The organism is Solirubrum puertoriconensis, assembly GCF_001483135.1.
Taxonomy (GTDB): domain Bacteria; phylum Bacteroidota; class Bacteroidia; order Cytophagales; family Hymenobacteraceae; genus Solirubrum; species Solirubrum puertoriconensis.
Map to the genome: position 1 here is coordinate 688,641 of NZ_LNAL01000008.1, position 57,671 is coordinate 746,311.

Sequence of the window (57,671 nt, forward strand, 5' to 3'; positions counted from 1 at the left end):
TAATCATGCAAACTTTGAACTGAACCGGAGGGATACCGATAAAAACCCTGGGAAAGCAGCCCGCAGGGCGGCTATGCGCGGCTACAACCGCTTAGCCAAACTGAAGGCACAGCTGACCTCTATTCCTCGCCTAGGAAAATTCAAGGTTAACTACGATTTGACCCTGAGCTGTGCGGCCGTAGCCGATTTGTTTGGGTACGTCAGTGCTGCAACAGGGCACGAGATAGAACAGCGCCTGCAACAAGCCGGCAAGTTGAAAGCTCAACGCCGTTTTGTAAAAATCGCGATGGTACCCGAGAACAAGCCGCATTACCGGCTGCCAAAATCCTTTTACATCACCCGGGGCTGCTTAATTAAGCAGATTCCCAACTTACTAACTGTGTTGTAAAATGGATTTATTGGCTGTTTTCTCTATTGCTGAATCTACTTTACCCTGGGTAGAAAACGGGCCTGTGTGGCGGACGTATGGCAGGCAAGCGAAGCGATGCCTCACATGGCAAGTTCTAAGAACAAGATAAGCCATAGGAAAGTGACCAGATGGTAGCAGTGCATTGCTATTAATAGCATGTCGGCCTCGCGCTCGTAGGCATTGAAGGTGAACACACCAAGAAGCCAAAGCTGGTTAAATAATTTAAGTGGCACCAGCAGTTCCAGATCCACTTTTAGTGCTGCTTGCGCTACCAGCTTGCAGTTAAATTATTTAACCGCCTATCCGTACCTCCGCGCACCATAGCAACGTTTACCGGCTCCTTGGGCACTGCACACAAAGTGCGGAGCTGCCCCTGTACCGGTTCTAAATTTTACATCAATTGGTTCTTCTGGTTTCCGTTACCAGCCTGTGAACGAATGCTTCACGCGCTGACACATGTAGTGCTAGCCAATGGTTACTACCAAAAACGGCTAGTCTTGCTTGCCTAACCCCAGCAGTTCGCAGTAAAAGGTTTCGCCGTAGAGGGCAATGAGCTCCGCTTCGGTGGCAAAATAGCTCTTCGGCTCGGGCAGGTGCAGGTTGATTAGATCCCGATCGAGTTCTTGTTCAGTGATATTGCCGACTTCTTCCATAGCGTTTGGTTAAATAATTTAACACCGTCTGCGCGGCGTCTCTCCCGCGTCGGTAGCCGTACCGCAGCCGAACAGCAAGAGAGGGGAAGATACGCATTGTTCAGGTGGGTTCCTAGCTCCAGCTGGTGCTAAAAACCCGCTTAACCCACCAGAAAGCAAGAATTTCGGCAGGTGCTCGCCCGGTCCCGGCTATCGGCAGGTCACGTTAGAGCGGGGAAAAGTTCACCAGCTCGGGCAAGGGCATTTCCAACCCTTCCGCCAAGCACACCAAAACGTCCAGGGTGGGGGAGACCTGACCGGTCTCGATGCGATAGACCGTTTTCTTGGTGATGTTGGCCACGTCCGCTAGCGCTTGTTGACTCCAGCCCTTGCGCTCGCGCAACGCGCGAAGATGCTTGCCAAACGCTTGTACACTGGCCGGTTGCTTCACCGGCGCAAGCTCCGGCAGCTATAAAATCCGTTTGTGGACATATGTGTCTACAAACCGTAAAAAAGTTTAGGTTTGTGCGGTCCAAGAACTGGGCAACTACGCATACTTAGTGCGCCAAAATGCTTTACCGTCGAATCCTGTGGCTGGTGGTGTTATGTAGCCTCGTTGGCCAAGTACTGGCTCAGTCTGCACAGCCCAAGACAGGAGTAGCTGGCCGTGGCTACCAATACTTAATCAGCACGAACCGGCCAACTCCAGTGCGTTATACTCGTACGCTGCGCCAAACTGGGGGTCGATACATCACCGTATACCGGATTTTGCATCCTCGTAGCGGTGCCCCAGCGCTTCTTATTACTGCCACGCACAACCCTATCGATAAAACCATTCGCGTGGAGATTGAAGCGGCCGGCGGGGGGCTATTCACCCATATTAATACAGAAACTTTGGAATACGACGAGCCGCCACGTGGGGCGTTCGGATTTCGAGGAGCTGTGGGCGCACTTGGCGGACGAGCTATGCCCGACCAATTGGCGGTGCAGTTCCTCTCGGCCCAACACGAGCACATCAAGGTGCTGAGCGTGCTGGGCTTGCACGAAGACGACCACGAGTTTTGGGTGTTGGAGCCCGCTAGCCGGGTCATCGGCCAAGCGCGAGGACGAACGAACCCAGTTATGGAACGCCCGTCGACTGCGGGCTATCAGTCGCCCCCCAGCACCAAACTATCGCCTGCGCCTCATCGCGCCGAAGTGGATGAACCGACACCTGCAGCTGAGTACCTGGAATCAGATCCAAGCTATCCCGGCGGCAGTGATGGGCTCAGGGCTTTTCTGCGGGCAAACATTCGTTACCCCGACCCCGCCCGCCGGGCGGAGGTATCTGGTAAGGTCTTCGTGCTGTTGACCATCGATACAGTGGGCCGCGTGGCTGAGGCCCGGGTGAGCAAAGGCTTGCACCCTGCCTGCGACGCCGAGGCGCTACGGGTGACGAGCTTGCTTGAACCGTTTTCTCCGGGGCGGCTGCGTGGCAAACCGGTGGTCGCGCCGTATACGCTCGTGGTACCGTTTGTTCCGCTAGGCGATTAGCCGCTGCTCTACCGCAACCTGGCTCCTATATACGCGGCACCAGGCAATTTTTCCACTCCAAGTCATAAGCCTGCATGGGCGCTCGGCTGGGGCTATGGTACTCCTATCCCGTATGGTTGGAAGCTACCCAACGGAGGCGAAAGTAACAGTGCACGGAATCTAAGCTTGCACTGCTGCGGCTACGGTCACCGGTAAATAATGACTAATTGAAATGCCTAGCATCCAGTTGGAACAAGCAAAAGAAGCTTCTCTGGGCAAAAAACGCCTTATCAACCTATGGTTTACCTCTTCAGCACCTACTTGCGTATCCATGCAGTGCCCCCGTTTAAGGAGACATTGCTCATATACAATTTTCAATAAGATCTCATCACCCTGCAAGAGACACATTATCATTCAGGGTTCCCGAAATAGCTGAGGAGCAATGCTTCACTTGGGTGATATGAATTTGTTCGAAAGAAGCTGTCCCAGGAGTTTTGGTAGCCAGCGCCTCGGGTGCATACCAAACTACTGAGATGCTTAGCGAGACAGTTAAATAATTTAACGCGTAACGGTGTTTGGTGCTCTGCGCTACTGTATCCTGACAGCAAACTGGACTAGTTGCTTACCGTAGCACAGCTGGGAGATGATTATTCAGAAACGCATTTGCAATTCGCCACAGTTGCCCATAATGTCCCAATTGGCTTCCCCCATCGGGAATAAAGATTTTAACGAAAAACCTCTTCTATATATAAAAAGAGGCCCTTTTGCAAAATCAGTGGCAAATTTAGTGGCAACAACAGACACTCATTTGCTTCGCCTTTTACGCTTCTCAGGCTTTCGCACCAACTCGATTGCTCGCTTCTGAACGTACACTTTAAAGTCTGGGTGAGCAATAAAATTTGCTAGTTCATCTCGGTTATGAAAGCGTTGAAAGCTTATAGCAATTAGGCTTTCAACGCTATATTTCGTGGTCTTAGCCCGCTTAAGCTCACCATTTGCAGCAGCAATTATACCGTTTACTGATAATCGGAAATCTATTTCCCCAGGTGGTGGGTTGATATCCATAATGATATTCTCCAGTACCTCCCGCCAATTTCTGTTATCATCAGGAGCTACTTCTATGATAGAGGGCAGTATCCACCAATGGAAAGTTGTTCCACCTAAGCGCCAAGAGAATTTTGCCTTACAATAAGGGAAGTAGCAATTAGGTATAAACTCTTCAAGGAACATCTCGCCTTTGGTTAAAGCGTAAGCATGAGTTCCTATTGTACGCCCACTATACTGAACCATTGAATCTTCAGCACAATAGACTATGTGCGGGGGTAAAAATGACTCTAGTCTATAGGCTGCGGCTTGAGGCGAAACACCGCAGTGCAGTGTCACAACTTCATGTAACCTAGCTAAATCGGGCAGCTCGTTTATTTGCTCAAGGACCCAATCCCTAGGCATCAAAAGCTCTGCTGCAAAGCGATTCGCCTCGTTCTCAATACCCCAGTAAGCTTGAGATGCCTCGTAAATGGACTCTGGTATAACAAAGCTATTTGCGTTATCAGCTATAAGGGTTCCTATATGCCAAGGAATAATAATATGGCCCAATTCATGAGCCATTGTAAAATTCTGCCGAGTAGCTGGTTTATTTCTATTTACAACTACTGTTGGAGTTTTTCCTGGCACTTTAATATGCAATGAAACACCATCAACATTGGGTATATCATCGAATAAAACAGTAGCATACTTTTCTAACAATGCTCGCATGTCAAAAGGCGGTTTCAATCCATGCCTCTTCAGAATTTTGCGAGCCAACTTTATTTCAGGAGCATCATCTAATCCATTAGATGCTTTTGCTTCAGCCATTCTTGTAGCTCCAATGCTTTATCGATACTTCCGGATCGAGCTGCCATGGACATAAAAGTACGCGAGAGTATCTCGCCTACTGGTTTATCCTCCTTATGAGCAGTCACGAGGAAAGGCAGAATTTCTGGTTTTTCTACCCATAGAAGGTATTCCCTCTCGGTCAAACCAAGATATTCATGAAGAGGCTCTTCACTATCGCTATCGTGCCATTGATCGATGAAGTCATCGATTTCATCGAGAAAGGCGTCGCCGTTAAGACAGCTTTGCACGAAGTTATACATCGATGGTTCTTCCTTTAACTGGACCTTTGATTGCGTTTCCTTGAGGATCAAGTACGGCTATGTGCTTTCCTCGTTTGTTAAAAACCTCTATTTCTCCGTGCAGTGAATCCCATGTGTAAATTCTATCTCCGGACTCAGAGCGCCAACGCTTTTGTCCAGATATGGCTCCACAAGAAATACATTTATCAAGAAAAGAGGGCTTGGGTATTGGTTTTCCTGCCAAGTGACTAGCCTACATGCAATAGTAACACAAAAACTTTCTAATAAATTTAGAAATTGCCCAAAGTTATTGCTTTTCCGCGCTTCCGCTAATAGCAATAACGTACTTTCCTACAGCTGACTTGCTGATGTTCAGCTCAGCGGCAATAGCACGTACTGACCTTCCGCTAGCACGAAGTTCCTTGATCTTATCCTGCGTGGCCACCGGCACGGCCGCACGCCCGAGCACCACACCTTCCTTCTTCTTCCGCGCCAGCGCCGCCTTGGTGTTCTCCGAAATCTTGATCAGGTCCTGCGCCGCGATGGTGGCCAGCATCGAGACGATGACGTCGCCCCATGGCCCGAGGCTGTTCAGGTACGGCTCCGTGTAGGACTTGAAGTCTACGCCGTGCTCCTTCAGCTCCTTCAGGTACTTGAGCGTGGGCAGGGCGCCTTCGCGGCTGAAGCGGTCCAGGCGCCAGAACACCACCAGGTCGAAGCGCTTCTGGTAGGCCTCGAGCAGGAAGGCCTGGAAGTTGGCCCGCGAAGCCTTGCCGCCGCTGGCCTCGTCGGTGAACACCTTATATAGAGTGCCGTGCTGCTCGGCAAAATCGCGCAGCAGTAGAAGCTGGTTCTCCGGATCCTGACCCTTGTCCTTGGTCGACACACGGGCGTAGATAGCTACTCTCATTTTGTGGAATCCTTACCAAGAAATTGATGAGCCTGTGCTATGGCTTTTCTTGCCTCGTCCATTCTCTGTTCCCGTGCCTTTTTCTCAATATGCTCTTCTAAAATGATCTCTATACCGACCTTTATTGCATCAAAATGGTGTAGGCATTCTTGTTCCGACAATTCATGAATGCCTTTGCTCAGAATGCTATACATAACCCTGCTTTCAACAAGAAAGCCTGGTAAGTACGCTTCCAGAAGCAAGATCTTGTCATTCATCTTGGCTTTCATATATACCTCCTCATCCCAGTTCTGGCTTTTCAGTGCTTCCTGATGGGCCTCTTCTATCAAGCGCTCAAATATTCTGCGTAGATAAACGAACGAGCCTATACCGACGCCGTGGGCCTTTAAACCAATGGCTTTACTGAATTCAGTAGCATGCTCTTTACTTAATGCGCGCTGATAGCGCTTTACTGCAGATTGCTCATAAGTTGCCATTGAGGGGTATTGGCCCACCTTCATAAACTCACGTGCTGCTGCGTCATAGATGTAGTAAAAACGAACGACATCGGCGTATCGCTTACATGTCAGATCAACATGGAAGTAGCCTCCTTCATCTACAAGGCTATCCACAAAGCCATGGTCATTATTGCCCCTGCAGGTATAAGTAGTGATTAAGCTTCGGTAAGGATTGTACCCGTCTACAGCAGTTTCAGAAAATGAGCTTCCGCAGGTGAGTAGTAGGAGGAACACTTCGGAGTTAGCGTCAGTCACCTGAACCTTGGTGTAGATTGGAAGTTTGAATAAAAAATCTTCAAATGTTGCGTACTGCATGACTTTCGACAAAGAATTACAACGGTGCACTAAGCTATTAAAACCCGTCCGTTAAACGGTCGTTTTACGGACAAAGCACTAAGGCCCAAATAGAGCCATCGGAGGCATTTCCATTGGGGTGTTCCAAGAGGCCTTTTACGGACACCTATTTGTGGGCCTAAGAAGGTTAGAGTCTTGCGGGTAAGATCCCGATCCGGCACCCACTAATCTGCAGGGCTGTTAATGCTTACCCTAGCTGTATTGCCTGGGCGTTCTAGCAAGATCACTGTACTATTTCATTGTTCTTACCCCCTCTAGCAAGATAAAACAGCTATTTCTATCGCTGCTTCATATACTACCCTTTGCAGTCGTTGCGCTGCTCCCCTAGGTCCGGCCGCGAGTTTGCTCGTCAACAGGGCGCAGACCGGCGCGAGGGCCGTACGCAACCGAGCGGGTAAACCCGAATCCGGATGCGGTGCTGTCGGTGGAGTCATTGGCAGAGTTTCGTTCCTGTTACCGCCAATGGCTGGCTCACCTGGAAGCGCACCACAAGCAAGCCTCGCTCATCCATGTTTTTTCCGCCGTGCCAACGTCGGTTGCGCTGGCGCTCGGCGCAGACCTCATGCTAGACGCCCAGCCGGAATAACAGGTCTACGACCGCATGCCATGCGAGTTTGCGTCCACTCTATCAATCAATAAACGCAAGTAATACCTCGCTATTTTTCAACACAGCTGTTATGGTTTTTTCACCCGCAGCAATCTGAACCAAACTAAGTAACGCTACGCCTTGACCGCCAAGGAGGAAGGCGATAACCCCAACGTGACTAGCTTGTCCGACAACGCCATGCTGGACCGGCAACAAGGATACAAGATGCTGGGATTCATCAACGGCCTTGCTCGCGCCTCCAACTGGATAGGCAAAGCACCGGGCAGAAAACGAAGCGCTTAATCCGCGAAAGCCTGCCCTGCGACATCCGGAGCCGCTATAAGTATGGCAATGGTTAGTCGATAATTGGGCCAAGTATCAATAGAACCGTTTGTCAGAGTTTGATAGGGGCGCGGCAGGACTGCTGCGCCCCTTATCTTTTCTGTTTGCATCCCAAGACATCGGTCCGGGTGCTGCGGCGTCCTAGTTTCCTGCCGATGCCGCTCGGCCGTGGGGGCTGCGCCCGTGCGCGTCTGCCGGTGCGCCAACAGCTCGATAGCTTAGACCAGCTCCTGGCCTATCGGGCCCAACTCTACCAGCGGATAGCGCACCTGGATTGTCTCGTCTTGCGCCTTCAACTCCTGCTGAACCGGACGAGGCCGGTTTTGGCCTGCTTCAGCTGCTTACTCTCGTTGGCCACATATGCCACCACATAGCCCGCCTGCTTGGCTATAATCTCCGCCGTGAGCGGGGTAACCGCCTGCTCCACCAGGTTGGAGTCGGCGCAGAACACGAGCAGGCGCACGTACGCGCGCGGCACCGCCGGGTCCGGGTGCGTTAATGGCTCGGCCAAGGCTAGGCCTAGGCTGAGCAAGGGCAGCACGCGCGGCCGCCTGCTCCCTCCCTCCCCGGTCACCGCCGGGGCCGGCTGCTGCTGCACGAGCGCGTTGACGAAGCCGGCCAGCACGAAGTTCCAGTTATGCTGCACGGGTTGGTCGTAGAGCAACTGGGCCGTGATGCGCACCCGGTCGCCCTTGGCCACGCTTACCTGCTTGAGCGCAGCGACCGGGGCCGGGTCCGCGGTGCCGGCCGTCAGCCGGGCCACCCCGTCGCCGCGGAAACTAAACTGCAGCGGCACTTGGTGGCGCACGGGCGGTGAAACCGAGACGGAGTCAAACAGATGCTTTTCCCGCTCGTAGCCGTCAGGATCTGTGGCAAAGTCAAATCCGGCTTCGTAGCGCCGCGTCTCGCCGCGCTTGACGGCGGCGCGCAAATTGCCCAGGTGGTCCTTCAGCGTGTACTCGTGCACGTAGCGGGCGGGCAGCACCTGCCCCGCCGCGTCGCGCTGCACGAAGCGCAGCACCCGCCCGTCGGCGTGCGAAAGCCAGCGCAGCGAGTCGCCTTCGTACTGCCACGCGCCCAGGTAGTCGGTTTGCACCGGGTCCTTGACCTTAGCGTAGGCCAGCTTGGCGACTTTCTGGCCGGCGGCCGTGTAGCGGAACTGCAGCGAGTCGCCCGAGGTCCAAACGATGCTCTGCGGCAGGCGCAGGTAGTTGTAGCGGATGCGCGCGATGCCCTTGTTGCGGTCGCTGGTCAGCGAGCCCGCCGCGTCATATCTGTAGTCCGGGTTTTTATCTCGTTTTTGATCAGAATTTATTCGAAAGCAGCATCTGTTATTAGGTCAATCAAACGCTCAAGTTCATATCCAATTTGGTTGATAGAAGAATTGTTCTCTATTCCTCGGGACATTAGTTCATCAGTTAACATATCGACAATATTAAGAAAATCATTTTGGGTGCCTTCAAGCAGTAACTGTTTACCTGCAGGAATTACCGTAAGATTGACTCTGTTTTCTAAGTCAATCCAACGATTTAAAGATTTAAAATCTTCTTTAGAAATTAATATCTGTCTCATCTAACTGCTCTAGGGTTGTAAGAAGCTCCAGTTTCTTGTATCGCGCGCCTTTGAGCGCGACCACCCCCAGTCTTTCTACCTTCTTGATAAAGTTGAGGGCCTCTTGATTTGCCCATTGCTGTGACGACTTTTCCATCTGAATTTAGAACCACTTTAGCTCTGTTGCCATTATATTTTGTTGTACCATTCGCTTGTTGAACCACGGACTTTGGTGTTGTTACAGCTTCCTTAATTGAAGCAGCGTTTACTCCTCTGCCACCGTTTCTCCCTACAGACTGATTCAAACCATGTCTAGTGTAACCAGTAATTGGGCCTACTGGTTGCCTTGATCGTGAGCTTCCTCCGGCAGTTGAAGGTGGTAGTGCAGCCCCGCCTCTTGCTGTAGAACTCGCCGCGTTCCTATTCATGCTATACTCTGCTAAGCCTGCACCAACTAAAACAGCTACGTGCAGAACGGCCTCTCCTTTAGTTTTAACCTCATATCCAGCCTGAGCAGAGTAGCCATTACTCATATGTTCATTTAATGGCGAATCCCACCACGTCGCCACAGCGTTAACCGCGCCAGTGACTTTAGTTGACAAGTTTTCGAACACTTGTCCTATCATGGCTCCAGCAGCTGAAGTAGCACTTTCAGATTGACCGGAAGCTTGAGCTTCTTGGTCATCCCCACAACAGCCAGGCAATCTGCCGTCGAGGTCGTTATAGCGCACGGCGTTATTGTACCCGAACTGGTAGGTACCCCAGCTCTCTTGATCGGCCTCCTCGGCATCCGGGTCTACCACCACCCAACGACCGAGCTGCGGGTCGAAGAAACGCCAGCCGTGGTCGTTCCACTTAAGGCCGAACTCGTCCTGGCGCTCCTTGTCGTTCCAGGTGTACTTGTTCTCCAGTGAAGGGACGTGGTTCAGCCCGGCCAGTTCCAGGCCGTAGGGGTCGTACTGGGTCTCCTGCACCTGCAGCCCCTGCCGGTGCTCGATCTGCACGTCGTCGAAGTACACGTCCGTGTCGCTTTCGTTGGCCACGTACACCTGCACGTAGCCGTCCTGCTTGATCAGCACCGAGTCCTGCAGCTCCTCGTAGCGGCGCTCGGGGTGGGTGCCGTTGATGTGGGCCACGCGCGAGAGGCGGCGCAGCTTGGTGGCCACCAGGTTCGAGTCGCGGTCGAAGACGAGCAGGCGCAGGTAGGCCGTCGGCACCCCATCGGGCAGTTGTTGCAAAGCCTGCACCGTGGCCAGGCCCACCGTGAGCAGGGGCAGCACGCGCTGGCGCGGCACCCCGTCCGTGCCGGGCTGTGGAGCCGGCTGCTGCAGCAGGGAAGCCACGAAGCCGGCTAGCGAGTAGGCCCAGTTGGGGTGCTCCACCGGCTGCCAGTACGCCCCGTAGGCCAGCGCGTCCACCACGTCGCCCTTGCGCACGGCCAGCTGCTTGAGCGGGCCGATGGGCTGCCCGGCGGCCGCGTTGGTGCGCGCCGCGCCCGCGCCCGTGCGGGCGAACTGCCCGTGCGTGTTGACGCGGATGGGCTCCGAGACGGAGGCCGGGTCGAACTCCCGGCGCTCGCGGATCCGCTCATCTTCCGCCGGCTCGAGGAAAGCGCGGTATTGGCGGGTCTCGCCGCGCTTGACGGCGGCGCGCAAATTGCCCAAGTGGTCTTTCAGGGTGTACTCGTGCACGTAGCGCGTCTGCAGCTGGTTCGCCGCGTCGCGCTGCACGAAGCGCAGCACCCGGCCCTCGCCGTGCGAAAGCCAGCGCAGCGAGTCGCCTTCGTACTGCCACGCGCCCAGGTAGTCGGTTTGCACCACGGGCTTGTCTTTGGCATAGGCCAGCTTGGCCACTTTCTGGCCGGCGGCCGTGTAGCGAAACTGCAGCGAGTCGCCCGAGGTCCAGGCGATGCTCTGCGGCAGGCGCAGGTGGTTGTAGCGGATGCGCGCGATGCCCTTGTTGCGGTCGCTAACGAGCGAGCCCGCTGCGTCGTAGCCGTAGTCGGGGTTCACCGCGCCCTGGCTGGCGTAGTCCGGCTGCGCGGCGCCGTTGGTGGGGCCGTCGGCAAAGTCCGGCCGCGCGGGCTGCTTGGCGCCGAAGCTGCTGGCGGCCGGGGCCAAGTCGTCCACCCGCAGCAGGCGGTTGCTCGCGACCTCGGCGCTGCCGCCGGCCGGTTGGTAGCGGTAGCGCAGGTTGTCGGTTTCGGCGTACTGCGCCGGGCTGGTGCGCGAGGCCGCTTGCACGAGGCCGCGGCGGCGCAAGGTCAGCAGGTTGCCGTTGGCGTCGTAGCTGGCGCCCCAGAAGCGGTAGTTGGAGCGCTCGGCGCCCCACCCCGCGCCGGCCGCGGCGCCGGTGCGGGCCAGGAAGTCGCCCTGCAGCAGGCGGCTCAGCTGGTCGTAGCGGTAGCCGTAGGCCCTTTGCACGTTGTCGTGGTAGCCGCGCCAGGTCTGGCCGGCGATGTTGCCGTTGAACTGCGGCGCTTGAAAACCGCAGTCGTAGTGCAACGAGAGGGCGAACACGTCCCCGGTGCCGTCGAGCGGCGCGTCGGGGTTGTTAAGCTGGGTCAGCCAGCCGCGGATGTTGTAGCGGTAGTCGAGCGTTTGCAGGCCGTTGCCCAGGTCCTTGCGCTCGAGCTGGCCGAGTTCGTTGTAGCGGTGCGCCGCCAGGGTGACGGCCGGTTGGTCGTCCACCTGCTGCGTGGTCTCGAGCAGGCGGCCGGCGTGATCGTAGCGGTGCGACTCGCGTACGGCCAGCTCGGCGTGGTTGGGCCCTTGGTGGGTGGCGTAGCTGCCGAGCGCTTGGCCGGCGAAGTCGTAGCGGGTGGTCACGACGTCCTGCCCGCCGCGGGTGTTGGTGCTCTGCACCTGGACGGGGCGGGCCTTGTCATCGAAGAAGGTGGTGGTGGTCAGCCACGCGCCCGGTTCGGTCTCGGCCACGCCCAGCACCCGCACCAGTGAGCGGGTAACCATCCCTGTGACCCGCGCGTCGGCCTGGGGCACTTCGCCGCCGAGCTGCGCCGCGGTCGGCGCCGCGTACTGCGCGTCGGCCTGCCCGTCGCGGTTGAAGTCGTAGTGGTCGTAGTACGCCACCGTCAGCAGCTGATCGGTGGCTTTCAGCCGCGGGAACGCGGCGTTGCTGTAGTACGCCCGGGTGAGCGTCGCGGTGCCGCTGGGCTCCTCGTTTAGGCGGGTGGCCGAAGCCGCTTGGTCCTGCAGGGCCGTATGCACCTGCTGCGGGGTGCCGCTCAGCTCCGGAAAGCGCGTCAGCGCCGCGTAGACCACGCGGCCGAGCGCGTCGTACTTCGTGGCCGTCCACTCGCCGCGGGTGCGCTGGGCCACGTCCTGCGTGAGCACCGGCCGGTCCAGCGCGTCGTACACCGTGTACTGGTAGCCGTCCTGGTCGGGCACCTTTTTCTCCACCAGGCGGCCCTGCGCGTCGTAGTGGTAGCGGAAGAGCAGGCGCTCCACGCCCGCCCCGGTCAGCTGCCAGTGGTTTTGGCGGATGAGCTGCACCGCCTTGGGGGGCAGCACCGCCCGCAGGCGTCCGAAATCGTCGTAGACGTAGTAGGTTTTCAGCCACTGCGTCGGACCCTGGGTGAGCGTGCCGTTCAGGCCCACCTGCTTGAGCACTAGCTGGCCTTCTTTATCGGTAAACTCCTGCGTGTACTGCCCCTGCTCGTCGCGGGTTTGCTTGACCCACAGCTCGCCCGGCGCGTACGCACCGGCGTAGGCAAGGTCTTCGCGTTCCGCTGCGTAGCCCGGCTCCCAGCGCTGCACCGAGTCCGTGGCCGTGTTAATCCGCTCCTCCAGCAGCACCGCGCGGCCGGCGGTGAGTTGCCTGCTTTCGCCCGGCGCCGCCTGCGCGGTCACCCGGTTCAGGGGCGAGGCTTCGAAAAGCGATTCGGCGTACGCCACGCCCGTCTTGGGCAGCGTGGCCGTCAACTGTTGCGTCATGGGATCGGCGCTGACCGGCTGCCCGGTCCGGGTATCCACGCCCGCTCCCCGGTAAAAGAGAAATTGCTCCCGCAACGCGTTGGGGTGGTAGCCCGCCGCGTCCGCCGCGGCGGGGCTGGCCGTGTAGGGCAGGTACTGCTTGGGCTGCCGGCCCAAGCCGTCGTACGCGACGGGCTGCACGAGGTCGCGGCCTTCGGGCGATTCGTGCCGCAGCACGGTTTGCACCGGGCGGCCCAAGCCGTCCAGGTACTCGGTCTTCACCCGCACCTGGGCCTGCGTCTGCTGCTGGGAGGCCGCCCGCAAGGCTTCCGGGTCCGTGAACGCAGCCCGGGCGGTGTAGGTGCGCACGTAGTTGAGGGAAGCGCCGGCGTCGCTGCCGGGCGCGGGTGCTTGATCCGTTGCCGGATCGAGGGCCGGGCAGTTGTCCGCCTTCGGCTCGTTGTAGGCCAGCGGCTGGTAGGGCAGCTGCGTCAGGTAGATGGTGCGGCTGTAGAGCGTCACCCCGGGTACCGCGTCGTTGGTGAGTTCTACGCGGTACTCGCCTTCGAGCGACTCCGTCATGGGCCCCCGGCGCAGGGGCAAGTCCCGTTCGCCGGCCAGGTTCACCCAGCCTTGTCCGACCCGGCGTTGCCACTGGTAGCGGGTGTGTTCCCCGCCGGGCTGGCGCGTAGGCTGCAGCGTGGCGTACTGGCCGTGCACGGCTTCAAGCGTGTCAGCCGGCTCGGGCACGCGTTGCCCGGAACCCCAATGTTGGTAGACACCGGGCGTGTTCTGGTTCGGCTCAAACGAGCCGAAATCGATGTAGTTGCCCGACACTTGCAGGTCGAACTGCACCCCGTCAATGAGCCGATGGTAATCCGGAAAACCGGTGATTTCGTTGTGGTTGATGCTCAGCTGGGAGAAGGCCAGCGTCGCCGGGACCTCCCCGCTCAAGCGGTTGTTGTCCAGGATGAGGAACGTCGCGTTCAACCCGTCCGGGATGGCGCCGGTCAGCCGGTTGGTGTGCAGGCTGAGGCGGTAGGGTTTGTTGAGTTGGGCCCAGGCCGCGGGGATGCTGCCGGTCAGTTGGTTGCCGCTTAGTTCCAACACGTGGAGACCGCCCAACGCCGACCACGAAGCCGGCAGCGTACCGGTGAATCGGTTGCGGCTTAGATCCAGCTCCTGCAGCTTCTGCAAGCGCGCGAGCGAATCGGGCAAGGGCCCGAAGAAGGCGTTGCGGCCCGCGGTCAAGCGCAGCAGGTTGGTGAGCCGACCCAACTCCTGGGGCAGGGGGCCCGTAAGTTGGTTGTTGTGCAGGTGCAGCTCGTACAGGCGGCGCAGGTTGCCCCAGGCTTTGGGAACGGCGCCCGTAAAGGCGTTGTCCTGCAGGTGCAGCTGCGCCAGCCCCGCCGCGTGCGCTAGCGAGTCCGGGAGGTAGCCGGAAAGCTGATTGCCGTGTAGGATTAGCGCCCGGAGTTTTGTGCAGCGGCCCAGCTCCACAGGAAGCGAACCCGTTAGCTGGTTGTAATTGGCGGCCAGTTCCTCCAGTTGGTACAATTGGCCGACGCTAGGTGGAACGGAACCCGACAAGCGGTTGAACTCGAAATGAGCCGTGCGCAGCTGGCGGCAATTGCCGAGCTCGGTGGGTATCGGCCCGGTGAGTTGGTTGACGTAGACGCTGAGGTGTTCGAGGGCGGTGAGCTGCCCGAGCTCGCGCGGCAGGCGGCCGATGATTTCGCTTTGCGCCAGGTGCAGCACCCGCAGGCGCCGCATGCTTCCCCAGGCCGCGGGGATGGAGTCTTGAAATTTGTTCTGCCACAGGTGCAGGATCTCCAACGAATCCAATTGGCCCAAGCTAGCGGGTAACGGACCCACGAGCGGGTTGACCCCCAGATCCAAATTGCGGAGGCGACGCAGGCGCGATACCGAGTCCGGAATGTTCCCGCTCAGCACGTTGGCGTTCAAGCTCAGGTATTGTAGGTTGTGCAGCCGGGTAAGCGCCACGGGAATGTGCCCGGAAAGCTGGTTGTTGTAGCAGTTTAGATACTGCAACTGCCGCAACTGGCCCAGCGCGGCCGGCAGGGTCCCGCTCAACGCGTTTTGCTGCAACGACAAGCTCTTCAGCCGGCTGAGCTTGCCCAGTTCGGCCGGGATTGCCCCCGTCAGCCCGTTCCAGTTCTGCCAGAGCGCCAGCTCCTGCAAGCCCTGCAGCTCCCCCAAGCAAGCCGGGATGGAGCCCCGCAGGTTGTTGGCGTACATGTTCAGGGACGTAACATCCCCGTTGGCTACCCGCACCCCGCGCCAGTTGGCGACATCGGCGAGGGTCGTGCCGTTAAGCCAGTTGTCCTTTCGCGTCCACCCAGCACCACCGGTAGCGTAGTAGAACTGCCGCAGAACCCGTAGTTCCGTGGTGTCGGCTACTATGCCTTGCCCGGCGGGTTGCGCCCACAGCGAGGTGTTAAAGGAAACCGTCCACAGGACAAGGAATACGAATAGGGCCGCCGCACGGCGTGGCCTTTGGCGTCCCAGTAGGGTCATAGCAGATAGTATTAAGGGCATGATCTAGTGTTGCGCGTAGCGATATTCGTTTTCAGAAAGAATGCGGCCCTGCTCGTCGCGGGCGCGCACGAGTCGGCCTATCGCGTCAAACTCGTAGGTAGTGGTGCGGTGGCTGGCGTCTGTTTGCGAGGTCACCCCCACGAGCGGATCGTGCGTGTACGTAGTCACCAGCGCCCCTGCGGGGTACAGCCGCACGTCGTCCAATACCAAGGGGGTGTGACCATGGAACGAGACCGTGGCGCCAGCAGGAAGGACTACGGTCCAGCTAACGAGGCGCCATGAACCTATTTGACGCAGCTCCCTACCCGCTGCTACGGGCTGCTCGTTAACCCGTACCTGCGGTTCCCCGCCTTGCACCCACGCGCTAACCGTATAGGAGCCGTTGCGGCCCCCGCGCGCGGTGAGTGCGTCGCCTGGCACTAGTCGGTAAGCCCACTTGCCCGTGCGGCCCCCGGCAATACGCTGGCCGAGCGCAAATGACCAACCACCCGTGGCCACTGGCTCAAAACTGGTACAGGCAATGTCTTCGCGGGCAGCGGCTACCGCTTTAGCAATGACGAGGCGATCGTGGTACCCGTACAAAAAGCTTGTTGGGACGGCTCCTGGTGCGCTTACCTGCGTCGGATTACCCCGGCGGTCCGCGCGGCTAATGCTCTGGCGCTGGCGGTACGCGGGATCGTAGCGAAGGGAATCAGGCCCGGCGGAGCTGAAGCCTCGCCATTGCACCCGGCGTTGCAGATCGTGCTGGCGAGCGTTCAGGACCTGACGTTGCGGCAGCAGGCGGTACTCGGATAGCTGGCGCCCCAACTCCCATTCTTGCCCGCTAGCGTAGATTTTGGACTGGATGGTTTCAACGACCGGCGTGGTAATATGCGCTTGCTGCATGTGGCGCAACGCGGCCAAGCTTGGGTGTGAAGCGGCGCCTACGGCGTAGTTGTGGGCGAAGGTGCGGCGGGTCACCAGCGTATCTCCGCCGCCGGTGGCGCGCCGCTCTTCTTTTACTTGTAAGTTGTGGTCGTCGTAGGCTAAGCGTTGGGCGGTGGTATAGGGCACCCCGTTTTGCCACAGGGTCTCGCTGGTGCGGACCAGGTAAGCGGAAGCTGAATGGTAGTAGTAGGGAATGATCTCGTAGATCGGATTGGTGTTGCAGTTGCAGGCAGCGGACTGATCACCGGGTTTTTTCTCGTATACCCTAAACCCCGGAATGGCTGCTTCGTTGGCTGCCCGCGGCGTGCCGCGCCGTACGAGGTTCAGCTCGGTGTAATTTTCTTGGTAGACGTACGTCTTGGTGCGTACCCGCTGGTAAGCGGCATCCACAAACTTGTAATCCGTTTCGCGCAGCAGCCGTCCCCGCAACCACTCGAAGCTGGTTGGCGGCGGAAAGGGGTAGCTATTACTGTAGCGGGTGATGTCCAGGGAGCTGCTGTAGTCGAACCGCCGCATGGAACGATCGGGGCCGGTTTGATCGCCCTCTGTTACATGCACCTGCCCGTACGACACGGTGCTGCCTGCCGTGGTGCCAACTTCGCTTGCGCTGCTTTGCAGGTAGGCGTAGTAAATGCAGGCATTTTGCGAGCTTGAGGAGCCCAGCGAGGAAGTGGACAGCTGCCGCAGCTCCGTCTGAAAGTTTGGCCGGCTCAGCAGGTACCCGGTGGAATGGCCGAGCGAGTCCACGTATCCGTAGGTAGTACGTTGGGCGGGCCCGTACGGCGTTTGCCCATCGGTAACGATTTGCTTGATGCGGCAGCCGCCCACGTATTCTCCGCTGTGGAGAGGAGGCGGAACTTTATATTCTTCTAGGGTGATCGAACTGGAATAGCTTAGGAATTGACCGGATTGCATCCCGTCGTACGGGGCCATGGCCCGTGCTGTCACGACGTACGTGCCGGGTTGCAGTGAGATGATTTCTGGTGCATGACCGTTTCCGGTTCCTCCACTGGAATTGGCGGAATAGATGAGAAAGCCGTCGTGTGATCGTAAGTCAACGGAACCGTTACCCCCGGTGAACGTGGTACCTCCCGATCCAGGCAGGGGGTCGTGGTTGCCGGTAGGTACGCCCGTTCCCGGCGAGGTTCCGCCACTGCTGTAAGCCTCCGGAAACCGGTAGGTCATTCGAACGCTTTTGGTTTCGGTGAGCGTGAAGGTTTCGGAATGACGGGCTTCTGGGTTGTTGTTGTTCGCGTCGGCCGAAGCCCCGGCCAAAAGCTCCCACTGCCCCGGTCGCAATTGCACGTTGTTGACTTGGTGGGCTTCAAACGTAAAGGTGGACGTGCCCCCGGTAGGGTAACGGATGCGGCGCAGCATGCCTACCGTTTGGGCCACAGGGTCTGCGCTACGGTTGGCCCCGGTGTTGTTTGGCAGCGGCACGAGGGTGGCATTCTCCGTGTGTCCGTTGTAGTAGCCCCACGCGTCTTGTGCATAGGAATGAATGGGTGGAAATGGCACCCGGTCCGGCGCGTTGTACGCGAAGTGGTACGCTGGCGTGCCCTGCTGCCGAACTGAATCCAGACGTAAACGGCTAAGCTTGCTAATGGCCAAGCGCTCTTCCATGGAGGCCGACGGCGGTGGGGCACCCGCGCCGGGGGTTAAAAAGTAACTATGGAACAAGGTAAACCGTTGCTTTTCCACACCGGCGTACCGCACCACCACCTCCCGCAGGGCTGCCCCGTCTACCAAGTCCCAACGCCCGGGCTCGTACGAGAACGTCACGGTTTCCCGGCCGTGGGTAACACTGGCGAGAGCGTAGGTGAAGTGGTTTGTTGTCGAGTAGCAGTTGTTGCTGTTTGTAATCGGCGCACATTGGAAAAGGCCGCTGTTGCTCTCGGAGTAGGCAAGCTCATGCACGGTCAGGTCCACTGGGTTGGTGTAGGTTGCCGTGGACGGCACGTACGTAAAGGTGACGGTGTCCTGGTACGCCGTGATGATGCGCGTCAGAAAGTAGCCCGTTTTGCCAGAGAGGTTCCGGCGCCCGCGCAGCCCGCCCTGGCAGTACTGTCCCTGGGTTGTGGTGGTCGACTCAGTAAACTGGGCTTGGCTGATCGGATCAAACCCGAACGTAAACTGGTTGCCGGCTTCATCGATTATAGAAAAGCCTTCTTCTTCAGGATTTGACCCGGTAAAGCGTTCAATACGCAAATTTTCGTAAGGTATAGGATGTGCCCTACCTAACGTGTCAAAAACAAACTTGCCGCTGCGCCCGGCGAAAGAGTACGTGTATACGTCCGGCTCGGTGTCAATTGTACCTAGGGACACGTTGCGGCAATACTCTATCAAGCTGTTGTCGTTAGGTTCCACTTCAAGCGGGTCGTAAAAGGGTAAAACCCGCAACCGGTTACGGCCCGTCGCGTAACCCTCCTGAAAGTCAGGCAAACCGCGAATAACCCGGCCGATTACCCCCGCTCCCGTGAGACTCCACCCCAAGCCCACGTCTGACGCGCGCATATCGACCTGCAAACCGGTGCTGTGGTAACCGAGGGCCAGAGGCACCGCTAGCCCGCGCAACTGAATGGTGTGTAATGGAACCGAGATGTTAGGCACCCCGGTGTGGTAACTCACCGGTACCGTGCCGAAACGACCGAGCGCAGCCACCTGCGGGGATGGTACGACCGGCTGGTGGTCTTGGAAGGATCGCCCGTTTTGGCCGGCTGCTGGGGTTTTCGGAACGATAATAAAACCCAGCAAGAAGCATCCCGGAACGAATAGACGACACAAGGGATGTAAGACGGAGGCGAGCAACTTTACAAGCCAGCGCGTCGCGAGATCTCTGGTAGAGCCTTTAGCGTGCCTAAGCGAACCATCAACTAAGCCATGTAATCCAGCGAATAGCAGTATTATCATATTATTTTGATTAAAATCAGTGCTTTCAGCGTTCATCACTAATAGTTTGAGCGCAGATGTTCAATTTCTATATGCTGTCACATTAGAACTTCGATGATGCAGTCACCCGCCGCCAAACGCAATTGCTTGGGCTGTAGCGAATCTGTAAGGACCTGCGCAGATCGCGAAATGACTGCATCCGCGCTGGATCAGCAGGATATTGATGCGAGCGGCAGTAGCTTGAGCTGGACCTGGATTAGGCGAATTGTCCTCTAAGTGGCGCTTTCATTTAGCAATGGTGATCCTGCCGACTTTACAATCGGATATTCGAGCATTGCAATAGAGAATGAAGGCAGTAGGGACAGGTATTGGCTGTAGGACTTAGCCAATGGTGTTGCAATATTAGTAGTTAAAACTTCTGCTTCAAATCAATCACAGCTGTCTAACTTGACTGTTTTACCTTGGCAGCGCCTGCGTTGTGAGTTATATCTAGGTTAATAGTTAGTTTTCTAATTGGAAAAAAGGTAGTACATGCCACGAGATGAGGTCAAATAAGGCTGCCGCCCGAGCAATGGATGCCCGCAATCACGGTTGGAAGTACCTGTACTCGTGCTGACTGACTATACGCCCTTGCTCATCACGCGCGAGCAGCAACCGACCCAAAGCATCGTATTCGTAGGTCACCATGCGATTTGCAGGATCGGTGCGGGAGGTAACACCTCCTAGACCATCGTAGGTTAAGCTCGTCATTTGTGCACTAACAGGGTGCAGACGAACCTCGTCAATCTCTATCGCGCGTCCGTAAGCTTCGATATTCACCGAGCCGGTCGGGATGGCTGGCGTACCCTGCGTGATGCGAATGCGTGAACGGACCAGCGCGAAGCCCTTCGCATTCAGCGGGCTTTCGGTCCACTTGAGCTCCTGATCGGTAAAAACTGCAATGTTGTTTCCCCTGCCGCCTTTGGCGTAGAAGGTTAGTTCGTAGTCACCCGGCGGCAGGTTATCCCGGCGAACGCCCCAGCCCCCGTCTAAGCGGTAGCTGCGTTGGCCGGTGATTGCCGAGGTGCTTAGCAGCCGGGGATTAAACTGCCCGTCCGCGCCGCCAAAGCTCCACCCGCCCGCGCTGCCCGGCTCAAAGCTCGTGTACGCGATTTGAGCCTCGGTGGCGAACTTGACTTCGGCAATTGGCCTTAAACCGCCTTCGCCCCAGAGGTAAGCCGTGGGCACGTCGCCCGTAAGCGCCTGGCGCTGCAACTGCCCCAGGGAAGAGTAGAAAAACTCTGCACGCGCTTGGTAAGCCTGCGGATCGGGTAGGAGCGACGTAAACAGACGGCCTGAAGCGTCTTTGTTCTCGCTTGCGGGTGCAGCTGCGGGCCGCGAGAGCGCAGCCACGTACACCCGGGAAGGCAGCGGACCCGCCGTCGCGCTGGGGGCGTACCGGGTCACCTTGCCCCCCAACCATTGCGGAGCTTGGCTAATTGAGTGGACCCATTGCTGCTCCTCCACGGGCAGGCTGACCATGAACTTGTCCTGCAGCTGGGTAAGGCCTGGGTCCACGTTCGCGGCGTAATCCGGCGCGTACTTGAAGCGGGTTACCTGCACGCGCCCGCTGGCGTCGGTGACCTCCCGGCGCGCGGGTTGCAGGTGGGCGGGGTTCTCGTACACCAGCTTCGTGGTGGTGGTTTGGCTGCGGCCCTGCCCGTCGTAGCGCGTCTCGTCCGTGCGCGTCAGCGGCCACCACCCCACCCGGGTTTCGTAGGATTGCGCCAGGATCGTCCGGCAGGGTTCCTGGCTTCCTTCCTGCAGGTCCCCAAACGCGCCGGCAATCGATAGTCCTCGGATGTAGGTTTCCTTGACCAGGGGGCTGCCGTACTGGTGGGCCGTGCGCCGCACCAAGCGGATGTCGAGGGGGTTAAACGGATCGCCGTTCTCCCTGACCGCGTATTCCAGGGTTTGCAGCAGTTGGCCGTTTTGCTCGTCGAAGGCGGCAGAGACGAAGCCTTGATCGGCGACGTGGCTGTCGCTCAGGTCAACGCTTGCTGCGCCCTCGTTGCGGAAAACGGAGGTGGTGCGCAGGCTGGTGCCGCGGTGGCGCTGAATGACCGTCACCGTGTCGTAGCCCACCGCACTGCCTTGCGCGGAACCGTTGCCGCTGGCCACGTCCTCGGCCGAATGCACCACGTATCGGCACAAGGTTTCTTCTCCTAAGCCGGAAAAGCACGTGTTGGGCTGGGCTTCGGAGGTGGTTTTCACCACCATGTACGCCGTAGGGGAGTGAAACACGGGCTGGTGAATCAACCGCCCGGTTGAGCGCGTATGCCGGTCGTTGTCGTAGTAGTACTCCTTTACCTGGTCACGGGCGGCATCGACTCCGTCGCGGGTGATGATGCGCTTGATCCGGGTGCCACCGCCAATCTGCTTAAGGGTGGAAAGCACCGTCCGGGCCGTGAAGGCGATGGTCACGTGGGCACTTAGGGTACGCGCCTCGTCAACCCGCAGCACCGCCCGGTAGCGGCCCGCCGGCAAGGAGCGCAGCGCAGTCAGGTTCGGCAGCTGCTGGGGATAGGCGATTTCGTCAACAATCGCAGTACTACCTTCCGGGTACAGCCGCAGGCTGGCGTGCAGCTCGCTTACCGGCTCTTGGCCCGGCGACATGGAATTGTCAACCGCGAACGCAAAACTGACCGTCTGGGAAAAGGGAATCTCGAACGTTGTTTCCTGGGTCGGTTGGCCATTGCACCCTACCCCGTCGGGAGGCGTACCCGGTCCGTTTGCCTGGGCACACACGTCGCGGGTTTGGGGCGTGTCCTGGTGAAGGGGGCCGGCGACGTTGCTGAAATCGTGCGGCTCGAACTCAAACTCCGTGTGACCCCCAGTGGGGTACCCCACGCGTTGCAGCAGGCCAAACGTAACGTAGGTAGGGTGGGTGTCGCGGTTGGCGGGGGGCAACGGCTGCGGGTTCGGACCGGTCCACTTGGGGAACGGGTACTGGTTGCCCGCGGCGTTGTAGTAGCCCCAGCGGTCCACGTCGTACGTGCCCCGGGGCGGGGCCCACAACAGGTTGTACGCAAAAACGTGGGCCGGCTCGAGCACATCCGGCTGGCCGGCGGTTACGCCTACTTTCTGCACTTCTTTGAGAAACAACCGGCTTGGGTAGGTGCTGTCGTAGCGCAACCGGTATTCCAGAAAGCGCGAGCTGTCGGCCACGCTCTTGAGGCGGAGGACGTTGAGTTGGCGCAGGCCCGGCTCGTCGCTGCGGTTGGCCGAGCTGAGCAGGTCGATGCGGTGGGTGGCGCTGCTGATGCGCCGCAGGTACTTTCCGTTTACCCGCGTGCCGGGCCGGTCACCTAGGTTCAACGTGTTGGGGCACTCGCCGCACCTGGGATCGCCCACGTACGCCGTTTGGGTGCTCACGGCTTGGTAGCCGTCGGCGCGGGGGTAAGCGATCTCGGACGTGTAGTCGCCGTACGCAAAGTCGACTTGCTCCTGCTGGGGGGATACGATTTTGGTCAGGTACCACGCGGTTTGGCCGACGAAGCCGTTGCTGAAGGTCCACTCGTCAGCTGCGAACGTGTACTGCGTGCCGTCGGGAGTGGTCAGTACCCACGCCTGCTGGGTCGCGGGTGACGGGGCTTGGATGCGCAGGGGTTGGGCCGGAATGGTAAAGGGCTGGCCTTGTTGATCGAATACGATCTTGCCGGAGTAGCCCTGCACGTTAAAGGAAAACAAGTCCGGCTGGCTGTCCTTGAGCCCGCTGAGCACGTCCTGGATGTAGCGGTAATAGTTCGTCGGGTCGGCGTTGTCGTTCTGGTTGCGGCACCAGGTGCTGAACCCGTAGGGTATCGGGTATTGGTTCGGCCAATACGTGCCGAAATCCGGAATGCCCCGCACGGTGCGCGTGACCACCCCGCCGGCGTTCAACGTCCACCCCATGCCGGTCCACGGCGCCACCTGATCGGGGCGGACCGCGCTGGCGTGGTACTGCAGGGAAAGCGGCACGTTAACCGTGCGGCCGGGCAGGCTAAACAGGGGAATATCGACGGACGGGATACCGGTATACAAGCTGACCGGCACTTCCCCGTACTTGCCTAATGCCGCCGCATCAGGGGATGGTGGTAGTAGGTTTCGATTTATCAGGTTGGCACCCAGCGGAGGCTTAGAAGGCTGAGCTTGGATCGGAGTGGCAAGCAATAAGCTTACGAAACAAATAAGGAAGTAACTCTGCAGGTTAACAACAGAGGATAAAAGCTGGATCATTCAAAGATAAAAATTAATTATTTGGATTCGGACTAATCATTAAGGTATAAATCACCTTTTTGGCTGTTTATGGTCAAATAGGAGACCTGTTAAGTTATCCATGCGCTGTAGGCAATAATGGATATTCATGGAGCGAGTTCCGGAGTAAAGCTAGCAAGCTCCGTATTTATTTCAAGAGGGATATGAGTGCATACCGCTCTCCTACTTTAGATGTAAGTGCCCAAATACATTGTATTAGGTTTAGAAATTGCAAACGGCGCAGTCGATTTGCGAGGTGATTCCTCCAAATGGGGAGAACGTGCAAGTAGGCAGCCACTTGGTGGCGGGTGCCAGACTTGATGAGTCGTAAAGCAGGGTATAACCAGTACTTGTTAAATAGGTATTCATTTCTAATAAGTTTGATCACCTTTTTTCATGTCTGCATTCTGTTGTGATAGCTTAATGCCTGCTAATAGATTCTTCAAAAAAGCTCTTGGTTGAAATTTTAGCCTAAGTGAAAAAATAGTAGTGCGTATGTTGAATCACCAGATGTAGTTCTCAAGGCAAAATCAACCTCCATTTCATAGGTAATCGTCTGTCATTGGTGAGGGCCGCGTAATTATGAACGGTGAGCTCGTTGTTCTTCGGCTGATCCGGTCAACCTTGGCGATCGCCAGCACCTAGGCCAGAGCTACATGGCCTGCTGCAACTGCGGGCGAAGTGCTTGCCCGAAAAAAGCCCCGAATATAGATCGGGGCTTGTGTTTAACCCTATGCTTCCGGATTCTTCTTTGGGCGGCCTGGCTTGCGACCTGTCCCACCTGCTGTTGTACCGGCTTTGCGGCCTGGTTTTGCCCGCTTCTTGGGTTCGTAATTGTCGTCCAGTACAGCCGCTACTTCGTCAACGGCTACTTGCAATTTCCGAACGGCTGCTTTCAAGTCGCGCAGCTTGTTTTCGTTTTTTCCTGCATCGGCTAAAATGCCTTGCAGTTGGGTCAGGTCTAGATTGGTCATGTGTCGAAGATAAGACTCAGGCAAAGTTTACGCAATCAGGAAAAAATAGCTGGTGTCAGTTGCACCATAATTTCCTAAGTATATACATTGTGGCAGTGGTATTTGCAGTTGTTTAAATCCTACTACAGTTCCACTTTCAATTAGCTTACTCCTTCTATTTCTCTCAATACACAATCCATGGACTTTTCTGACCAAATCCGCGCTTTGGGCGAACGTATCGCCCGAATGAAAGAATCTATTGCGACTGAAGAAGCGACCAAAACGGCCTTTGTTATGCCTTTTTTGGCGGCTCTCGGTTACGACGTATTCAATCCCTTCGAAGTCGTTCCTGAATTCATTGCCGACTTAGGCTTGAAAAAGGGCGAAAAAGTCGACTACTGCATTCAAAAGGACAACCAGCCCATTATCATTATCGAGTGCAAGCATTGGAGCGAGAAGCTGGACCCCCATACCACGCAGTTGTTCCGCTATTTCCACGTTACCAGCACGCGCTTCGCTTTGCTGACCAACGGCATTCGCTACCGCTTTTACTCGGACCTGTTAGAGCCGAATAAAATGGACGAGAAGCCTTTTTGGGAGTTCGACATTACGGACCTCAACGACGCCGTCATTGCCGAGTTGAAGAAGTTTCACAAGTCGGCCTTCAACGTTGAGCAGATCTTAAGTACTGCTTCCGAACTGAAGTACACAAAGGGGGTGAAGGAGCTGTTGGCCGCCGAGCTAAAGGAGCCGTCAGTCGATTTTGTGCGCCTGTTTGCCAAGCAGGTTTATCCGGGTATGCTCAACGCGAAGGCAATGGAGCAGTTCACCGGCATTGTGCGCAAGTCGTCGCACCAATTGATTAACGAAATGATCAGCGACCGCTTGAAGTCAGCACTGGCTAAGGAGAACGAATTGGTAGAAATTCAAACGGTGGTTAGCGCCGCTCCCATTGAGACGCCAAGCGAAGCAACAGGCCCCCGTACTGAATTCACCGACGAAGAGCGCGAATCGTATCTGATCGTCAAGTCCATTTTGCGCCCCAAAGTGGACGCGCAACGCATTGTTTACCGTGACACTCAATCGTACTTGAACGTGCTCTTGGACGACAACATTCGCAAGACGGTATGCCGCTTGTGGCTCAACGGCAGCAAGAAGTACATTGGCTTCTTGGACGCGGATAAAAAAGAGACGCGTTACGAACTGGCTACTTTAGACACAATTTACGACCACGCGGATAAACTGTTTTCCACGCTTGAAGTCCTAGACAACAAACTGGCTAAGGCGGGCGTGTAGCGTACTTTTACACTTGGGTGCCGGTGGGAGCAATCCAACCGGCATTCTTTTTTCTACCCAACTCGCCCTCTGCGTGTTTAACTCCAGTTAAGGCTACAAGCTTGGTGAAGACTTAACTGAATTGTTAAATCGCTGAACCAGAGAGGTACAGCAACTCGCTGCTACTTCAACCTATAGAAGGATCCGGTTACCCGCCAACCTTCTGTGGAATACCTGCTGACGAGCTTGTTTTTAGCGGTGGTTATTTCCTTGCTTTTGAGTGGGGTGTTAACTGCGTTGCTTGCGGGGTTTGTTCTGCGAAAGTAAATCGTAAGCTACTTGGAGCGCGTAGCCATGTTGATGCCCTATACAGCGTGTGTGGTAAGCGCTTTCTTTTTCGTGGCCGAGTTTGTGTAGCTAACTAGTCCGCTTTCACAGCCGCCCTTTCCCAAAGCCGCTGAACTTACTTGTGGGTAAAAGCAGCGCCGCGTCGGGTCGTAAAACCAAGTTCATTCAGCTCGGCGGCTATCTGGCTGAAGCTGGCGTTTTGGGCATTTTTAGCCACTATCAGCGCAGTTACCTTGCGGTTGGCGTCGTTGTTCAGGGCGTTGGTCTTGCGCGTCTCTAATCCTTTCTTTCGCGCTTCTTCGGTCAGATTCTCCGGTGACCCAAGCTTCTTGCCGCTGCTTTTTAAAATTTGGAGCGCCTTACGGGTTCGGTCCGAAATCGTGTCGCGGTCCTGTTCTGTGAGGGCCGCGAAAATGTGAACCGTGAATTTGTTGGTTTGGGGATGGTCAGTAGCTACGAACTCCACCCCGGCATCCATTAGCGACGCAATGAAAGAGACGTTGCGGCTAAGCCTATCTAGTTTGGCTATAACGAGCATTGCACCCTTTCTCTTCGCCAACTGAATAGCCTTATGTAGCTCTGGCCGGTCGGAAATCTTACCCGATTCGACTTCGGTAAACTCCCCAAGCAACGCGCCGTCTTTGACAAACGCTTGCACCATGGTTCGCTGTGCTTCCAAGCCCAAGCCGCATTGCCCTTGTTTGGCGGTGTTGACGCGGTAGTAGGCAACGAAGGAAGTCATGGGTTTGCTGCTTAGGTTAGGGGTGTGCAGGAAATGTGATTGCTTTTGGACATTTCAAAAATGTCCGATTAAATAATGTCCATGCCATGGGCTTCACCAAGCATGAACGCTCGTTTAAGAATTGTGAAATGACGAGTTGCTATTACTGAACACACTTGGTGTGGAGTGCGATTTGAGTGATATTGCCGAGTAAAGCTTGTGTCTGTCAGATTGTATAGTCCTGTCAGTAACGCATTGCTAATAATTTGGGTATACTTACATAATTAACTAAAATGAGTAGCAAAGGCGTGTCCACAAAGAAGGTATTGCAGGAACACTCACAGGCTAAGGTGAAGCTCTATACTGAGTACTTGCGTGTGTACCTAAGCATCATGGGGAACACTCGCTTCTCCCGTATTCACCTGTACGATGTTCTTTGTGGGGAAGGTAAATACAAGGATGGAGCAGAAGGCAGTGCACTTAAAGCATTGCGTACTGTCCTTTCCTACTACTCTGATTACCCACATTCCCAATTGCGCTTGAACGTGCGCTTAAATGACTTTGGGCAGTCTGACGTAGAAGCAGGACTTCGAAAAATTGACCGTGTTGAAACTCACGCATCCAAAATTCCTCTTCCTACTTCAAAGGTGACGGTTGGTTACTCAGGAGTAGAGTATGCTGAAATGCTACAAGAGGTAGAGCAGACTGTCGCCAAGCTAAGTAGTGTTGAAAAAGCGCTGGTGTTTATTGACCCTTGGGGGTATAAATCAATTCGCCCTGGGCAGTTACAGTCTTTGTTCTCCTCTGGAAGCACCGAGATTCTCCTGTTTCTGCCTACAACTCACATGTATAGGTTTGCGAACAAAGCCGCAGAGGATATACCGGAAGAAGAGGTGCTTCAATGTTTTAAGCCGTTGAAGCGGCTGCTAGAAGAATTATTTGGTAGCAGTATTCCTCGGTTTTCCTGTCTTGATGATTTTGCCAAAGCTTTAAAAATTAAGTTGGCAGAAGCTTTGGGGGCGGAATATTGCTCTGCGTTTGCTTTAGAAACAAATGAATTTAATGAATATACTCTCTTCTTTTTTACGCCAAATGTAAAAGGGCTGGACGTGTTTAATCAGGCTTGCTGGAAACTTGATTCTAATTATGGGAGAAAATACTCCATGCGAGCTGCTTCCGGTCAAATGCTCTTGTTTGCTCCTCAGGACGAGCACATTGGTCAAGTTCGGGATTTAATCTTTTCATCCCCCGTTACGAACAGGCAATTATACGAGTTTGGGGTTAAGTGTGGCTACTTAACAAAAGCAACGAACGCTGCTCTTAATTGTCTTCGGGAAAGTGGAGAAATAGATGTCGTTGCTTTAGATGGTCTGGATAAGCCTAAAAAGAGAGCAAACTATTTGGATTACAAGCCAAAAAGAACAGTGCAATTTAAAAAAATGACATAATGGCCCAGTCGAGCATTGAGTGGACGGAAATGACGTGGAACCCAACAACGGGCTGTACTAAGATTTCAGCTGGTTGTAAGTTCTGCTACGCGGAAGTAATGACGAAGCGTTTGCAGGCAATGGGCTTGGAAAAATATGCTGACGGCTTCGCGGTGCGTACTCACCCAGACGCTCTTTCCCTTCCGTACTCGTGGAAAAAGCCGAAAGTAGTGTTCGTCAACTCTATGTCCGACTTGTTCCACCCCGAGGTTCCACTTGCTTTCATTCAGCAGGTCTTTGAGGTCATGAACAACAACCCGCAGCATATCTTCCAAGTGTTAACTAAACGTGCTGAACTGCTTTATCAGTACAGTAACAAGCTTCGTTGGACAGACAACATATGGATGGGTGTATCTGTGGAAAATGAAAAGGTTATGGACCGCATTGATTTTCTAAAAGGCACCGGTGCCAAAATCAAGTTCTTGTCGTGTGAACCACTGATTGGGCCTCTACCTAATTTAGATTTAACAGGTCTACAGTGGGTAATCGTGGGCGGCGAATCAGGCCAAGGAAATATCAGGTCCATGAAAGAAGAGTGGGTTATTGACATTAAAAATCATTGCCAACAACAAGACGTAGCCTTCTTTTTTAAACAATGGGGGGGGAAGAACAAGAAAGCAGCCGGACGCGAACTACAAGGAGAAATTTTTAGCCAAATGCCCATACTGATGTGAGGCTCGAATCATTCAATTAACCATGAAAAAAGCCACCTTCAAGGTGGCTTTTTTGCTACATGCTAATGCTTCGTAACTAGCTTTTCCTCCAAGTTATTTACCTTCTTTTTTAACTCTTCGACTTTCTTCTTTAGTTGCTTGTTTTCTCGAAAAATGTCAAAGCTAGACCAACTATCACATGTGCTTACCTCTTGGATAAATTCCACTACTTCTTTCGCTACATCTTCAACCGTAAAGGCTCTGGGGGTAAATCTGTGTTCTTGGACAATACCATGTGGGTCAATAAATTCAACTTTAATTGAGCAAGGGGTAAAGGCGTAATCGCTGTTCCAAGAGGCTGCCGTTCTCCATTTCCCGACTCGCAAACCTTGTTTATTGCCAGAATTAGAAAAAATATTGAGCTGTACCTGGATGTTAGTGCCAGCCCAAACCTTCTCACCTATATTCTTTTGAGGTACTAAAATAAACATAGGATTGGCTGCAACTGCTAACGGTATTGTTTCGAATTGAATGACATTGCTTGGCGAAAAGATGCCAAATATCTTGTTGTAGTTGGAGAAGAAGTAGTGCATAGCTTAAGGCGGTGTTCAGAAATTATTTCAGGGTTCAAATTAGACCGCCTACTCCCTTCACATTCAACCTAGCAAATGCCTTAACGCGCTCAAAGCTGGCCTTCGCTTCCTCCAACTCGGCATCCACAGGCTGCTTGGTCGAAACGTACTCTTCAAGCCCACTGCACACGGTCCACAGCAAGTCCGCGTAACCAAGAATCAGCAAGAAAAGCTGCTTCTTGTCGTCAGCAGCGTAGGACTTGTTTTTAATTGCCTTTACCAATTCCCCAAGCGCTTGCACTTCGTCCACAAACAGGTCGCGGAGCCGGGTGCGCTGATTCTGGTATTCAGCCATTACTTCGTACTCTACCGTATGGGCAGCGAAGGGGAAGGTGTCAGTGAAGCGTAGGCTGCTTTTGAAGCCTTTTTCTGCTTCGTAGAGGTTGGCGAGACGCTTTTGAATAGAAACCCAAAGGCCATTGCGTGCCTTGTCAAACGCGCTGATAGTATCGGTGCCGCTCATCTTCCTGCAAACTGGTTAACGGGCGGCAAAGGTAGGGGCGGAGTTGTAGAGGAAGCTGTTCACGTTAAATGATGCCCATATCACTCAAAGACAAAGGACCTAAGTCCTCATGGTCTTCATCATCTTGACTGATTGTGTAACCATTATAGGCCACAATATCAGCTTTAACATTGTCTACTTCTTCCAAGTAAACGCAAGTGTCCACTGCGGTTATTCTGAAAAGCGTGCCGCTCTTGTAAAGGGCTTCCGCTTCACCTAGTTGGAAGCCGGTAAAATCTGCAATCATTCTGGCTCGGGTATTAGCAGAAGCCTCAATTTGGAACGTAGGGTCTACTGGACACCGGTCGCGTTGGCTGAATGTTGACCAGAAAGATGGGACAAGCAGAACTTTCCCAATGTGCTTCTCAGCCCATTTTAACTTTTCTTCTAAGAAATGTTCCACTCTCCACAAGGTAGTATTGGGTGGAGATGGTAACTCGTCAATAATCCGGTTCAGAAGTTCTGCATTATGCTCGTAGTAGAGGCTAGTGATTCTCTTCTCTCCACGTAGGTACTCATTCAAGCCTTGGTAATTTCTTTCTTGGTACGACCGCACGATGCTCCGGGCTAATTTGTCAACGTCCTTTTCCTCTATTGCCCGTTGAAACCAGTAGGGTATGTCGTCGTTGTAGTGAACCTCTGCCTGTTCCTGTTCGCGCAAGTCGTAATGCTTCTGAAACAGGTCTACGGTTAAAGACATAGCGCAAACTTTCTTATTGGGTAGGTTGGGAAGGATGGGAGTAATCAATGAGCTTTATAAGCTCTTGAATAAGGGCTGCTGGAACAGAGTGTAAGCCAGCTTTGTCAAAGTCATCAGCTGTAACCAAGCCTAGGTTTGGCTGAACCTTCCGCAGTCTAACAATTGCATCTGGCTCAATTGCCAGTAATTCCTGAATTAGCTTGTGAGGGTGTGCATATGCAGTGTTTGGGATAATGCGTTCTGCATAGGCCCGATCCAGAGCATAATCTTCTGTCATCAGAACCGAAAAGTGTGTTGCAACACCTTCTTCAAGGTTGTTTGTTGTTTTCGTTTGGCCGTCAGTTACAAGGACATGGAGCATTTCATGTGAAAGTTGAAAAACTGCCTCTCGACGGTCTTCCAATACTTTCGGTGTTAGGTTTGCTACAACATAATTGTGACCGCATAGTTGGGGGTACCAAATACGGGGACTAGTAATGTTAACAACTTGAACACCTCCGAACGGCAGGGTACTAGTTCTTCTCCCATAAAGGCTCTCAGCTCTGCCCAAGAACTCCAACGCATAAGTGGTCAGTGTCCAACCTTTACATCTACCAGTACTGTCTATATCAGTAATCAAGATTGAAGGGTCTGCACTTGCCAAAGGGTTTGCTGTTTGTAAGTTTCAAAGAATCTGCACGAGACAGCTTGTTATTAAAAGCTGGTACTAACTTTTTAAATAACTGATTGTCAGCGTTGGTTTAGTTGCACGGGCACGGGTTCATGCTGGCAATCAGCATAAAATTCGCCGGATAGTCAATACTCACCTTGGCGCGCGAAATCGTAACGCGGCGCTCCTCCAAGGGCTGGCGCATTACCTCCAGCACCGTGCGCTTAAACTCCGGCAGCTCATCCAGAAACAGCACGCCGTTGTGCGCCAGCGAGATTTCGCCGGGCTGCGGGTTACCGCCTCCGCCCACCAAGGCTACATCGGAGATGGTGTGGTGCGGCGAGCGGAACGGCCGCGTATTCAGCAGCGAAGCATTGGTGCCCAGTTTTCCGGCTACCGAGTGAATCTTGGTGGTTTCCAAGGCCTCGTGCATGCTCAGCGGCGGCAAAATGCTAGGTAGTCGTTTGGCCAGCATGGTTTTGCCAGCGCCGGGTGGGCCTATCATAATGACGTTGTGCCCGCCAGCAGCCGCAATTTCCATGGCCCGCTTGATGTTCTCCTGGCCTTGCACATCGGCAAAGTCGGCGGCGTACTGGTTGGCCGAGTGCTGAAACACGTCGCGCGTGTCAATCTTCAGCGGCTCGATGTGCTCACGCCCCTCGAAAAAGTCAATGGCCTGTTGCATCGTCTCGACGGGGATGACGTCGAGGTTATTTACAATGGCTGCTTCGGCGGCGTTCTGCTTCGGCAACACAAAACCCTTGAAGCCCTCTTTGCGGGCCTGAATGGCAATGGGCAGCACGCCTTTCACAGGGCGCAACTCACCATCGAGGGCCAGCTCGCCCATGATAATGTACTGACCCAGCTTATCGGTGCTGATTTGCTGCGAGGCGTGCAGGATACCTAGGGCAATGGGCAGGTCGTAGGCCGAGCCTTCCTTGCGGATATCGGCGGGAGCCATGTTGACCACCACCTTGGTGCGCGGCATGTGGTAGCCCCGCACGCGCATGGCAGCTTCTATGCGCTGTTGGCTTTCCTTAATGGCATTATCGGGCAGGCCAACCACAAAAAAGTTGGTGCCTTGCGATACAGCAACCTCAACGGTAATGGTGTAAGCGTTGACACCCTGAACGGCCGAACCGTAGGTTTTGGTAATCATTCGAGCGAAAGCAATCAGCTAAACAGGCAAAAGGAAGCCCGCCTCGGAGGGGGCGGGCTTTACCTTAAGCAAATTTACAAAGCATCTGGCTGCTTGGCGACTACAAGTCGCTCGATCAGCATAATCAGGATGTGAATAACCTTGATGTGTATCTCCTGAATGCGGTCGGCGTAGCCGGCGTGCGGTGCCCGAATCTCAACATCGGCCAGGCTGGCGAGCGGGCCACCATCTTTGCCCGTGAGGGCCACCACCCGCATGCCGGCGGCTTTGGCAGCTTCGGCGGCACGCAGCACGTTGGGCGAGTGGCCGCTGGTGCTAATGGCCAGCAGCACATCGCCAGGCCTGCCCAGCGCCTGCACGTAGCGGCTGAACACGTACTCGTAGCCGTAGTCGTTGGCTACGCAGCTCATGTGCGATGCCTCGGTAAGCGCAATGGCGGCTAAAGCGGGGCGGTCGTGCCGGTAGCGGCCGCTCAGCTCTTCGGCAAAGTGCTGGGCATCGCACAGCGAGCCGCCGTTGCCGCAGCTCAGGAGCTTGCCGCCTTGCTGCAGGCTAGTGGCCATTAACTGAGCGGCTTGCTCGATGCGGGCTAGGTTGGTGGGCTCGGCCAAAAAACGCTCGAGCACGGTGCGGGCTTCCGTTAGTTCAGCCCGAATAAGGTCGGTGAGGGTATCTGCCACGCCGCGAAGTTACACAGCGGGGCGGTCGTTCGGGTATGGTGGGGTATTGGTGGGGTGCGGGTGAATGGTAGTGGGCGGTACGGCGCTGGGGGGCAGGTCGGCGGCGGAGGGTGGGGGCACGGTGGTGCGCGGCAAATCCTGGTCGTAGCCTTCCTCGAGCGGGCGTACGGGCGGCATGGTGGTGCGGGCAATGCTGCCGGGGGCGGCTTGCGGCTGCGGGGCTGCGGTTTGCGGAGTTACTACTGGCTCGGCAGGGCGGGGCGTGCTGGTGCCTCCCGTGCGCCACGATTGGTCGCGTTGCTCCAGTTGGTGGTCGTAGAGCTTGGCTTTCAACTCGTTGATCTTGGCCTCGTAGTGCGTGACGTTGCGGCGCAGCGCTACGGTGTGGGCGTTTTCAACGAGCAGCAGTAACAGCAGCAAGCCGGCGCCAATCAGCATCATTGTAAACCAGAATTCATCGGGCCGGCTGTTGAATATGCTCATCATGGCATCGCGGGCACCGCCGGTAACGGCAAATAGCAGCGCCAGCAGCAAGTAAACCATCACCAGCACGGTGACTATTCGGCGGAGGGATATCATACAGAAAGAGGTTTGTGGAGGAGTGCAGCGCGGCCGCCTGGCAGCGCCGTGGAAATATACCTCTTTACGTATAGTTGCCCGAACAAGTGGCGCAAGGCCCATTTCCTAAGTAATAACCGCCCAAAAACACGAGCGGCGCGGAGGGTGGTCCGCGCCGCTCGTGAGCAGGGTTAGGCTAGTGCCGGATTGCTTTGCATTCGGCTGAGGCGAGCGTAGAGCCCGTCGGGCTTGTTCAGCAGCTCGTCGTGGGTGCCACGCTCCACAATACGGCCGTGTTGGAGCACCACAATCTCATCGGCGTGCTGCACGGTGCTGAGGCGGTGGGCAATTACCAGCGAGGTGCGGTTCGTCATGAGGCGGGTTAGGGCTTCTTGCACCAGCTTTTCGCTTTCGGTATCGAGGGCCGAGGTGGCTTCGTCGAGGATAAGAATAGGCGGGTTGCGCAGAATGGCACGGGCAATGCTCAGGCGCTGCCGCTGCCCACCCGAAAGGCGCGTGCCCCGGTCGCCGATGATGGTGTTGTAGCCCTCGGGCGAGGCCATGATAAACTCGTGGGCGTTGGCAATTTTGGCAGCCTCAATTACCTCCTGCTCCGTGGCGTCTTGCTTGTTGAAGCGGATGTTGTTGAAAATGGTGTCGTTGAACAGGATGCTCTCCTGCGTAACAATGCCCATTTGGTCGCGCACCGAGTGTAGGGTGCAGTCGCGCAGGTCGTGCCCATCGATGAGGATTTGCCCCGCGGTGGGGTCGTAAAAGCGCGGCACCAAGTCGGCCAGGGTGCTTTTGCCACCGCCCGAGGGGCCCACCAGCGCCACGGTTTTGCCTTTGGGTACCGTCAGGTTGATGCTCTCGAGCACGGTACGCTCGCCGTAGCTGAAGGCCACTTCGCGGAACTCTACTTCGCTAGTGAAGGCGGGTAGCACTTGCGCGTTGGGCTTGTCTTTGATGGTGGGTTCAGTGTCGATTACCGACAGCACCCGCTCGCCGGCCACCAAGCCGCGCTGAATGTTGCTGAACGCCGACGATAACGCCTTGGCCGGCACTAGCACCTGCGAAAACAGCACAATGTAGGTAATGAAGTTAGCGGCCGTCAGGTCCGATTCGCCGCCGAGCACCAGCGTACCGCCGAAGTACAGCAGCGCCGCCACCACCGATACACCCGCAAACTCCGAGAACGGCGAGGCCAGGTCGCGGGTGTTGTCGATGATGCGCTGGGTACGGGCGTACTGCTCGTTCTGGTCGTGAAACTTTTCCAAGATGTACGGCTCGGCGTTGAAGGCCTTAATCACGCGCACGCCACCTAGGGTTTCATCAATCACCGTGAGCATCGAGCCCAGCGTTTTCTGGCTTTGCTGCGCTTGCCGACGCAGACGCTTCGAGATGCCCGCAATCAGCCCGCCCGAAATCGGCAGCAGCAGCAGGGTAAACAGCGTCAGCTTCACCGACATAAAGAACAGCACCGCGAAGAAGCTGATGATGCTGAGCGGCTCCCGGATTACGGCCGTGAGCGAGTTCACCACCGAGGTTTCAACTTCCTGCACGTCGTTGGTGAAGCGCGACATCAGGTCGCCCTTTTTGGCCGAGGAAAAGTAGCCCAGTTGCAACTGCGTTACGCGCTGGTAGAGGGTAGCGCGCATGTTTCGGATGACGCGGGCGCGCACCTTGGCCAGCAAACGCAGCCCTAGGTAGCGGAACACGTTGCTCAGAAACACCGACACAATCAGCAGCGTGCACACCCAGGCAAGGGCCGCCAACCGGCCTTCCGACACAATAACGTTGCGGAAGTGGTAGTTGAACGTTTCGGTTACGAACGACAGCGACGGGGTGAAAGCCGGCGGCGCGCTCGGAGCCTCGGCCAGCATCTTGCCCGTGGTGTCGAACAGGATGTTGAGCAGCGGAATGAGCATGCCGAAGTTGGCAATGCCAAAGAAGATGCCCAGCACCGTGAAAAGGATGTACTGAGGCAAGAAATCGGCGTAGGGCCGCGCAAAACGCAGAATGCGGAGGTAAGTCTTCATCGGAGCTGCAAAGGTAACCCCTGCCAAGGAGCTACCCTCGGTAGTCGGCAAAACGTGGCGTGTACTTTACCTCATTAACAAGCACGGCGCCCCAACGACCTAGGCCATTGGGGCGCCGTGCGCAGGTGGACGCGGCTCGTAAGGTGAGCCGCGCCTAGGTTAAAACTCGAGCAGGCGCTGCGCGGCATTCCAGCGCAACGACACCGACGGAATAATGGTGTTGCCGAACAGGTTGCTGTTGCGGGCAATCAGCTTGGCATCGAACCACAGATTGTGGCGGGCTTGCCAGGTGGCCGTGAGGTCGGTGTGCAGCAGATTGTAGCGCTGCCCATCGGCAGTGCGGTAGCCGTAGTCGATGAGGTTGCCGGCGGCGTCGCGCGGGCGGGTGTTGTACGAGCGCAGCACGTTGGAGCCGAGGTTGGTATCCTCGCCGCGGTCGTTGAAATCGATGCCCTGCTGCACGTAAAAGGCTTTGCCCACCAGCGTAAGGCGGGGCAGTGGCTGGTACGTGAGCACGCCTAGCACCTCGCGCAGGTTGGCGCCCATGGGGTGCGCCAGCGGCTGGCCGTAGTGCTCATAAGCGCGAAACAAGTCGGTGTGCTGGTAGGTGTACGGCCGCACGTAGTTGAACTCGACCTGCATATCCAGATTGCGCAGGCCCAGCACATCGATGTACTTACCGCCCAACTGAAACGCTTGCTTGTTGCCCCACCAGCCATTGCCGGCGCGTACTTGGCTCACAATAAGCTCATCGAGCACTACCTGGCCGTAGAGCTGCCCGCGCTTGCGGATGTTCCACTTGAAATCGGCGCCTAAGATGGCGTTGTCGTTCGAGCCGACATGCTGCTCGATGCTGCGGTAGAAGATGAGGGGGTTGAGGTACTGGAGCTCAAAGCGGCCCTTGCCGCGCCCAAACATCACTGACTCGAATACGCCCACGTTCAGCGACGGCGTAATGTCGAGGCTGAGGTGGTGAAACGCCATGTACTTCTTCTGGAAGATGGTGTCGCGGTCGGGCGTCCGCTCCGCTGTCAGCTCGGCGAAGATGTTCTGGTAGTTGAACTTCCAAACGCGCGTGTTTAGCTTCAGGAAGAAGTACGGTGCCGAAAAGTCGCTCAGGATTAGCGAGCGGTAGCCGTTGCCCACAAAGTTGCGGTCGTGGCCGAGCTGCACGTTGATGTGCTTGGTAGCGGCGTAGGTAACGTAGCCGCGCGCCGTCAGGAAGTCGTATTGGCCGCGCTTGTCCTTGAACAGTTTCCAGTACCCCTCGTTTGGTACGGCGTTGTCGCGCTCCACACGCTGCTGCACGTACAGCGGCACCGCGGTTTGGTTATCAACGAAGTAAGTGAAAAAACCCAGGCGCTTATCGATGGTGCCCTCAAGAACGGCGCCGCGGGTATTCACGAAGCGCAGGCCGTCGGAGTCGGTATCGGTGCCCACCTGAAAGTGCAGCACCGGGTTTACGCGCAAGGTGAAATCGGGCGTCTCAACCTGGTACAAGTTGGCTTGCTCGTCGCGCAGGTAGCGGCCAAACGACTTGAAGATGGAGCCCCCAGAGGCCTCGCCCGAAACCACACCTAGGGTGTTGTCGCGCAGCAGGTAGCGAGTGTTAAACTCGTCGGCTCTCGAAAACTGCCTATTGGCTTGCTGGCCCTGCTGCATGCGCAGTCCGAGGCGTGCCACCGCAGCGCGGTTGTAAGGGCGGTTGGTGGTGTGAATATCGCCTACCGAATCGGGTCCGTACTTAATGGCGTAGCGGTCGATGAGGCGGTACACGTCGTGGTCGAGCGGTACGTACACGGGCGCCTGCAGCAGCGGCTTGGCATCAGTAGCCTCGATGCGCTCGGGCGTGGGCTGCTGCGTTGGAGTTGGCGTTGCCGTTACGGGAGCTGGCGCTGGCTCCGGTGCCGAGGCGGGTGGCACCTGTACGGTATCAACGGGTTGGGGCTGAACGGGCGTCGGAACCTGCTGCGCAAAACCTGTGGCAGCCGGAGCCAGGCCCAGTAAAATCCAGAGAAGGCGGTTGTTCATAGGAGAAAGTAAGCGGGCTGCATACGCAAACCGCTTTGGCGAAGCTACAACTCGGCCGCCGAAAACCGCCCGGCTTCACCTAGGGCGCCGGGCCATCCGTAGATTTGTTGCCTTCGCACCACGTATACTGCGCCTATGACGACTGCCTTACCCGCCATTGTGTTGCTGCACGGCTTTGGCGAAAGCCGCGAAATCTGGACTGAGTTCACCCGCGAGTTTCCCGACGACGAGTACCGCCTGCTCACGCCCAATCTGCTGGGCTTCGGTACCAACATCCACGACATTCGCGACTACAGCATGGAGGCCCAGGCCCGCTACCTGGCCGATTACCTACGCCAGCGCGGCTGCGAACGGGTGCTGCTGGTGGGCCACAGCATGGGCGGCTACGCGGCCCTGGCCTTTGCCGAGCGCTACCCCAACATGGTGGCCGGCCTGAGCTTGTTCCACTCCACGGCCTTGCCCGACACCGACGAGAAGAAAGCCAACCGCGACAAAAACATCGACTTTGTGCAGCGCCACGGCGTCGATAAGTTCATGGAGTCGTTTATCCGGCCGCTGTTTGCGCCGGCCAACCGCGAGCGGCTGGTGCAGGAGCGCGAGTTTCTGGAGGAAATTGGCAAAGCCACGCCCAAGGAAACCGTAATCGGTGCCCTGCGCGCCATGAAAGACCGCCCCGACCGCACCCACGTGCTGCGCGAAGCCCGCTACCCGGTGCAGTTTATTGTGGGCAAAGAAGACGTGGCCGTAACGGTAGAAAGCGTGTTGCCTCAGCTAGCCATGCCCGCCGAAAGCCACGTGCTGCTGCTCTCCGACGTTGGACACCTAGGGTACTTCGAGCGCCCCGACGAAACCCGCCGCGCCGTGCTGGATTTTGCTGGCCGGGTATACGGCAAAGACTAGTGCCCATGCTGCTCAACATCCAAACCTGGGAGTTTTGGCGCATGACGTTCGGGCTTTTACTACTGGTTGTGGTAGGGCCGATGCTGCTGGGTGGATTAGCTTATTGGCTGCTGAAAAAGCGACACCCGCTGTACCGGGCCAACCCTTGGCCCAGCTTGTTGGGTGCGGTAGTGCTCAATGTAATTGGGCCGAAGTTTTTGCCGATGGCTACCAGCAGCTTCCTTATGATTTTGGGGATGGTAACGTTGCCGCTTGCAGGAGGGGCCTTGGGTTACTTCTGGGTGCGGAAACCCCTCTGACTACGGCAGGTGCCAGGCATTCAGAAACACGTACTCCTGATGCGACACTTGTGCAGCTAGCGTAATCGGTTAGGGCAGTCGTAATCCCTGTAAAGCACACGGCCCCGGCTTCGGTACGTACCGAAGCCGGGGCCGTGTGCTTGCTTTGAGCTGATTGATTCAACGCGTATACGCGCGGGCACCTGGGGCAGGACGGGTAATCGGGCCCTTAATAGTGAAAGTTACCGGCACCAGGAAGAAGCTCCGCACCGGCTTACCGTTTTCGAGAGCCGGGTAAACCGGCGGCATTTGCGAAATGGCGCGCACCGCCTCGGAGTCGAGTTCGGGGTCGGCCGAATTTACCACGATGGGATTTTCCACACGGCCCTCTTCGCTTACTTCGAGGAATACGATAACCTGCCCCTGAGACCCAGCACGCAGGGCGCTAGGTGGATACTTGACATTTTGACTTAGGAACCGCAATACAGCGTCGGGGCCTCCCGGAATAGCTGGCGGCTCAGTCGGAAACAGCCGAATTTGATTCAACAGCGTTACCGTTCCTGAAAGGCCATCGAACAGCACTGGCACCACCGCCGAGCCTTTAACGGCTTTGCCGTTGCGCTTGGCAGCCTGCCAAGTAAGGCCCGTGTGTAAGGCTGATGTGGCAGCAGCTATAAGTTCTTTGTCGGGGGCTTGTAGTGCCTTGCTGGCGTTTCGCTGCCTGCCTTTCGTTGAGAATGGTGTGGCATCCAGCACTTGGCCCGTCGAGTCGATCAGCACCTTCACGAACACTAGCGCCGACGTTTTAGCTTGTCGAGCGGCTTCGGGATAGGGCAGGGTATTTTTGAGATGCGCGGCTAACGCTTCCTGGCCACCCACAGGCTTAGGTGGGTACGCCTCGGTGACAGGGCGGGGGCCCGGTAACAACGGCTGCACCGGCGGCAGCGGGAAGTTGATTTGCAGGGTTTGCGCCACGTGCACGGCCCGGCCATTTTGCTTGCCGGGCTCCCAGGCCGGCATCATCTGCACGAGGCGCAACGCTTCGGCCTCGAATACAGGGTTGCTGCTCTTTACAATTTTGGCGTGCTCTACTGCACCCGTTGGGTTTACCACAAAGTTCACGAACACTTTGCCATCGAGGCGTTGTGCGGCGGCCTCGGCTGGGTACTGCCGGTTTTTGTTGATGAAGGCGTAGATAGAATCCGATCCGCTGCCCCGGAATTTGGGCATTTGCTCCGCGAAAGTGTACACCGCAGCAGGTGCCGGTGCTGCCGAGCTGGGGCTTCCTGATTGACCTAGGGTGGTGGTGGCCACTAATAACCCAGCACCGCAGAATAGAGAACGTAATAACATGCCACAAAAAAAGCCTGGTTACGCTGCTGTTGAGCTTAACCAGGCTGTAATTTTTTCGGCAAGATTTACTTGATCAGACCTTAGCACGTGACTGGGTCCTATGTGTTGGATTATTTCTGCGTCAGCGAAAACGTTACCGGAAGTATTACCTCAACCCGGGTCGGACGACCCCGATAGCGGGCTGGTTTCCATGCGGGCATCGACTTTAATAGTCGGATGGCTTCATCGTTGAGTAGCGAATCGGGGCTCCGGAGCACTACTGGTTGCTGTACCTGGCCAGTAGAGTCAAGCTCAAACCTTACAAATACTTCTCCTTCCAGATTTCGCTGCTTTGCTTCAGCCGGATACTGCAATTCTCGAGCAAAGAAGCGTTGAATGCTTACGATGCCGCCTGGGTTGCCAGGATAAATCGGGCCACCGTCGTAAGGGTACTTGTTTGTAAGCCCAGTTGCAATGGCAGGAGTTGTAGGCGTTGGGGCGGCAACTGTCGGTGGTGTATTGCCGGGTTCCGTGCCAGGCAGACGGAACCTCACGGGTAACGTGTAATATACATTTACTGCTTGCCCATTTTGCTTGCCTGGAATCCAGGGGATTGACATGGCTTGCACCACGCGCATCGCTTCGGCATCGAGTTGTGGATGGACTGTCTTGATGACCTTAAACTGCCTGAGTTGGCCGGTAGTGCCCACGATAAACTGCACCAGTACCTGCCCTTGTACCTTATTGCGCAGCGCCTCGGGCGGGTATTTAAGATTGGCTTTGAGGTACTGCTGGTACCGCTCCATGCCTCCTTCGAGCTGCGGTATCTGTTCCACAAAGGTGTACACTCCGGCGTTGGGGTCGAAAGGAGCGGCTCGTTGCGCCGGAGCAGCGGAGACTTCTTTGCTTCCCGGTGAGGCCGGCGCGGGCAACTGAAATGTTATTGGAAGCGTGTAGCTCACTCTCACCGGCTTGCCCAGATTCCTGCCCGGTTCCCAGGGCGGCATGGCAGCGATAACGCGCATAGCCTCGTTGTCGAGCACTGGATGCACGCTCTTTGTAATCTTTATTGATTCCAGAGCCCCGGTGAGGCTCACCACGAAATTGACCTCTACTCGCCCTTCGAGACGCTGGCGGATAGCTTGGGAAGGATAGCGCACGGTTTTCGCCAAGTATGCGCCAATTGAATCACCTGTAGCTGACCCTCTGAAGGTGGGCATCTTCTCCACGAAGGTATACACCTGGTCTCCTTTGGTAGCAGCGCGAGCAGAAGCTGGAGTTTGCTGAGCACTGGCCAATAGCGGAAGCGCACCTAGGAGCGACGCGAATGCAACACGATGGAGTAGCATTTGAGCAGATAAAAGCTGGACGGATTGACGACAATATAAAAAGACAATCGGCCTTCCTCCCGAAGGAGAAAGGCCGATTGTAAATCACACGAAGGCTATGCTGTAATCAGCCCTTGCCGGAGCATGTACTCGGCAATTTGCACGGCGTTGGTAGCGGCGCCTTTGCGCAGGTTATCGGCCACTACCCACATGTTCAGCGTGTTCGGCTGCGATTCGTCGCGGCGTAGGCGGCCTACCAACACGGCGTCTTTGCCGTGGGCATCTTTGGGCATTGGGTAGCGGTTGTTGGCCGGGTCGTCAACCACCTCTACGCCTTCGGTAGCTTCAAGCAGGCGGCGTACTTCGCCTAGGTCGAAGTCACGTCCAAACTCCACGTTCACCGACTCGGAGTGGCCGCCGATTACCGGGATGCGCACCGTGGTAGCAGTTACCCGAATGGTGTCGTCGCCCATAATCTTCTTGGTCTCCTTCACCATTTTCATCTCCTCCTTGGTGTAGCCGTTGTCCTCGAACACGTCGATGTGCGGCAGCACGTTCAGGTCGATGGGGTGGGGGTAAGCCTTGGAGGTTACCTCGCCGCCGGCGCGCTCCTGCATCAGCTGGTCAACGGCTTTTTTGCCGGTGCCGGTTACGCTTTGGTAGGTGCTCACCACCACGCGCTCCACTTTGTAGGCCTCGTGCAGCTTGCTCAGGGCCAGTACCATTTGGATGGTGGAGCAGTTGGGATTGGCAATAATCTTGTCCTCCGGGGTGAGCACGTGGGCGTTTACCTCGGGCACCACCAGTTTCTTGGTGGGGTCCATGCGCCAGGCCGAGGAGTTGTCGATTACCACAGTGCCTACTTCGGCAAAGCGCGGCGCCAACTCTTTCGACACCGATCCACCAGCCGAGAAAATGGCTACGGCCGGGCGGGCCGCAATGGCGTCCTCCATGCTTACCACCGTAAACGGCTGGCCTTTGAAGTGGATGGTTTGGCCCACCGATTTCTCGGAAGCTACGGGCAGCAACTCGGTTATCGGAAAATTGCGCTCTTCGAGCACTTTAAGCATTTCGCCACCCACTAGGCCGGTGGCGCCTACTACGGCTACTTTCATATTCAGTATCAGCGGAAAGCTGCTTTGGGCAAAGCAGAACGCAAAAGTCGTTAAAAGCGAAGTATTTTTGGAGAATATCTATTGCTATCCTCTATGCTGCTACGCCTACTTTACTTGTTAGGGCTGGTGCTACTGACGTTGCCTGCTACTGCACAATTAGCCGAAAACTTTGCCGACGGCGACTTCAGCCAAAATCCTGCCTGGGTAGGCGATGCAGCCGCTTTTCAGGTAAACGCTCAGCAGCAGCTGCAAAGCAACGGGCCGGCCATAACCGGCTCGCAAATTCAGCTGGCCACCCCGCAACAAGCGGCAACCGGCACCACCTGGGAATTTTGGGCCAATCTGCGGCTGGCTACTTCGAGCGGCAACCTGGCTGATGTGTGGCTGATGTCGGAACAAGCTGACCTAAAAGCCACCGCCAACCGTGGCTACTTTGTGCGCCTGGGTGGTACGCCCGACGAGGTAGCCCTGTTCCGGAAGGACGCCGGCGCCAGCCCGGTGTACGTCATCAACGGGCAGGATGGCACCATTGGTTCAACCACCAACAACCTGGTGCGCGTGCGGGTAACGCGCAGCCCCGCCAACGTTTGGACACTGGAGCGCGACCTCACGGGCGGCCGCACCTTTGCCAGCGAGGGCACCGCCACCGATGCCACCTACCAGCGCAGCCAGTACCTAGGCGTGCTGCTCACGTACTCGGCCGCCAACAACCGCAACTTCTATTTCGACGATTTTCGGGTTACCGATGCCACGCCGCCGCAGTTGGTAAGCGCCACAGCCGTGTCGGCTACGCAGGTTGATGCGCAGTTCAACGAGCCGGTTGCGGCGTCGGTAGCGGCCAATTCGTTTCGCCTAGGTAATGGAGTGGTGGCCACCGCCGCGCAGCCCGATGCGGCCGACGCCAGCCTGGTGCACCTCACCTTCGTCAGCAGTTTGCCCCTAGGTCAGAGTACCTTGGAGGTGCGCAACGTGGCCGACCAATTTGGCAACACGGCCGTTGGGCCGCTTACGGCTACGTTTCGGTTCAGTGGAGCGTTGGTAACACCGGGCGTCAATCAGCTGCTCATCACTGAAATCATGGCTGATGAAACCCCGCAGGTGGGCTTGCCGGCGTCGGAGTACCTCGAAATTCATAATCCGTCGGCCACCAACCAGCTCGACCTAGGCGGCGTACGCCTGCTGAAGCCCGGTAGCAGCTCGGCGGCGGTGTTCCCGGCGGGTGCTGTGTTGTTGCCGGGCGAGTACGCGGTGGTGTGCGCCAACACGCGTACGGCGCAGTTCACCGGCTACGGCAAAGTTTTCGGGCTCACTAACTTTCCAAGCCTTACCAACACCGGCGACCAGCTGCTGCTGCGCGGCCGCGATGGGCGCACGCTCTTCGAGGTGCGCTACGCCGATACCTGGTACCGCGACAACCGCAAGAAGGAAGGAGGCTGGGCCTTGGAGCTGATTGACCTAGGCAACCCTTGCGGCGGCGCCGAAAATTGGCAAGCCAGCCTCGATGCCAGCGGCGGCACGCCCGGCCGTGCCAACTCGGTGCAGGCCGCCAACCCCGACCGCACCCCGCCACAGCTGCTGGCCGCGGTGGCCCTTACGGCTACGCGCCTGCGCCTCACCTTCGCCGAAAAACTCGACAGCACTCTGGCCAGCAACCCTGCCCTGTACCGTCTGCAGCCCAGTGGTGCGGTACAAAGCGCTGCCGCCGTGCCGTTCGACTTCCGTACCGTGGAGCTTACCCTAAGTGCCCCGCTCACGCCCAACCAGCCCTACACCGTGCAGGTGCAGCGCGCTACCGATTGCGTAGGCAACGCCGCGGGGCCGGTTACCTCGGCCACCATTGCGCTGCCCGTGCCTGCGGCGGTAGGCGATGTGGTCATCAACGAGCTGCTGTTCAATCCGCGTTCGGGCGGCTACGATTTCGTGGAGCTGCTTAACCGCTCGGCCAATTACCTCAGTCTGCAGGGCTGGCGCATTGCCCGCGAGCTGCCCGATGGCTCGCTCGATGCCCACAACATCAGCTCCGAGCCGCTGGTGCTGGCGCCCGGCCAGTTGGTGGTGCTCAGCGAGCGGCCCGAAATTGTGCAGGCACAATATCCCAACAGCCACGAGGCCACGGCCTTTCTCCCGCCCGTAAGCTTGCCCTCCTTGCCCGACGATGCGGGCGTGGTAGCCGTGCTCGACGCGCAAAACCGCACGATTGACAGGTTGGCCTATACCGAAGCCATGCACCTGCCGCTGCTCGATACCCGCGACGGGGTTTCGTTGGAGCGCATTCGGGCCAGTGGGCCCAGCACCGCTGCCAACTTTCATTCGGCGGCCAGCAGCACGGGTTATGCCACGCCCGGGCGCCGCAACTCGCAGTACCAAGCCGAGCCCGGCGGCGACAAACAGTTTACGCTCGAGCCCGAAGTATTCACGCCCGACGACGACGGACAGCAGGATTTTACTACCCTCAGTTACCGCCTCGATGCCCCCGGCTACGTGGCCAGCGTAACCGTGTACGATGCCCTAGGTCGGCTCACGCGCCGCTTGGTGCGCAACGAAACGTTGGCAACTACCGGCTTTTTCCGCTGGGATGGCCTGACCGATGCCAACCGCAAAGCCGCTATGGGTTACTACGTGCTACACATCGAGCTTTTTCAGCCCAACAGCGGCACGCGGCGCGAGTACAAAAAAACGGTAGTGTTGGGTGCGCGGCTGTAGCTGTGGCGGCGTTCAGCTTTAGGTATAATCTTATTTTACCATGCAAATCCTATTGCCGCTTAAGGCAGGCAAATGTGTGCTTGTGTTTATTAATCAGTGCTTTATCTGTTGAGTTTAGATATGAAATAACCCCCTGGGATAAATACGGAAAAAGCAAGCTGGGCAATATCCATCTGGTTATGAGGGCGTAATAATGGACAGACTTCAATGTCCAACCCTTAACGTATCTGATTAGCCATGAAAATTCTGTCACCTTCCGCCCACGGCGTGCTCGACTACATAGTGTCCATGTTTTTCCTGCTGGCGCCGTTGCTGTTTGATCTGCAGCACCCATTCTCCACGGCGTTCTACGTGCTGGGGGCCGGCTACCTGGTTGTGGCCCTGCTCACTGATTACCCGCTCGGCTGGATGCGCATAATTCCCTTCCCGATGCACGGTGCCATGGAGCTCGTCAGCGGCCTGGCTTTCATTGCCCTGCCCTTCATCTTTGGCTTCTCCGATTCGGAGCCCGTTGCCCGTAACTTGTTTATCGGTTCGGGTATTATGTTCGTGATGTCGTGGCTGATTACCGACTGGAAAGCCGCGCACGGCCACAGCCACACCGGCACCCTGCTCACCGATGCCGGCGAAATGCGCCACTAAGCAAACTTGCTTGCAGCCTTAACGAAAGCGGCCGAACCCTAGGTGGTCCGGCCGCTTTGTTGTGCAGGCACCTAGGGCAGCGGGTTAGCGGCGCACGGTAAAGCCCACAAAAAATTCGCGGTCCATTTCGCGGTCCAAGGCAAAGTGCCCGCCGAAGTCGAACTGCAGGTTATCGGTGAGGTTGACGATGGGCGCCACGTTGATGGAGCTGCGCCAGCCCGTGTGCTTGGCGTCCCACTTGGTTACGCCTTCGAGCAGCAACGAGAGTTTGTCGTTCACCTCGTAATCGACGGCAACCGATGGCATTATCCGCACAAAATGCTCGGCGTCGTCGCGGTCGTAGTTCAGATCGGTAATTAATTGGGTTTCGAGGTTCCACTTTTCGCCAATGTGCCAGTCGATGGGCAGCACCACGCCGCCTTCCACGCCACCGCTACCCGCCTCACCGCCGGTAGGCAAGCGCACAAAGCCCACCACGGCTACTGCCACCGGTCCTTCTTGGTCGTCGCCGAGGAAGTTGTGCTTCAGGCGTACCGATAAGTCGCCAAAGCCGCGGTTGTTGTGCCAGGTGGGCTCATCGGCCATGCGCTCCTTTTGCACGGTGTACAGCGGCGCCTCCACTTGTATATCGGTGTGGCGCCACAGGCCCATTTTCAGGGTTACGTAAGCAGCTTTCCACTGCCGTTCGCGCTTGTCGTCGTCGCGGCGATTTATCAGGCGGAGTATGTCCGTTTCTACCTGCAGGTGGCCGGCATCAACGGTAAAAGGGCTTTCCGACACGCCGGGGCGGTCGGGGCGCAGCTCGCGCAGCTGGTTGCGCGGCACAGGCTTAAACAAATGAAATCGGGCCGAGTCGTACGGCGACGATGAGGAGCCGCTGGCTTGGGCGTGCGCCGAGGTGCACCAAGCCAAAGCGGCCAGCAGGCAAGTAATCCGGTACATGGTTGAGGGAAGGAATGAAGGGGTGTTGCCCCCGCATACGCTTCTGCTTGCCAACCGGATAAAGCCGCGGCTTACCTAGGGCGCAAATCGGTATTTATAGCGCGTAGCGCATCCCCAGAAATACGCGGCGGCCCTGCACCGGCGCGTAGTTGTACTCGGTATCGAAGGTGTAGCCGTTGGGGTTATCCTGCTCGATGTTCTTGTCGAACGGGTCGAAGGGGCGGATGAGCACGTAGCGCGGCAAGAAGTTCAGCAAGTTCTTAACACCGCCGTACACCTCCAGGCCTTTGCCCAGGCGCTTGGTGGCCTGCAGGTTTTGCAGCGAATACCACGGCGAGCGGCTGGGGCGATAGTCGTTGGGCTGCACGGGCAGCAGCATGGGGCCGTTTACTTGCCCGGTATAATCAAAGGTAAGTCCCCAACGCTCGGCCGTGTACGAGGCCGCGTAGGTGCCCGAAAAAGCCGGCGTGTGCAGTTGTCTGATTTGCTCCGTAGGCCCATCGGGCGTGCGCTGCTCGCGGCGGTACACATCCAGGGCCGTGATGCCGGCCATGATTTTCACTTGCGTGCCCAGGGCTAAGTCGGCGTTGAGGGTAGCGCCGCGCGATACGGCAAAGCCGCGCAGGTTGCGGTACACAATCAGGTTGGGGTCGGTGTCGTAGTCAGGCGTGATTTTGTTGGTGAAGTACGTCCAGAACAAGCTGCCATCGAAGGTGAGTGAGCCGGTGGCCGTGCGTAGCTGGTGCGTGTAGTTGAGGGTAGCATTCCAGGAGCGTTCGGGCCGCAGCTGTTCCTCCACAATCACGGTGCGGGCGCCGGTAAGGGCGGCGTGGTCTTCGGTAAACAGGTTCACCACCCGAAAGCCGTTGCCCACCCCTAGGCGCAGCACACGGCTGCCGTCGTCGGTGCCCCATTTGTAGTTGGCCCGCGGCGACAGGATAGCCCCGTGCCGCGAGTTGTAATCGAGGCGCAGGCCCGTGAGCAGGGTAGCGTGTTCGGTAAGGCGCCATTCGTCTTGCGCAAACAAGCCGGGCAGCTGCACCACGTCGGGCTGGTTGCGCACTAGGTCGCCGGTGGCTTGCTCGGTGGCCGGGGTGTTGTCGTCGTACCAGGTGTAGCGGTAGGCCGAGCCCAGCAGCAGCTGGTGCCGAATGCTGAGGGCGCGCACCCAGGTAAGCTGGCCAAAGCCCACGTGCTGGGTGGCGTTGTAGAGCGTAGTGCCGTAGGCTGAGTTTTGGCGGTGGCGGTTGTACGAGCCGCTCAGCATCATTTTCTGGCCCCGAATGGGCAACTGGTATTGCCCCAACAGCTCGTAGCGGCTGGTGTAAATACTCTCGCCGTAGATGCTGTCGGTACCCCGAAACTCGTTGCGCCACGGTAGCTGCCCGCCAAATCGGTCTTCGTAGTAATAGCGGCCGGCCAGCGAGGCAACCTGGTTTTCGGGCCGCGCGAAGCTCCACTTGTTGAATACCGAGGCGCGCTTTTGCGTCGGAATATCGGTAAACCCGTCGCGGTTCACGTCGCGGCGCTGATCGAAGTGAAACACGTTGCCGGTGAGCAGCGAGGTAGCCTTGCCAGCTCGGAGGGTAGTGCCCAAGTCGAGGTTGGTTTCGCCGTGCGAGGTGGCAAAACCATCAACCGAAAGGCGCGGCGCTTTTTGCGGGTCCTTGGTAATCACGTTAATCAAGCCACCTAGGGCCTCGGAGCCGTAGAGCGTTGAGGCCGGGCCTTTCACCACCTCAATGCGCTCCACCATGCTGTTGGGGATGCCGCTCAGGCCGTACACCGTGCTCAGGGCCGACACGATGGGCATTCCATCAATTAGCACCATGGTATAAGGCCCCTCCAAGCCATGAATGTGGATGTCGCCCGTGTTGCACACGTTGCAGTTGAGCTGCGGGCGCACACCGTTCACCAGCGTCAGGTTCTCGAACAGGCTAGGCGAAGGGTTCTTCTGAAAAAACTTGGGCGTGTATATCTCCACCGGCACCGGCGATTCGCTTTTCACCACTTCGCCGAGGGTACCGCTGATTACCACATCTTGTAGCTCGTTAGCGGTGCTGGCAAGCAGTAGGTTGTGCTCGGCAGTGGCGCCGGCTTGCACGGTAACGGTGCGTTCGGCGGGTTTGTAGCCCACGGCCGTGGCTACCAGCTGGTAAGTGCCCGCCGGTACCTGCTTAAGGGTGTAAGTACCGGTTTCGGAGGCGGTGGTACCTAGGGTGGTGCCTTTTAGGGCCACCGTGGCAAAGGGCACTGGCTGGCCACCCGCCCGCACCTGGCCGCGCAGGGTGGCCGTTTGAGCCCACGCTTGGCTTAAGGTGTTGGTTAGTAGTAACAGAATAAGTAGCAGCTGTTTCATAGCGTATTTAGGTGCGGCGGTATTTTTGATTTAGGCGAGTCTAAAACCTGAATTGGGTGTAAAAAAACGGAGCCGCCCCGGTGGGCTAGCTCCGTTTGCTAGGTTTAGCCGAAGAAGGTTTCGTAGAGCAGGTAAGCGTTCAGGGCGATGATGACAGCCGATACCGACCAGGCCACCAGCTTCACCCAGGGCTTATTGGCGAAGGGGCCCATCTTCTGTTTGTCGCCGGTAAACACCACCAGCGGCACCACGGCAAAGCTCAGCTGCAGCGATAGGATAACCTGGCTGAGCACCAGCAGCTCGCCGGTGCCTTTTTCGCCGTACAGCAGCGTTACGATAAAGGCAGGCACCACGGCAATCAGGCGCGTAATCAGGCGACGCAGCCACGGCTTCAGCTTCAGGTCCAGGAAACCTTCCATCACAATTTGCCCGGCCAAAGTGCCCGTGAGGGTGGAGTTTTGACCCGAGGCCAGCAGCGCCACGGCAAACAACACACTGGCTGCGCCCGCGCCGAGTACCGGCGCCAGCAGCTTATGCGCATCATGAATGTCGGCCACGGCAAACAAACCGTTGCGGTGGAAAGCCGCGGCGGCTAGCACCAGAATGGCAGCGTTCACAAAGAAGGCCATAAACAAGGCCACCGACGAATCGATAGTGGCAAACTTGATGGCCGAGCGCTTGCCTTCCTCGTCGCGCTCGAAGGCGCGCGTTTGCACGATGCTGGAGTGCAGGTACAGGTTGTGGGGCATCACGGTAGCGCCCAGTATGCCAATGGCCACGTACAGCATGGCCGGGTTCGTCACGATTTCGGTTTTGGGCACCAGGCCAGCGGCCAACGCCGCCCAGTCGGGCCGCGAAATGAATACCTCGTAGGCGAAGCAGCCGAAAATGATGAAAATGAGCCCGGCTACCAATACCTCCAGAATGCGGAAGCCCCGGTTTTGGAAGTACAGCACCACCAGCACATCCAAGATGGTGATGAGCACACCTAGGGTAAGCGGAATGCCGAACAGCAGGTTGAGGGCAATGGCCGAGCCAATTACCTCGGCAAGGTCGCAGGCGGCAATGGCAATTTCGCAGAGCAGCCACAGCGCCATGGCCACGGGCTTGGAGTAATGGTCGCGGCAGGCTTGGGCTAGGTCGCGGCCGGTTACAATGCCGAGCTTGGCCGCGAGGTGCTGCAGCAGCATGGCAAACAAGTTTGAAATCAGGATTACCGACAGCAGCGTGTAGCCGTAGCGGGCACCGCCCGCAATGTCGGTAGCCCAGTTGCCGGGGTCCATGTAGCCCACGGCTACCATCAGGCCCGGCCCCCAAAACGCCATCAGCTTGCGCCAAAACGAGGCGTTGCGGCCCGGCACGCGGATGGAGGCGTACACGTCGCCGAGCGAGGGCGCGTGCCGGCGGCGGCGCCAGCCCGGGTCGGCACCGTCGGCTGCGGGAGGCACGGTTGGCGGGGTTACAGGTGGGGTAGGGGTATTAACTGTAAGCATCAAGTCAAGAGGAGATTCCAACGCAAAGGAAACTAATTTTTAGGCTGGCCTAAAATATTTTTTAAGCCCACTTAAATACCTGCTTCGCGCCAAAAAGTTTCGGCGCTCTGGGGCACGCATCCGTTTAGGTCGGATGTTTACGCTTTCATTGCCCCCTACAGTTGCTCCACATGCTTGCTCTGAAACGCAACCGCTTTGGCCTGCTTTCCTTGGTGGTGAGTGTGGTGCTGGTGTTTACCAAGTTTTATGCTTGGGCTCTCACGCACTCGCAAGCCGCCCTCACCGACGCGCTCGAATCCATCATTAACGTGTTCACGAGCGGTTTTGCGCTCTACAGCATTTACCTCTCGGGCCTGCCCAAAGATCAGAACCACCCTTACGGCCACGGCAAAGTTGAGTACCTGTCGGTTGGTTTTGAGGGGGCGCTGATCCTAGGTGCCGGCGTTTACATTTTTTCCAGTGCCATTCAGGCTTTGCTGCACCCGCACTCGGTGCAGCAGCTCGATTGGGGCGTGCTGCTGCTGGGCGGTACGGCCGTAGCTAACCTGCTCACGGGCTTTGTGCTGGTGCGGCAAGGCCATAAGCTGCACTCGCCGGCCTTGGTGGGCGATGGGCAGCACCTGTACCTCGATGCCGTGAGTACGCTGGTATCGTGCGCGGCCCTGGGGCTGGTATACTTCACCGGGCTGGTCATCTTCGATACGGTGGCGGCGCTGATCCTAGGTGTGGTAATCGTGGTGAATGGCTACCGCATGCTGCGCCGTTCGGTGTCGGGGCTGATGGATGAATCGGACGTAGCTACGGTGGAGCGGGTAATTGCCGAGCTGCAGCAGCACCGCCAGCCGCCGTGGATTGATGTGCACAACCTGCGCATCGTGCGCTACGGCGCCAACCTGCACATCGACTGCCACATTACCATTCCGTACTACTTCAGCCTCGAAGAAGCCCACGCCGAGGTGTCACGCATTGAAGAGTTGATCCGGAGTCGGTTTGAGGTGGAGGTCGAAATGTTCGTGCACGCCGATCCGTGCACTTTCAGTGCCTGCCCGCACTGCTCCATGCCCGATTGCCCGGTGCGCCAGCACGCATTCACCCGCCTTGTGCCCTGGACGCTCGACAACGTGGTAAAAAACGAGCGGCATCAGCTCGATGAACCTACTACTGCCTAACGCAACACCTAGCGAATCAACTCGATCCAGCCTTGGCGGCGGGTACCGTTGCCGAGGGTAATCTGGTAGTAGTACACGCCAGCGGCTTGGCCGGCGCCGTCCCAGTTGTTCTGGTAATCGGCCCACTCAGCCACCTTGCGGCCCCAGCGGTTGTATATCTCGAGGCGTTGGGCCGGCAGCGCAGGGTCTTTGATGACGAATACATCGTTGATGCCGTCGCCGTTGGGCGTAAACACGTTGGGCACCTGCAGCACCACGCGCACCACAAACGAGGCCGTATCGGCGCAGCTTTGGCCGAGCTCGGTGGGTGTAACCGTTACGAAGTAGCGCGTGGTAGCATCGGGCCGAACCCGGATGCTGGCGCCGTTTGCCGGCCCGGTACCTAGGCCGCTGGTGCCCGCCGGGGTGCTGGCCCGCCAGTTGTAGGTGTAGCCCACGGGTACGTTGTTGACCGTAAGTGGCCGGTTGGGGCGAGCTGTTAAAGCAATTTCTTCGCGGCGGGTAACGAGCGTATCGCGCCGGAACCGAGTGCCTTTTTGTGGGTTGGTACCTTCTACTACCACATCGGCAAAGCTGCGGCGCGCTACCCGCACCACAATAATGCGGTTCTGCACGGCCTTCACCGGGCAGGCATTGTCTTCGATACGCACCGGAATGCGGAAGGTGCGGCCCGCCAGACTGATATCGGGGCGCAGGCGCAGCTTGCCCACGGGCGCGTTGGTGCCGTTGCCCTGCAACGCAAACGGTCGGGCGGCGGCGTTGCTCGGGTCGCGGAACAAAGCTGCGTAGGAGGGCTGCGTAGGCTCGGCAAAAGTTACCGTCAGCCGATCGGCTGGGTTCGGGTCGCGGAAGTCGATATCGAGCTCGGTGTACTCGCAGGTTTGCGCCACCACAATGGTCGAGTCGGTGTTGGTAACCTGTTGGTTGGCCTCGCGCACCAGCGGCACGGCCCTAGGTGCGTTGGGCACCTGGTTGCCGCCGCAGTCGATTACCACTACCAGCACATCGCGCCGCACCGAGCCTACTTTGTAGTAACGCCCGCCTACCCGGCGATACTCCGTTACCTTGCCCACCACGGCGTACTTGTTGAAGCCATTAAAGCTTGGACCCGGAAAGTAGAAGGTGGGGGTGAAAGAGAAGTTGCCAGCCTGCGCGTCGAAAGAAAAGTACGGGGTGGCCGTACGCACCGGGCAATTGCCCGAAAAGGTGTAGGAGCCGATGGGGAAAATAGACGAGTACTCAGTGGTACCATTAGGAATGGTGACCACGCAAGGATTGGTAGGCGAGTTGCTGGGGTCCAGAATCAGCCCCCCCACCGAGGTGTAGGAGTTGTAGGTAGTGAACTTGTTGCAAGCTTCGAGGGGGCGCTCCAGCGAGTAGACAAGCGAATCGCCGTCGGGCTCGGTGGTCGAAAACGTCAGCTGCGTACGTTGCCCCACGCACACAAACGGCACCGGAATGTTTTGATCCTGGTACTGGGGCGAAGTGTTGCTGATGACCAAGGGGCCGCCCGGCAACGGCAGCTGGTTATTGAGGGTCGCCTCGAAACGCAGGTCGGTGTTGCCGGGGATGTTGGCCAGCAAAGGACGGTTGCTTATTTCCACGCTCAGCGTCCATTCGGGAGCGGGCGGCAAGGTTACCTCGGCGGTGTAGCGGGCAGTTTCGTAGTTGGTTAGGCCATTTACCGTGCACTGCGAAGGGCCGCCGGGTACGTTGGGGCACCAGGGGCTACCCGCCGTAAGCGGGCCGCGCACCAGCGTAGCCGAGAAATTGCGAACGTCGATGGTGTTGCAGGAGGTAGCCGGGCTACCCACGCGGCAATTCAGGATAAGCTCGGCGTTGGCTTCGTTGCCCGAACAATCGCGGAAGAAGCGGCACGTTATGCGGTAGCGGTTGGAGCCGGGCGGGCCAATGGCTTCGTAGGTCAGCTCGCCGCCTTGCGCGTGGGTTGCCTGCGCCCTAGGTGCGCTCAGCAGCAACAAACACCATGTAGTAAGAACAGATATAAAAAGGGGTAAACGGTGCTTCATGAACAATAGGCAAGCAGGGGAGCAGCCGCTGGTAAACAGCGCAACCGAAAGTTACGCACATTTTAAGGCTGAGCTTGCTTACGCTCAGGGGCGCATGATGCGGCCGCGCAGCTCGGCGCCATCGGGGGTGCGCAACCGCAGCAGGTATAGGCCGGGCGCTGCCGGTGGTAAGCTGAGCTGAGTGGTGCCACCGCTGATTTCGCCTTGCCACACCTGCCGCCCGCGGGCATCGGTGAGCAGAGCGGTGGCACGGGTGCGCAGCGCCGGTAGCTGCAAGGTGGCTGTGGCGTTGGCCGGGGCCGGGTTGGGGTAGATCGTTAGGCTCAAAGCCACCGGCTTGGTGACCGAAGTGGGGGTGAAGGCACGATTCTCGAGCACCAATATCCGGTCGTCGGTAGGGCCGGGGGCGGTGCGGCCGTCGCGGTTGGAGGTGCCCACATACACGCGCCCCTGGGGCGATACGCAAATGGCACGCAGGCGGCCGTAGGTGCCCGTCCAGAGGTTGTTTTCGCGCAGCACCTGTTCGCCGTTGGCCGATAAGGGCAAGGCCGAGAAGGTACCTGCCTTCAGGCTAAGCTGCAGCAGGTTGTTGCGCCAATCGGGTATGGCGGGGTGGTCGTAGTAGGCGAGGCCCGAAACACCTAGGGTGGGCGTCCAGGTAATCAGCGGTTCGCGCACGTTGTTGGCCTGGCAGAAAGCCTGTTCGGCAGGTAGGTTGCAGAGGCCTTCCACGTTGGGCCAGCCGTAGTTGCGGTTGGCCTCGATCAGGTTCACTTCGTCGTCGTTGTTGGGACCGTGCTCCGCGCTGTAGAGCTTGCCGGTGCTGGCTGCCCGCGCCAGCCCCTGCGGGTTGCGGTGACCTAGGGTATACACCAGCGAGCCGGCCACTGGGTTGTTGGCTGGCACGGAGCCATCGAGGTTCAGGCGCAGAATTTTCCCCGTAAGGCTGCTGCGGTTTTGCGCCGATGGCAAGTCTTGCGCGTCGCCGGTAGTCATCAGCAGGGTATTGTCGGGCAGCAAAAGCAGGCGCGAACCGCTGTGCGTAGTTTGGGCCGGTATGTTGCCCAGCAGCACCTGCGGGTTGCTAAGCGCATTGGTGCCGATGGTGTACTGGTACCGCACCAGCTTTTCCTTTAATTGGCCGCCTTCGGTATAGTTGTACACCACAAACACGCCGTACTGGTTGCTGCCTGGGGTTGGCACTACAGCCATGCCCAGCAAGCCGCTTTCGCCGGTTTCGGTTACGTCGGCAATGGTTAGCAGCGGCGTTACCACGCCCGTAGCCGGGTCGATGCGGCTTACCCGGCCGCCGCGCTCCGTCATCCACAGAAAATTGTCGGGCCCCCAAAGCAGCTCCCACGGGGTATCGCGGCCGGTGGTAAGCGTAGAAACACTCACGGTGGTGTTGCCCACCTGGTAGCTGCCGGGCTGTGCATCGGCACTCCTAGGCGTGCAGTAGGCGCCCAATACTATCAGCAGAAAACATGCGGCGAAACGTTTCATACGCAGGAGCTTAAGGGTAAACACTAACAGGAAAGAGCGAGCTTACAAGCATAACGGTTTTCTGGCCGCTTCGGATTGCTGATATTTCCGACAGTGCCGCCGCTATTTTGTTTCTTTCTTCCCCACCATGAAAAAACTTTTTCCTTCTCTGCTCGGCGGCGCCGTCTGCTTTGTGGCCGGTGCCCTTACCATGCGCGCTACCGATGCACCTAGTGCCGTAACGGTGCCCATGTTACGAGCCGCCCAGGAGCTTATGGGCCTGCATTTTTCCGATGCACAGCTCGATTCGGCCCGCCGCGAAGTGACTGATTCGCGAAGCAGCTACGAAGCCTTGCGCAAGCTGCCCATTCCGAATGGCGTAGCACCCACTACCGTGTTCGACCCGGTGCCGCTGCGCCTGCGGCCCACCGGCATCGAGAAAATGCGCGTCGACCACGGCAAGCTGCCCAAAATGGGCAAAGTAACGCTGCCCTCTAACCGCGACGATCTGGCTTTCTACACCGTGCGCCAGCTCGGCGAGCTGCTGCGTACCAAGCAAGTCAGCTCCGAAGAATTAACCAAGTTCTTTTTGGCGCGCCTGAAAAAGTACGACTCCAAGCTGCTGTGCGTAACCTCGCTCACCGAGGACCTAGCCCTGCAGCAAGCCCGCCAAGCCGACGATGAAATACGGCGCGGTAAGTACCGCGGGCCGCTACACGGGGTGCCGTTTGGCGTGAAGGACTTGTTCAGCACCAAGGGCTACAAAACCACTTGGGGTTCGGTGCCTTACAAAGACCAGACGCTCGATGAAGACGCCGCCGTGGTAACGCGCCTGCGCGACGCCGGCGGAGTGCTGTTAGCCAAATTTACCCTAGGCGAGCTGGCCATGGGCGACGTGTGGTACGGCGGCATGACGCGCAGCCCCTGGGACATCAGCAAAGGCAGCAGCGGCTCGTCGGCTGGTTCGGCCTCGGCAGTGGCCGCTGGCTTGGTGCCCTACGCCATCGGTACTGAAACCCTAGGTTCGATTGTAAGCCCGAGCACGGCCTGCGGCACCACTGGCCTGCGGCCGACTTACGGCCGTATAAGCCGCGCCGGCGCTATGGCTTTGAGCTGGTCGATGGACAAAGCCGGACCCATTACCCGCTCGGCCGAAGACTGCGCCCTGGTGTTTGCTGCTTTGGATGGCCTCGACAGCCGCGACGCGGCCACCCTAACGGTGCCAAGCAACGTGTGGCCTTTCCGCTACGCTTTCGATACCGACCTCAAAAAGCTACGCATTGGCTACGTAAAAGCCGATTTCGACCGCACGTACCCCACCAAAGCCAACGACCAGGCCGTGCTGGAAACCCTTCGTAAGCTGGGCGTGCAGCTGGTGGAAATTGAACTGCCGAAGCTGCCGGCCGGCGACATGACTTTCCTGCTCACGGCTGAAGGGGCCGCCGCTTTCGACGACCTCACCCGCTCGGGCCGCGACGCCTCCATGGTAAAGCAAGACCGCAATGCCTGGCCCAACCTGTTCCGGGCTTCGCGCTTTGTGCCGGCCGTGGAGTACATCCAAGCCCAACGTGCCCGCCGACTTCTGATCGAAGAATTGGATGCCCGCATCAAAGACCTCGACGGGTACGTGGCACCTTCGTTCAGCAGCAACCTGGTTATTACCAACCTCACCGGTCACCCGGCCGTGGTGGTGCCGAACGGCTTCCGGCCCGGCGGGCTTCCGAGTACCATCACCTTCACGGGACAGCTGTACCAAGAGGCCAAGCTACTTGCCCTGGCGAAGGCCTACCAGGATGCCACCGAGTTCGACGAAAAGCACCCGCCGCTAAACTTCTAGCCCTAGGTGACAACTCCTGACCAACCCCAAGCAGCCTCGTTGGCCGCGCGCTGGCAACAAACGGTAGCTCCGCTGTTGCCCACCGCGGCCGGCGAGGCTGCCTGGCGTTATGTACTGGGTGCTTACGCCGGGCCCGATCGGCACTACCACGCGTTGGCACACCTCGCCACCATGTTTGCGGTGCT

General features: G+C 57.4%; 43 protein-coding genes and 2 pseudogenes (2 of these 45 cut by a window edge). 14 read left to right on the forward strand and 31 right to left on the reverse strand.

The window, feature by feature from the left end:
• Positions 1-388: the 3' portion of a hypothetical protein gene (locus ASU33_RS17155; protein WP_149867281.1), read on the forward strand. 416 nt of this gene lie to the left of the window's left edge; only the last 388 of its 804 coding nucleotides appear in the window; its start codon lies beyond the left edge, outside the window; its stop codon occupies positions 386-388.
• A 512-nt stretch (positions 389-900) separates the two neighbouring features.
• On the opposite strand, the gene ASU33_RS21515 is transcribed toward ASU33_RS17155, so the two are convergent.
• Together ASU33_RS21515 and ASU33_RS17160 are read right to left on the reverse strand one after the other, a co-directional pair.
• On the reverse strand, positions 901-1,062 hold the full coding sequence (locus ASU33_RS21515; protein ID WP_160328229.1) for a hypothetical protein: 162 nt from the start codon (positions 1,060-1,062) through the stop codon (positions 901-903).
• Between the two features lie 205 nt (positions 1,063-1,267).
• Positions 1,268-1,492 carry a helix-turn-helix domain-containing protein gene (locus ASU33_RS17160; protein ID WP_059072052.1) on the reverse strand — a complete coding sequence of 75 codons (225 nt, stop codon included), beginning with the start codon at positions 1,490-1,492 and terminating at the stop codon, positions 1,268-1,270.
• Between the two features lie 257 nt (positions 1,493-1,749).
• On the opposite strand from ASU33_RS17160, the gene ASU33_RS17165 reads away from it, so the two are divergent.
• Positions 1,750-2,574, forward strand: a complete 825-nt coding sequence (locus tag ASU33_RS17165; RefSeq protein ID WP_160328230.1) for an energy transducer TonB — start codon at positions 1,750-1,752, stop codon at positions 2,572-2,574.
• Between the two features lie 783 nt (positions 2,575-3,357).
• Here the strand turns inward: ASU33_RS17165 and ASU33_RS17170 are convergent.
• The 5 genes from ASU33_RS17170 to ASU33_RS17185 all read right to left on the reverse strand — a co-directional run bounded on the left by ASU33_RS17170 (position 3,358) and on the right by ASU33_RS17185 (position 6,389).
• Entirely contained in the window at positions 3,358-4,407 is a 1,050-nt protein-coding gene (locus ASU33_RS17170; protein ID WP_078063219.1) for an ImmA/IrrE family metallo-endopeptidase, read from the reverse strand.
• Positions 4,377-4,739 (reverse strand): hypothetical protein, encoded by a 363-nt coding sequence (locus ASU33_RS17175; protein ID WP_059072055.1) that lies wholly within the window; start codon positions 4,737-4,739, stop codon positions 4,377-4,379. Before ASU33_RS17175 ends, ASU33_RS17170 begins: the two co-directional genes overlap by 31 nt.
• Complete coding sequence (locus tag ASU33_RS21955) at positions 4,681-4,911, reverse strand: colicin E3/pyocin S6 family cytotoxin (protein ID WP_078063221.1); 231 nt, start codon at positions 4,909-4,911, stop codon at positions 4,681-4,683. The genes ASU33_RS17175 and ASU33_RS21955 overlap by 59 nt, the downstream gene beginning before the upstream one ends.
• Before the next feature lie 63 nt (positions 4,912-4,974).
• The gene (locus ASU33_RS17180) at positions 4,975-5,577 is read right to left on the reverse strand and encodes a recombinase family protein (RefSeq protein WP_059072056.1); all 603 of its coding nucleotides are present in this window, start codon (positions 5,575-5,577) and stop codon (positions 4,975-4,977) included.
• Positions 5,574-6,389, reverse strand: coding sequence for a hypothetical protein (locus tag ASU33_RS17185; protein WP_059072057.1), 816 nt, complete (start codon positions 6,387-6,389; stop codon positions 5,574-5,576). Before ASU33_RS17185 ends, ASU33_RS17180 begins: the two co-directional genes overlap by 4 nt.
• A 448-nt stretch (positions 6,390-6,837) precedes the next feature.
• Here ASU33_RS17185 and ASU33_RS21960 point away from each other — a divergent pair.
• A pseudogene (locus tag ASU33_RS21960) lies at positions 6,838-7,014 on the forward strand (hypothetical protein); the annotation flags it as partial.
• Between the two features lie 141 nt (positions 7,015-7,155).
• A complete protein-coding gene (locus ASU33_RS21525; protein WP_160328232.1) occupies positions 7,156-7,317 on the forward strand; it encodes a hypothetical protein in 162 nt (53 codons plus the stop codon).
• Positions 7,318-7,648: 331 nt separating this feature from the next.
• On the opposite strand, the gene ASU33_RS17190 is transcribed toward ASU33_RS21525, so the two are convergent.
• From ASU33_RS17190 to ASU33_RS17215, 6 genes are all read right to left on the reverse strand, one after another.
• Complete coding sequence (locus ASU33_RS17190) at positions 7,649-8,452, reverse strand: hypothetical protein (RefSeq protein WP_059072058.1); 804 nt, start codon at positions 8,450-8,452, stop codon at positions 7,649-7,651.
• 215 nt (positions 8,453-8,667) lie between these two features.
• A complete protein-coding gene (locus ASU33_RS17195; RefSeq protein WP_059072059.1) occupies positions 8,668-8,928 on the reverse strand; it encodes a hypothetical protein in 261 nt (86 codons plus the stop codon).
• Positions 8,925-15,377, reverse strand: coding sequence for a DUF6443 domain-containing protein (locus ASU33_RS17200; RefSeq protein WP_059072060.1), 6,453 nt, complete (start codon positions 15,375-15,377; stop codon positions 8,925-8,927). The genes ASU33_RS17195 and ASU33_RS17200 overlap by 4 nt, the downstream gene beginning before the upstream one ends.
• 24 nt (positions 15,378-15,401) lie before the next feature.
• Positions 15,402-19,274 (reverse strand): RHS repeat domain-containing protein, encoded by a 3,873-nt coding sequence (locus ASU33_RS17205; protein WP_149867282.1) that lies wholly within the window; start codon positions 19,272-19,274, stop codon positions 15,402-15,404.
• Positions 19,275-19,799: 525 nt separating this feature from the next.
• On the reverse strand, positions 19,800-23,165 hold the full coding sequence (locus ASU33_RS17210) for an RHS repeat domain-containing protein (RefSeq protein ID WP_160328233.1): 3,366 nt from the start codon (positions 23,163-23,165) through the stop codon (positions 19,800-19,802).
• A gap of 1,055 nt (positions 23,166-24,220) precedes the next feature.
• Entirely contained in the window at positions 24,221-24,463 is a 243-nt protein-coding gene (locus ASU33_RS17215) for a hypothetical protein (protein WP_059072063.1), read from the reverse strand.
• A gap of 177 nt (positions 24,464-24,640) precedes the next feature.
• Between ASU33_RS17215 and ASU33_RS17220 the strand changes: the two genes are divergently transcribed.
• Entirely contained in the window at positions 24,641-25,738 is a 1,098-nt protein-coding gene (locus ASU33_RS17220; RefSeq protein WP_059072064.1) for a type I restriction endonuclease, read from the forward strand.
• Between the two features lie 442 nt (positions 25,739-26,180).
• Here the strand turns inward: ASU33_RS17220 and ASU33_RS17225 are convergent, their stop codons facing one another.
• On the reverse strand, positions 26,181-26,807 hold the full coding sequence (locus tag ASU33_RS17225; protein WP_059072065.1) for a recombinase family protein: 627 nt from the start codon (positions 26,805-26,807) through the stop codon (positions 26,181-26,183).
• A 272-nt stretch (positions 26,808-27,079) separates the two neighbouring features.
• On the opposite strand from ASU33_RS17225, the gene tcmP reads away from it, so the two are divergent.
• Together tcmP and ASU33_RS17235 are read left to right on the forward strand one after the other, a co-directional pair.
• A complete protein-coding gene (tcmP, locus tag ASU33_RS17230) occupies positions 27,080-28,234 on the forward strand; it encodes a three-Cys-motif partner protein TcmP (protein WP_059072066.1) in 1,155 nt (384 codons plus the stop codon).
• On the forward strand, positions 28,234-28,947 hold the full coding sequence (locus tag ASU33_RS17235; RefSeq protein ID WP_059072067.1) for a DUF5131 family protein: 714 nt from the start codon (positions 28,234-28,236) through the stop codon (positions 28,945-28,947). The genes tcmP and ASU33_RS17235 overlap by 1 nt, the downstream gene beginning before the upstream one ends.
• A gap of 62 nt (positions 28,948-29,009) precedes the next feature.
• On the opposite strand, the gene ASU33_RS17240 is transcribed toward ASU33_RS17235, so the two are convergent.
• The 9 genes and pseudogenes from ASU33_RS17240 to ASU33_RS17280 all read right to left on the reverse strand — a co-directional run bounded on the left by ASU33_RS17240 (position 29,010) and on the right by ASU33_RS17280 (position 37,876).
• Positions 29,010-29,519, reverse strand: a complete 510-nt coding sequence (locus ASU33_RS17240) for a hypothetical protein (protein WP_059072068.1) — start codon at positions 29,517-29,519, stop codon at positions 29,010-29,012.
• Between the two features lie 34 nt (positions 29,520-29,553).
• Complete coding sequence (locus ASU33_RS17245) at positions 29,554-30,021, reverse strand: hypothetical protein (protein ID WP_059072069.1); 468 nt, start codon at positions 30,019-30,021, stop codon at positions 29,554-29,556.
• 64 nt (positions 30,022-30,085) lie between these two features.
• Complete coding sequence (locus ASU33_RS17250) at positions 30,086-30,760, reverse strand: ADP-ribosyltransferase (RefSeq protein ID WP_059072070.1); 675 nt, start codon at positions 30,758-30,760, stop codon at positions 30,086-30,088.
• A gap of 13 nt (positions 30,761-30,773) precedes the next feature.
• Complete coding sequence (locus tag ASU33_RS17255; protein WP_149867283.1) at positions 30,774-31,163, reverse strand: hypothetical protein; 390 nt, start codon at positions 31,161-31,163, stop codon at positions 30,774-30,776.
• A gap of 343 nt (positions 31,164-31,506) precedes the next feature.
• Positions 31,507-32,568, reverse strand: a pseudogene (locus ASU33_RS17260) (YifB family Mg chelatase-like AAA ATPase); the annotation flags it as partial.
• 74 nt (positions 32,569-32,642) lie between these two features.
• Positions 32,643-33,248, reverse strand: coding sequence for a D-sedoheptulose 7-phosphate isomerase (gene lpcA, locus ASU33_RS17265; RefSeq protein ID WP_059072072.1), 606 nt, complete (start codon positions 33,246-33,248; stop codon positions 32,643-32,645).
• Positions 33,249-33,257: 9 nt separating this feature from the next.
• Positions 33,258-33,827, reverse strand: a complete 570-nt coding sequence (locus tag ASU33_RS17270) for a hypothetical protein (protein WP_149867284.1) — start codon at positions 33,825-33,827, stop codon at positions 33,258-33,260.
• A 170-nt stretch (positions 33,828-33,997) separates the two neighbouring features.
• A complete protein-coding gene (locus ASU33_RS17275; protein ID WP_059072074.1) occupies positions 33,998-35,845 on the reverse strand; it encodes an ABC transporter ATP-binding protein in 1,848 nt (615 codons plus the stop codon).
• A 159-nt stretch (positions 35,846-36,004) separates the two neighbouring features.
• Positions 36,005-37,876 carry a capsule assembly Wzi family protein gene (locus ASU33_RS17280; RefSeq protein WP_059072075.1) on the reverse strand — a complete coding sequence of 624 codons (1,872 nt, stop codon included), beginning with the start codon at positions 37,874-37,876 and terminating at the stop codon, positions 36,005-36,007.
• Positions 37,877-38,011: 135 nt separating this feature from the next.
• On the opposite strand from ASU33_RS17280, the gene ASU33_RS17285 reads away from it, so the two are divergent.
• Positions 38,012-38,776, forward strand: a complete 765-nt coding sequence (locus ASU33_RS17285) for an alpha/beta fold hydrolase (RefSeq protein WP_059072076.1) — start codon at positions 38,012-38,014, stop codon at positions 38,774-38,776.
• A gap of 5 nt (positions 38,777-38,781) precedes the next feature.
• Positions 38,782-39,075: a hypothetical protein gene (locus tag ASU33_RS17290; RefSeq protein WP_059072077.1), complete on the forward strand. Its 294-nt coding sequence runs from the start codon at positions 38,782-38,784 to the stop codon at positions 39,073-39,075.
• Positions 39,076-39,234: 159 nt separating this feature from the next.
• Here ASU33_RS17290 and ASU33_RS17295 read toward each other — a convergent pair whose 3' ends face one another.
• The 3 genes from ASU33_RS17295 to ASU33_RS17305 form a co-directional block, all read right to left on the reverse strand.
• Positions 39,235-40,407 (reverse strand): TonB family protein, encoded by a 1,173-nt coding sequence (locus ASU33_RS17295; protein WP_078063223.1) that lies wholly within the window; start codon positions 40,405-40,407, stop codon positions 39,235-39,237.
• Positions 40,408-40,517: 110 nt separating this feature from the next.
• Positions 40,518-41,606 (reverse strand): energy transducer TonB, encoded by a 1,089-nt coding sequence (locus ASU33_RS17300; RefSeq protein WP_286130713.1) that lies wholly within the window; start codon positions 41,604-41,606, stop codon positions 40,518-40,520.
• 224 nt (positions 41,607-41,830) lie between these two features.
• On the reverse strand, positions 41,831-42,829 hold the full coding sequence (locus tag ASU33_RS17305; protein WP_059072080.1) for an aspartate-semialdehyde dehydrogenase: 999 nt from the start codon (positions 42,827-42,829) through the stop codon (positions 41,831-41,833).
• A 93-nt stretch (positions 42,830-42,922) separates the two neighbouring features.
• Here ASU33_RS17305 and ASU33_RS17310 point away from each other — a divergent pair, with 93 nt between their 5' ends.
• Both ASU33_RS17310 and ASU33_RS17315 read left to right on the forward strand, forming a co-directional pair.
• Positions 42,923-45,532: a lamin tail domain-containing protein gene (locus ASU33_RS17310; RefSeq protein WP_059072081.1), complete on the forward strand. Its 2,610-nt coding sequence runs from the start codon at positions 42,923-42,925 to the stop codon at positions 45,530-45,532.
• Positions 45,533-45,769: 237 nt separating this feature from the next.
• Positions 45,770-46,174, forward strand: coding sequence for an SPW repeat domain-containing protein (locus tag ASU33_RS17315; protein ID WP_059072082.1), 405 nt, complete (start codon positions 45,770-45,772; stop codon positions 46,172-46,174).
• Between the two features lie 84 nt (positions 46,175-46,258).
• Here the strand turns inward: ASU33_RS17315 and ASU33_RS17320 are convergent, their stop codons facing one another.
• From ASU33_RS17320 to ASU33_RS17330, 3 genes are all read right to left on the reverse strand, one after another.
• Complete coding sequence (locus tag ASU33_RS17320) at positions 46,259-47,116, reverse strand: transporter (protein WP_059072083.1); 858 nt, start codon at positions 47,114-47,116, stop codon at positions 46,259-46,261.
• A gap of 94 nt (positions 47,117-47,210) precedes the next feature.
• A complete protein-coding gene (locus ASU33_RS17325; protein ID WP_059072084.1) occupies positions 47,211-49,475 on the reverse strand; it encodes a TonB-dependent receptor in 2,265 nt (754 codons plus the stop codon).
• A 104-nt stretch (positions 49,476-49,579) separates the two neighbouring features.
• Positions 49,580-50,923, reverse strand: coding sequence for an Nramp family divalent metal transporter (locus tag ASU33_RS17330; protein ID WP_059072085.1), 1,344 nt, complete (start codon positions 50,921-50,923; stop codon positions 49,580-49,582).
• A 215-nt stretch (positions 50,924-51,138) separates the two neighbouring features.
• Here ASU33_RS17330 and ASU33_RS17335 point away from each other — a divergent pair, with 215 nt between their 5' ends.
• The gene (locus ASU33_RS17335; RefSeq protein ID WP_059072086.1) at positions 51,139-52,137 is read left to right on the forward strand and encodes a cation diffusion facilitator family transporter; all 999 of its coding nucleotides are present in this window, start codon (positions 51,139-51,141) and stop codon (positions 52,135-52,137) included.
• An 8-nt stretch (positions 52,138-52,145) separates the two neighbouring features.
• Here ASU33_RS17335 and ASU33_RS17340 read toward each other — a convergent pair whose 3' ends face one another.
• Both ASU33_RS17340 and ASU33_RS17345 read right to left on the reverse strand, forming a co-directional pair.
• On the reverse strand, positions 52,146-54,119 hold the full coding sequence (locus ASU33_RS17340; protein WP_059072087.1) for a T9SS type B sorting domain-containing protein: 1,974 nt from the start codon (positions 54,117-54,119) through the stop codon (positions 52,146-52,148).
• A 132-nt stretch (positions 54,120-54,251) separates the two neighbouring features.
• Positions 54,252-55,670: a PQQ-dependent sugar dehydrogenase gene (locus tag ASU33_RS17345; RefSeq protein WP_078063226.1), complete on the reverse strand. Its 1,419-nt coding sequence runs from the start codon at positions 55,668-55,670 to the stop codon at positions 54,252-54,254.
• Between the two features lie 127 nt (positions 55,671-55,797).
• Between ASU33_RS17345 and ASU33_RS17350 the strand changes: the two genes are divergently transcribed.
• Together ASU33_RS17350 and ASU33_RS17355 are read left to right on the forward strand one after the other, a co-directional pair.
• Positions 55,798-57,486 carry an amidase gene (locus tag ASU33_RS17350; protein WP_059072089.1) on the forward strand — a complete coding sequence of 563 codons (1,689 nt, stop codon included), beginning with the start codon at positions 55,798-55,800 and terminating at the stop codon, positions 57,484-57,486.
• Between the two features lie 6 nt (positions 57,487-57,492).
• A protein-coding gene (locus ASU33_RS17355) for an HD domain-containing protein (protein WP_149867285.1) crosses the window boundary here: on the forward strand, positions 57,493-57,671 show its beginning. It continues 505 nt past the right edge of the window; 179 of the gene's 684 nt are visible here — the first part of the coding sequence; it begins with the start codon at positions 57,493-57,495; its stop codon lies beyond the right edge, outside the window.

Bases quoted from the DNA above. Each gene is read 5' to 3' on its own strand.
- ASU33_RS21515 (WP_160328229.1), bottom strand. From the start codon at position 1,062: ATGGAAGAAGTCGGCAATATCACTGAACAAGAACTCGATCGGGATCTA.
- ASU33_RS17170 (WP_078063219.1), bottom strand. From the start codon at position 4,407: ATGGCTGAAGCAAAAGCATCTAATGGATTAGATGATGCTCCTGAAATA.
- ASU33_RS17180 (WP_059072056.1), bottom strand. From the start codon at position 5,577: ATGAGAGTAGCTATCTACGCCCGTGTGTCGACCAAGGACAAGGGTCAG.
- ASU33_RS17185 (WP_059072057.1), bottom strand. From the start codon at position 6,389: ATGCAGTACGCAACATTTGAAGATTTTTTATTCAAACTTCCAATCTAC.
- ASU33_RS17195 (WP_059072059.1), bottom strand. From the start codon at position 8,928: ATGAGACAGATATTAATTTCTAAAGAAGATTTTAAATCTTTAAATCGT.
- ASU33_RS17200 (WP_059072060.1), bottom strand. From the start codon at position 15,377: ATGACCCTACTGGGACGCCAAAGGCCACGCCGTGCGGCGGCCCTATTC.
- ASU33_RS17215 (WP_059072063.1), bottom strand. From the start codon at position 24,463: ATGACCAATCTAGACCTGACCCAACTGCAAGGCATTTTAGCCGATGCA.
- ASU33_RS17220 (WP_059072064.1), top strand. From the start codon at position 24,641: ATGGACTTTTCTGACCAAATCCGCGCTTTGGGCGAACGTATCGCCCGA.
- ASU33_RS17225 (WP_059072065.1), bottom strand. From the start codon at position 26,807: ATGACTTCCTTCGTTGCCTACTACCGCGTCAACACCGCCAAACAAGGG.
- tcmP (WP_059072066.1), top strand. From the start codon at position 27,080: ATGAGTAGCAAAGGCGTGTCCACAAAGAAGGTATTGCAGGAACACTCA.
- ASU33_RS17235 (WP_059072067.1), top strand. From the start codon at position 28,234: ATGGCCCAGTCGAGCATTGAGTGGACGGAAATGACGTGGAACCCAACA.
- ASU33_RS17240 (WP_059072068.1), bottom strand. From the start codon at position 29,519: ATGCACTACTTCTTCTCCAACTACAACAAGATATTTGGCATCTTTTCG.
- ASU33_RS17245 (WP_059072069.1), bottom strand. From the start codon at position 30,021: ATGAGCGGCACCGATACTATCAGCGCGTTTGACAAGGCACGCAATGGC.
- ASU33_RS17250 (WP_059072070.1), bottom strand. From the start codon at position 30,760: ATGTCTTTAACCGTAGACCTGTTTCAGAAGCATTACGACTTGCGCGAA.
- ASU33_RS17270 (WP_149867284.1), bottom strand. From the start codon at position 33,827: ATGATATCCCTCCGCCGAATAGTCACCGTGCTGGTGATGGTTTACTTG.
- ASU33_RS17275 (WP_059072074.1), bottom strand. From the start codon at position 35,845: ATGAAGACTTACCTCCGCATTCTGCGTTTTGCGCGGCCCTACGCCGAT.
- ASU33_RS17280 (WP_059072075.1), bottom strand. From the start codon at position 37,876: ATGAACAACCGCCTTCTCTGGATTTTACTGGGCCTGGCTCCGGCTGCC.
- ASU33_RS17285 (WP_059072076.1), top strand. From the start codon at position 38,012: ATGACGACTGCCTTACCCGCCATTGTGTTGCTGCACGGCTTTGGCGAA.
- ASU33_RS17290 (WP_059072077.1), top strand. From the start codon at position 38,782: ATGCTGCTCAACATCCAAACCTGGGAGTTTTGGCGCATGACGTTCGGG.
- ASU33_RS17295 (WP_078063223.1), bottom strand. From the start codon at position 40,407: ATGTTATTACGTTCTCTATTCTGCGGTGCTGGGTTATTAGTGGCCACC.
- ASU33_RS17300 (WP_286130713.1), bottom strand. From the start codon at position 41,606: ATGCCCACCTTCAGAGGGTCAGCTACAGGTGATTCAATTGGCGCATAC.
- ASU33_RS17305 (WP_059072080.1), bottom strand. From the start codon at position 42,829: ATGAAAGTAGCCGTAGTAGGCGCCACCGGCCTAGTGGGTGGCGAAATG.
- ASU33_RS17310 (WP_059072081.1), top strand. From the start codon at position 42,923: ATGCTGCTACGCCTACTTTACTTGTTAGGGCTGGTGCTACTGACGTTG.
- ASU33_RS17315 (WP_059072082.1), top strand. From the start codon at position 45,770: ATGAAAATTCTGTCACCTTCCGCCCACGGCGTGCTCGACTACATAGTG.
- ASU33_RS17320 (WP_059072083.1), bottom strand. From the start codon at position 47,116: ATGTACCGGATTACTTGCCTGCTGGCCGCTTTGGCTTGGTGCACCTCG.
- ASU33_RS17325 (WP_059072084.1), bottom strand. From the start codon at position 49,475: ATGAAACAGCTGCTACTTATTCTGTTACTACTAACCAACACCTTAAGC.
- ASU33_RS17335 (WP_059072086.1), top strand. From the start codon at position 51,139: ATGCTTGCTCTGAAACGCAACCGCTTTGGCCTGCTTTCCTTGGTGGTG.
- ASU33_RS17345 (WP_078063226.1), bottom strand. From the start codon at position 55,670: ATGAAACGTTTCGCCGCATGTTTTCTGCTGATAGTATTGGGCGCCTAC.
- ASU33_RS17350 (WP_059072089.1), top strand. From the start codon at position 55,798: ATGAAAAAACTTTTTCCTTCTCTGCTCGGCGGCGCCGTCTGCTTTGTG.